Genomic DNA, 55,236 nt, shown 5'->3' on the forward strand with positions numbered 1-55,236 from the left:
GGAGCACCTGGACGACCCGAAGATCGCCCTCGTCGAGGTGGACGAGGACACCACCGCGTACGAGAAGAACCACATCAGGAACGCCATCCGGATCGACTGGACCAAGGACCTCCAGGACCCGGTCCGCCGTGACTTCGTCGACCGGGCGGGCTTCGAGAAGCTCCTGTCGGAGAAGGGCGTCTCCAACGACCACACGGTGGTCCTCTACGGCGGCAACAACAACTGGTTCGCCTCGTACGCGTACTGGTACTTCAAGCTGTACGGCCACGAGAACGTCAGGCTCCTCGACGGCGGCCGCAAGAAGTGGGAGCTGGACGCCCGCGAGCTGGTCCCCGGCGACGAGGTCCCCGAGCGCGCGAAGACGGACTACAAGGCCAAGCCGCAGGACCAGTCCATCCGCGCCTACCGTGACGACGTCGTCGCCGCCATCGGCGCGCAGAACATCGTCGACGTGCGCTCGCCCGACGAGTTCAGCGGCAAGCTGCTCGCGCCGGCCCATCTGCCGCAGGAGCAGTCGCAGCGCCCCGGCCACGTGCCGAGCTCCCGCAACATCCCGTGGTCGAAGAACGCCAACGACGACGGCACCTTCAAGTCCGACGAGGAGCTCAAGGCCCTCTATGAGGACGAGCAGGTCGACCTCTCCAAGGACACCATCGCCCTGTGCCGCATCGGTGAGCGCTCCGCGCTGACCTGGTTCGTGCTGCACGAGCTGCTGGGCGTGGAGAACGTCAAGAACTACGACGGCTCCTGGACCGAGTACGGCTCCCTCGTCGGCGTGCCGATCGAACTCGGCTCCGGCAAGTAGGCCTCACCCGGAGCACGACCTCGACCAGACCACTAGACCAGTTCAGGAGTACGCCATGTGCGGTGCGAAGGCCGGTGGCCCGGACGCCTCGACGATCAAGCCCGGCGAGACCACCATCCAGGGTCATGTGACCCGTGACGGCGAGCCGGTGACGGGCTACGTCCGTCTGCTGGACTCGACCGGAGAGTTCACCGCGGAGGTCCCGACCTCCGCCACCGGGCAGTTCCGCTTCTACGCGGCGGAGGGCACCTGGACCGTCCGCGCCCTGGTGCCAGGCGGTACCGCGGACCGCACGGTCGTCGCCCGGCAGGGCGGGCTGGCCGAGGTCGCCATCGCGGTGTGAGGGCTCGCCGAAGGGCCGCGTTCCACGGAGGCCGGACCCCGGCACCGGGGACGTGGCCCTTCGGCACACCTGCGTGCCTGCACTCCCGCGGACCCGGTTCTACGCTGGGAACATGTACGCGCGCAGGCGGCATGTCTACTTCGTCATGATGGGCACGTGCATCACGCTGTTCCTCCTGGCCTGCGGTGTCGTGCGGCTCTGGTCGGTGCCGGTGGCCGTGGGCATGTGCGTGGTGGCCATGGTCATCCCGCCGTTCGCCGCCGTGGTCGCCAACCGGCGCGGCCCCGATGACCGCTGGTGGGACGACCCCTCGGGCGACCCCGAGTCCGACGCGTGGTGGGACGAGCTGGACGGGAAGAAACGGCCGCGCTAGAACAGTGGCCATGCCCCCGACGAAGCTGTCCACCGTCGTGCTCGACGCGCACGATGCCCACGAACTCGCCGGTTTCTACCTACGGCTGCTGGGTTACGAGGTGCGTGCCGAGGAACCGCACTGGGTCCTCATCGGCCCGCCCCCCGGCACGGAGGGGACGGCACTGGCCTTCGAGACGGAACCCGCGTACGCGCCGCCCGTGTGGCCGACCAGGAATCCGGGCGACCAGCAGATGATGCTGCACCTCGACATCGAGGTCGACGACCTGGCGGCACAGGCCGCGCGGGCCGTGGCCGAGGGCGCCCGGCTCACCGAGCAGCAGCCCCAGGACGACGTACGCGTCCTGCTCGACCCCTCGGGACACCCCTTCTGCCTGTGGACGCGGTCCGGTCAGTAGACGAGGGCCTGCGTGTCGTCCGCCAGTGCCTCCTGGACGAACACCTGCGCGCCCGCGATGCGCACGCCCGCGATGACGTCCCTCTCCGTGATGTCCCGGCGCGCCGCGCACTGGGTGCACAGGGTGAGACGGCCCCCCGCGACGATCGAGTCCAGCAGGTCGGGCAGCGGCGCCGCGTGCGGCAGCTCGAACTCCGCGGCCCTGCCCGGCAGCGCGAACCACGCCGACTCACCGGTGAGCCACAGCGAGACCTCCACCCCGCTGGCCACCGCCACCGCCGCCACCGTGAACGCCTGCGAGCAGCGCTCGGGAGCATCGGCCCCCGCGGTCACCTTGAGCACGAGCTTCTTCGCCATGCGCGCATCGTAGTCACCCTCGTCCCTCCGTACCCGCGAGCCCGCCGCCGGGTGACCGCAGGTCCCGACCGCCACCCCCACCGCCGGGTGGGTGCACGACGGGGCCGGGGTCCGGCCGCGTAAGCTGGGGGCTGCCCTGTGCACACGTCATGCACCGCACCCCGCTCAAGGAGCATCCCGTGGTTCTCTTCTACGAAGCCCTGCTGGTCCTGGTCGCCGTCGGCGTTCTCGCCTTCGCCGGGCTCGCCGTGAAGAAGCTGTACCAGGGTCAGCGCTGACCGCCCACTCCAGGAACTGTCACTGATGATCGAGATCCCGTCCGACCTCCACAAGGACCTCGTACCGCTCGCCTTTCTGCTGGGCGACTGGGCGGGCGCAGGTGTGCACGACTTCCCCGGCGCCGAGAAGTGCAACGTCGGGCAGGAGGTCTCCTTCACCCACGACGGCCGGGACTTCCTGGAGTACTCCTCCCGTACCTGGGTGCTCGACGAGGACGGCGGCAAGGCCCGGCCGCTCGAGTCCGAGCACGGCTTCTGGCGGATCGATGCCCAGCGCAAGGTCGAGGTCACGATGACCCGCGACGACGGCGTCATCGAGATCTGGTACGGCGAGCTGGCCCACCAGAAGCCGCAGATCGACCTGGTGACGGACGCCGTGGCGCGCACCGCGGCCTCCCGGCCCTACAGCGGCGGCAAGCGGCTGTACGGCTACGTCAAGAGCGACCTGATGTGGGTCGGCGAGAAGCAGACCCCCGAGGTCGAGCTGCGCCCCTACATGTCGGCGCAGCTGAAGAAGGTCGTCACTCCCGAGGACGTCGAGCGCTGGGCCAAGGCCCTGCCCGACGACATGCCGGACGACGGGATCGCCTTCTTCAGGTGAGCCCTCCGGCTCCGGAAGCCGGGGCCCGCGAGCCCGGCACGATCCGGATGGCAGGCCGTCGGCAGGCCCTAGACTCGTGGTGTGGTGAGCACCGACTGGAAGAGCGATCTCAGGCAGCGCGGCTACCGGCTGACGCCGCAGCGACAGCTCGTGCTCGAAGCCGTCGACACGCTTGAGCACGCGACCCCCGACGACATTCTCGTGGAAGTGCGGAGAACGGCGTCGGGGGTCAACATCTCGACCGTCTACCGCACCCTGGAGCTCCTGGAGGAGCTGGGTCTGGTCAGTCACGCCCACCTCGGGCACGGCGCTCCGACCTACCACCTCGCGGACCGGCACCACCACCTCCACCTCGTCTGCCGGGACTGCACCGAGGTCATCGAGGCGGACGTGCAGGTGGCCGCCGAGTTCACGGCGAAGCTGCGCGACACCTTCGGTTTCGACACCGACATGAAGCACTTCGCGATCTTCGGCCGTTGCAAGGACTGTTCCCTGAAGGGTTCAACGACCGAGTCGTAGGCTAGGAGTATGAAAAGCCCCCTGCTGACCCTGCCCGGTGCCGTTCCCGCCGAGGGCGTGGATGAAGGCGTCGCCGCCCACTACGGCGACCTGTTCCGCGAGCAGCGTGCCCTCGCGGAAGGCACCGGCTTCGTCGACCTGTCCCATCGCGGGGTCGTCACCGTCTCCGGGCCGCAGCGGCTGAGCTGGCTGCATCTGCTGCTCACCCAGCACGTCAGCGACCTTCCGCCGCACCGGGCCACCGAGGCGCTGGTCCTCTCCGCGAACGGCCACATCGAGCACGCGCTCTACCTCGTCGACGACGGTGAGACGGTCTGGGCCCATGTCGAGCCCGGCACTCAGGAGGCGCTGATCGCCTATCTGGAGTCGATGAAGTTCTTCTACCGGGTCGAGGTCGCCGACCGCACCGCCGACTTCGCGGTGGTGCACCTGCCCGCCGGTTCCATCGCGGAGGTGCCCGAGGGCGTCGCCGTCCGCGAGACGCCGTACGGCCGTGACCTGTTCCTGCCCGGCGCCGACCTGGAGTCGTACGCCCAGAAGGCCGGGCCGCCCGCCGGTCTCCTCGCCCACGAGGCGCTGCGGGTCGAGCAGCACCGTCCCCGGCTCGGTTTCGAGACGGACCACCGCACCATCCCGCACGAGCTGGGCTGGATCGGTGGCGCGGTGCATCTGCAGAAGGGCTGCTACCGGGGCCAGGAGACGGTCGCCCGGGTCCAGAACCTGGGGAAGCCGCCGCGCCGGATGGTCTTCCTGCACCTGGACGGCAGCGAGGTCCACCTGCCGCCGGCCGGCACCGACCTCCGGCTCGCCGACGACGGCCCGGACGGCCGCCGGATCGGCTTCGTCACCACGTCCGCACGCCACCACGAACTGGGCCCGGTCGCCCTCGCGCTGGTCAAGCGGAACGTTCCGGTCGACGCCCGTCTGATGGCCGGGGACACGGCGGCGGCCCAGGAGACCGTGGTCGAGTCCTGACCCACGTCGGACATGACAGGGGTCAGATCTCGAGGAGGACGGTGAACGGGCCGTCGTTGGTCAGCGACACCCGCATCCGCGCGCCGAAGCGGCCCGTCGCCACCGTTGCGCCCAACGAACGCAGCCGGGCGACCACCTCGTCCACCAGCGGTTCGGCCACGTCCCCGGGGGCGGCGGCGTTCCAGGTGGGGCGGCGGCCCTTGCGTGCGTCGCCGTAGAGAGTGAACTGGCTGATCACCAGGAGGGGGGCGTCGAGGTCGCTGCACGACTTCTCGTCCTGGAGCATCCGCACCGACCAGAGCTTGCGGGCGAGCTGTGCCGCCTTCTCCTTGGTGTCCTCATGGGTGACGCCGACCAGGACGCACAGTCCCTCGCCCTCGATCGCCCCCACCGTCTCGCCGTCCACGACGACGCTCGCGCCGTCCACCCTCTGCACCACTGCACGCATACGTCCATCATGCCGGTCGGCGAACAGATGACTGACGATGGTCCGCGCGGGGCCCCGGGCGGGCTATTTTTTTACTCCTTGGCTCCCATCTGGGGCGGATCGTGGGCACTCGGCCACATAGCGGGCACCAAGGGTGGCACGATGCTGACACACACCGGTCGAGGGGACGGTTGAGGCACATGAGCACACCAGGAACCGGGCAGCAGTCCGGACCCGTCCCGTCGGCCCGGGCGGGGGTGGGGGAACGCGAGTTCCACCGCCCGCCCGCACAGCGCACCGACAGCCCGGCGCTGGCCGAGGAACACCCGGGCCCCGAGCCCGCCCTGGCCGTCCGCAGCCTGCCCGACCTGCGTACCCTGCGCCGGGACGCCCAGCGCGACGAGGCCGACCTCAGCTATGTGCGGCGGCTGCTCCAGGGGCGGATCGACATCTTGCGGGCGGAACTGGCCCGTCGTGTACCGGCGGACGCGGCCTCGGTCGCCGCGCCGGGTGAGGCGTCCGTGGTGGAGCGGCTCGCGGAGATCCTGCGGGACACCCCGGCCCGCCAGCGTTCGTCCGCCCGTCATGTGACCCTGGGGACGCCGCAGAGCGAGCGGTACCGGCGGCTGGCGGCGGAGATGCTCGCCGAGGTCGAGCTCTCGGACCTGGGCGCGCGTACGGACGGGGAGCTGATCGCCGCGATGGGGCGGCTGGTGCGCTGCGAGCAGCGGGTGTCCCGGAGCCGGCAGGGCCTGCAGCGCACCGCCGACGACTGCAGCGCGGAGATCACGCGCCGGTACCGCGAGGGGGAGGCCCAGGTCGACGACCTGCTGGTGTGAGGCGGGCGGGGCGTGGTGCCGGGCGGACGGCCCGCACGCGGTGGTCGGGCCGTGGGCGGTCGGAAAAGCGCGCGACACCTCCTTCGGGGCCGATCTACCGTGAAGGCATGACCCCCAGCGCCGGAACGCCTCGCACCGACATCGAGGTACGCCCGATCACAAAGACCGAGTTCGCCGACTGGAACCGGGCCCTGAACACCGGGTTCCTGCGGGAGCCCACTTCCTGCGAGGAGGACCTCGACACGCGGCGCCGCCTGTACTTCACGCCGGGCCGGTTGCTGGGGGCCTTCGACGGTGGCCGCTGTGTCGCGACGTTCCGTTCGTTCGCGCAGGAAATCACCGCGGTCGGCGGGGCCACCGTGCCCGCCGACGCGATCACGAACGTCAGTGTGACTCCCACGCACCGCAGGCGGGGGCTGCTCACCCGCATGATGGCGCAGGACCTCGCCGCCGCGAAGGAGCGCGGGGACGTCGTCGCGACCCTCATCGCCGCCGAGTACCCGATCTACGGCCGCTACGGCTTCGGCCCCGCCACCTGGTCCACCGAGTGGACCGTCGACGTCCCGCGCACCGGTCTCGACCCGCGCCGGTCCCACCCGGAGGACGGCGGACGTGTCGACCTCGTGGACGCGGAGGACGTGCGCAAGCTGGGCCCGGACCTGCACGAGCGGCTGCGCGCGCTGCAACCGGGTGCGGTCAGCCGGACCGATGTGTGGTGGAAGACCGCCACCGGCGCCGTGCGCTTCCCCCCGACGTGGAACGAGCCCTTCTTCGCCGTGTACCGCTCGGCGGGCGGCGAGGTCGAGGGCATGGTCTCCTACGCCGCGGACGACACGTGGGGCGACTCCAAGCAGCCGTTGAACACGGTGCGGGTGAACTGGCTGCTCGCGGTGAGCCCGGCCGCGGAGCGGGCGCTGTGGCGCTACCTGTGCTCGATCGACTGGGTCGTGAAGGTGAAAAGCGGCTGGCGGGCCCCGGACGACCTGCTCCCGCTCCTCCTGCCGGACCCGCGCGCCGCCGCCGTGACGACGCAGGCGGACTGGCTGTGGGTGCGGGTCCTGGACGTCGTACGGGCGCTGGAGGCCCGGACGTACGAGGCGGCCGGATCGCTGGTGCTGGAGGTGGTCGACGGTGTGGGGGCGGCCGGCGGGCGCTACCGGCTTCAGGCGTCGAAGGATGGCACCGGGACCTGCGCGGCGACCACCGATGACGCCGATCTGACCCTGGACGTGGCCGAGCTGGCGCCGCTGTGGCTGGGCGACGAGTCGGCGGTGCGGCTGGCGGCGCTGGGCCGCGTCCGTGAAGAACGAGCGGGCGCCGCCCGTGAGGCCGACGCCCTGCTGTATACGTCCAGGCGACCGTGGTGCCCGGACATCTTCTGAGCGCTGCCGCTGCCGCTGCCGCTGCCGCGCTCCGTCGGCGGTGTGCTCCCTCCTCCCTCTCGTCCGGCGGGTGCCGGGGCACCCGTGGCTGTGGCTGTCTTCGTGTCATCCGTAGTGGCTCTTGCGGTTCTTGCTGTTCAGTTGTGGTTGTGGTGGTGCTGACCGACCGGGTTCCCGGCTCCCCTCCGGAAGGGAAGCCCGGTCGGCGGCTCGAGGAGTGGCCCCCACTGTCACGCTGATGGCCAACCTCCTCGAAAAATCAACCATGTTGCTCAAGTTGGTGACCAACTTCTCTTAAGTTATCTCCGCTTGGATGCGGCTCATAACCACCTTTTGATGAACTGCCGAAAGATGGCGAGAAGTTGTAGGGTTTCGGCGTGGACCCGGAATACGCCACCGCCGCTGGACAGAAGAGGCCACAGAGGACACATCGCGAGGTGGCCGACGAGCTGCGCGCCCGGATCAGGTCCGGAGAGCTGCGACCTGGCCAGCGCATGCCCACTCAGGCGAAGCTCGCGGACGAGTTCGGCGTCGAGCGCGGTGCCGTACGCCAGGCGCTGCGCATCCTGCAGTCCGAGCAGTTGCTCACCAACGTCGCCAAGGGTGCCCCGGCGACCGTCGCCGACCGTCCCGGCGACGCGCCGACCGGCCCGGAAGCGCTGCCCCGGCCCACGACGGCGGCCCTCGCACCCCGTATCGCCGCCGCCTTCGAGGCCGAACACGTCGAGATCGACGCCGTCTGCCTGACCGCGATATCCCTCACCCTCGCCATCGGCGAACCGCTGCGCCGGATCCATGCCGGACGGATGAAACCGGTCAAGGTCGACGTCCGCGTCCTGCTGCCCGGCAGGAACATCGACCTCGCCTTCCCGGTGTCGGTGAAGGACCCGGACGACAACCGGAGCGGAAACCGGGGCGGCGGTCGCCGGGGAGGCCGTGGCGACGACCCCGTGCACGAGCGGTGGCTGTCGATGCGCAATGCCCAGGGGCAGGTGCTCCGGCACGGTCTGCTCGCCCTGCGCGCCACCCACGGCATCGACGTGCGGGTCTCCTTCCGGGCGCTGCCCTTCACCCCGCCGATGAAGCTGTACCTGCTGAACGGCGCGGAGGCACTGTTCGCCTACTACACGCTGGCCCGCAGCGAGGCACAGATCGGCCAGGAGAACGTCCAGACGTACGACACGCAGGGCACCCGCTCCGCGCTGTTCGCGTTCGAGCGGGGCGCCGGGATGCGGGACAGCGCCTTCGTGGCGCAGTCCCGGCTGTGGTTCGACGCGCTGTGGGAGACGATCAGTTCGGAGCTGCTGCTCACGGGCTGACGTCCCCCCGCCCCCGTGGGCGGGGGCTCGGCAGCTGCGGTGGGATCAGAGCGCGGGCCGTGTCACCAGCAGCGCGAGCAGGACGGCCCCGGCGGAGCTGACCCCCGGGCTGTTGGCCTTGATGCCGACGGTGAGCAGCAGCAGGCCGATGATGCCGGCGATGCCGTACTTCCATTCGACGTACTGCTCGAGGGTGACGACGAGGACCGCGGAGATGAGAGTGAGGACTGGCACGATTTCCCCCTTCGTGCTATTTCGTGCTTCCCTGTTGACGGAAGCGGAACTTCCGCCAACTTGGTCGAGTTGGCAACCAACTCTAGCTAGGTTGTCCCCACTTGGCGGGTGCTTGTAAACAACTTTCAAACAACTCCCCATAGGTGGATCATAGTTGTAGCGTTTGGTCGTGACCCAGGAGAACGTCGCAGTGAACGGCAACGGCAGGAACTCGCCCCAGCAGATCGCCGACATCCTGCGCGAACGTATCCGCGCCGGGGAGCTCAGGGCCGGTGAACGTCTGCCCACCCAGGCCGAACTCGCCGAGGAGTTCGGCGTGGAACGCGGCGTCGTCCGCCAGGCACTGCGCGTCCTCGCCGACGACGGCCTGCTGAGCAACGTCAGCAAGGGCAGCCCGCCCCGGATCGCCGAACCGGCCCCGGCGTCCGGCGAGCCCCAGCCGACCATGGTGGGCCTTGCCCCCCGCCTCACCGACGCCTTCCACGCGGCGCACGTCCGCATCGACGTGGTGTCCCACACGTCCGAGACGCTGATGGTCGCCGTCGGTGAACCCGTCCGGCTGATCCACGAGGGCAGACTCCGTCCCGAGTCGATCGAGTTCCGCGTCCTTTTGCCGTCCCGGACCATCAACCTGGCCTTCCCCGTCCTGGTCGCCGATGTCGCCGATGTCGCCGACGGCGACCCGGTGCACGAGCGGTGGCTGCAGATGCGCAACGCCCAGGCCCGGGTGCTCCAGCACAACCTGCAGTCCGTCCGTCACACCCACGGCATCGACGTCCACGTCAGGTTCCGCGCCCTGCCCTTCACCCCGCCGATGAAGCTCTACCTGCTCAACGGGCAGGAGGCGCTGCTCGGTTACTACCTGCTGGCCAGACGCGAGGAGGAGTGGGGCACCCAGACCCTGGACATGTACGACGCCCTCGGCTCCCAGTCCCTGCTCTTCTCGTTCACCAAGCAGGCCGGCCAGCGGGACCAGGCGTTCGTGGAGGAATCCCAGAAGTGGTTCGACGCCCTCTGGGAAACCATCACAACGGACCTGGCACTCTCCTGGTGACTTCTGATGCGGCGTGGACCGAACCGGTGATTGACCATGTGCGGTCGGCCCAGAGCGCGGTGGCGGCATTGCTGCCGTTCCGTTTCTCTGGGCCGCCGACCCGAACCGGACGTGCGTGTTGGCCACGCATCCGGCTCTCCACGTGGCTTGCCCAGCGGTCAGCCGTTGTTGGCTGCCGGTTCGATGGTCCACGGAGTCGGGATCCGAGCTCCGCGGTAGCGGTAGCGTTCGATCATGACGCTGGATGCGCCGAGGAACACGGTGCCGCTGTCGGCGAACCTCCATCCCTGGTCACAGAATCCCTTCAACTGGCTGCTGGGGATGCCGTGTTTGCGGCGGAGCCAGATCGCGACGCGGTGCCACGCGTGGTGGTCGACCGCGTTGAATGTCCGCTTCGCCGTGCCGTGTCGGAAGTAGGTCGCCCACCCGGTCATCGTCCGGTTCAGGCCCTCCAGGAGGGTGGCCAGACTCTGATTCTGGGTGTGTCTGTAGGTCCGTTCCGAGACTCGGTCCTTGACGGCCTTGATGGCCTTCTTCGAGGGCCGGGTATAGACGACGAGCTTGTTCGTGCCGCGTTTCCGCTGGCGGCGGATGTGGTGGCCGAGAAAGTCGAAGCCGTCATCGATGTGGACCACACGGGTCTTCTCCGGTGAAAGCCGCAGTCCGATCGGGGCCAGGACCTCGGCGACCTGCTCGCGCAGGGCCTCGGCCCGGTGGGCCGGGCCGCTAACGAGGACGACGAAGTCGTCCGCGTAGCGGACCAATCTCCAGTTTCCCGTTCCAGTCTTGCGTCGCTTCTCGCGCTGCCAGCTGGTGCCCATCCGGGTGTGCCACTGGACGTGGAAGTGCTTGTCCAGTGCCGTCAGAGCGATGTTGGCCGGCAGCGGGGAGAGGATCCCGCCCTGGGGAGTGCCGGTGGGGGTGTCCTTGGCGATGCCGTGGTGCATGACCCCGGCCTTCAAGAACGCCTTCACCAGCGCCAGGACGCGCTTGTCAGAGATCCTGGCCCGTAGCCGGTCCATCAGGGCGACGTGATCGATGTTGTCGAAACACGCCTCGATGTCGGCTTCCAGGACTACGGAGTAGCCCCGGCGGGCCAGATACACAATCTCCGCGATGGCGTCATGGGCTCGGCGGCCCGGCCGGAACCCGTAGGAGACCGGCAGGAAGTCGGCCTCGAAGATGGGCTCCAGGACCGCCTTCGGTGCGGCTTGCACGACCCGGTCCTTCACGGTCGGAATGCCAAGATCACGCATCTTCCCGTTGGACTTGGGGATCTGGGTGCGCCGCACCGGCGCGGGCCGGTAGGTCCGCGCCTTGAGCTCGTCCCTGATGTCCATCAGGAACGGCTGTACTCCCGGCCCGGATTCGATCGCGGCCACGGTCAGCCCGTCGATCCCAGCCGTCTTCGCCCCGGTGTTGCCCGCGACCCTGTGCCAGGCATCGATCAGGAACCCCGGATCGTAGACCAGGTTGTACAGATCATCGAATCGGCGCGAGACATCTGCCCGCGCCCACTGGTGCAACTTGAGCTGCATCTTCCGTACCGGGACACCCGGCCGCCAAGCGGCGGCCATCCCGGCCCCGGTGTTCACCAGGGCATCTTCGGACATTGCAGTCCTCTCCTTGTCTGTCACGCTGCCGCCCTTCCCCGTGCGGCCGGCTTTCCCGGCCTCGGAGTACTACGGCGGCTCCGCCCCGTCCACGTCCTTCGGCGGGCAACGCGCCTATCCCGTTCCGTGCTGCTGGAGGCGACTCGGGTCGGGAGCGGATCGCGGACGGTTCCCACGTTCACCGCTGATCGATCGATGGGTTAGGTGTCCGGCTATGCCCCTGCGGCATCGCCACGGTTACGCCGTAGACCTTCACCTGAGGTGCCCCGGAGTTTCCGGACAGGGACCCAATAGGGTTGTTCTGTCAAGGAAATGAGGAAGTTCGAAGTGGCGCCACCCAGCAAGTACACCCCGGAGTTTCGTGAGGAAGCCGTCCAGATGGCACTCCGGTCCAGCAAGACCATCTCGGAGACGGCCCGCGAGCTCGAATTGAACTCGGAGACACTCCGGGGCTGGGTGAAGAAACACCAGAAACGGAACGAGCCAGCTGCCGGTGCACCGTTGACGCTCGATGAGCGGGCGCGCTTGAAGGAACAGGACCGGCGCATCCGTGAACTGGAGGCGGAAGTCTCCTTCTTGAAAAAGCCGCAGCGTACTTCGCGAAGGATCCCCGGTAGCGAGCAAGTACGAGTTCATCGAAACGATGCGGCTCGGCACAGCGGAGTGCGCGTATTCCGTCGAGTTCATGTGTGAACGGCTCGGCGTGTCCAAGTCTGGCTATTACGAATGGCGGAACCGTCCCAATTCTGCGACGGTCCAGCGGCGCGAGGAACTGAAACTGCTCATCAAGAAGGCATTCGACATGTCCGACAGCACCTACGGCTACCGGCGCATCCACGCCCAGCTCGCCCGCTGGGGCCACACCGCCGGCCTGGAGCTGATCCGTATGCTGATGCGTGAACTGGGCCTGGTGCCCTGCCAGCCGAAGCCGAAGCGGTGGTCGCTCACCAAGGCCGCCGCGGGCGCCGTGCCGGATCTCGTCGGCCGCAACTTCACCGCCGACGCCCCCGGCGAGAAACTCGTCGGCGACATCACTTACATCAAGACCGGAGAAGGGTGGCTGTATCTCGCGACCGTCATCGACTGCTGCACGAAGGAAGTCATCGGCTACGCGATGGACGACCACTATCAAACTCCCCTCATATCCCAGGCAATTCGCAACGCGGCACGGAACAGGAAACTCGCCGACGGCGCGATATTTCACTCCGATCGCGGGTCGAACTACATGTCAGCAGAGTTCGCGGCGACGCTGAAGCGGTTCAGGCTCCGCAGATCTTCCGGGCGTACCGGGGTCTGCTTCGACAACGCCATGGCAGAATCGTTCTTCGGGGCCTTGAAGAACGAGCGGGTTTCCCGCGTGACTTACCTGACCCGAGAGGCCGCCCGACAGGACATCACTCGATACATCGAACTCTGGTACAATCGCAAGCGCCTCCACTCGGCTGTTGGTTACCGCCCGCCGCGAGAAGTCCACGCCGAATACACGGAGTTGCACATAGCCGCGTGAAATAGACGGTCAGCTCACTGTCCGGAAAACGCGAGGCCCCTCAGTAGACAGGGCACCGCTGTGTCGCGGACGAACGTCGCGGGCAGTGGCCCGGCTGGGGCAGCTTGCTGCGCAGGTCGCCCGGGACTCGTTCACTCCACATCGCAGACTCGGCGGGAAACCGCAGATAGACCGGGAACGGACAGCAGTGGTCAAGTGGCGCGCTCAGCCGCAGCACGGCATGGTGCACTATTGCAAGCGACTGCTTGCAATAGTTAGCGTAGTGGGGCAGGGTGGAGGCATGGCATCACTCAACGTCGGCAATCTCGGTGAGTATCTGCGGGAACAGCGGCGCAACGCGCAGTTGTCGCTGCGGCAGCTCGCCGATGCCGCCGGGGTGTCCAATCCATATCTGAGCCAGATCGAGCGCGGGCTGCGCAAGCCGAGCGCGGAGGTGCTGCAGCAGGTCGCCAAGGCGTTGCGGATCTCCGCCGAAACACTGTACGTGCGCGCCGGCATCCTCGACGCCGAGCGGGACCGTGACGACGTGGAGACACGGGCCGTCATCCTCGCCGACCTCACCCTGACCGAGCGTCAGAAACAGGTGCTCCTCCAGATCTATGAGTCCTTCCGCAAGGAGAACGGGTTTGCGGGTCCCGAGGACGGTGAGACGACGGGCAGCACCAGTGGTGCCGGTACCGCTCAGGCAGCCGAGGTCCGGGAGGTTCCGGACGGTTCCGTGGGTGGTGCCGGGATGAGGCGAGGGCGTCAGGGCGGTGGCGGTGCGTCCGCCAGGCGCCGGGCTCCCTCCGCCCGCAGGGGCGGTACGTCCGCCGAGCGCCGCCCCCGTACGGCCGGCGGCAGTGACACCGATCCGCAGCAGACGGCCGGCTGAGCCGGACCAGGGCACCGGCCGCCGCCGCGGATCACACAGACCCTCAGCCGAAAACGAATCCGGGAGGACCCCCACCATGGCCATCACCGACGACCTGCGCAAGACCTTCAGCCACCCGACCCCCCTCTACTTCGCCGCCGGCACCGCCGACCTCGCCCTGCAGCAGGCCAGGAAGGTGCCGGGGCTGGTGGAGCAGATCCGTGCCGAGGCTCCTTCGCGCATCGAGGCCGTCCGCCAGACCGACCCGAAGGCCGTGCAGGAGAAGGCGACCATCAGGGTCAAGGAGACGCAGGAGACCGTCCAGGCCAAGGTCGGAGAGTTCTTCGGCTCGCTCGACACGGACCTGAAGAAGTTCGGCGAGAGCGCTCAGGACCTCGCCCTGCGCGGCGTCGGCGTCGCCGCCGAGTACGCCGTCAAGGCCCGGGAGACCTACGAGAAGGTCGCCGAGCACGGCGAGCAGACCGTGCGGACCTGGCGCGGCGAGGCCGCCGAGGGCATCGAGGACATCGCCGTCGCCGTCGAGCCGAAGAGCGAGCCCAAGCCGAAGCTCGAGGCCGTCGAGTTCACGGACGCCAAGGACGCCAAGGACGCCAAGGACGCCAAGGACGCCAAGGACGCCAAGGACGCCAAGGACGCCAAGGACGAGAAGACCGTCCCGGCTCCCTCCGTGTCCGCCGAGACGAAGAGGCCCGCCGCCAAGAAGGCGCCGGTGCGCAAGCCCACGGCCAAGAAGACGACGCCGCCCGCCGAGTAGGCGCGGGCGGAACCGCAGAGGTGAGCCGTGGGGGAACCTGGACGGGCCGGGCACTCTTGTGGTGTCCGGCCCGTTCTACGGATAGCCGGCCGGCGGTTGTGGGTACGGTGAACCGCGTAAGGACAAGCCGAATCGGGTGGTGGACGTTGTGCTGATGCAGGGCTTCGCTGGGTTCATGTGGCTGCTGAGCGCGGCCCTGATCGTTTTCAGCGGATTCGCGCTGATCGACGCGGCCACCCGGCGTGAGGACGCCTACCGTGCGGCGGACAAGAAGACCAAGCCGTTCTGGCTGATCATCCTCGGGCTCGCCTTCGTGGTGAACCTGATCTTCAACATCCTGTCGTTCCTGCCGATCATCGGACTGATCGCGACCATCGTCTACATGGTCGACGTCCGTCCCGCCCTGCGCGGCCTCTCCGGCGGCGGGCGCAGCCGCAGGGGATCCAGCAGCGACGGCCCGTACGGTCCGTACAACGGCGGACGGTAGGACGGACCGCACGGGGAGCAGCGGCTGCGGCCACGACTGAGGTTACGGCTGGGGACGCGGCTGCGGCTGGGGTACCCGGTCCAGGAGGAGTACCGCCACGTCGTCGGTCAGCTCGCCGCCGTTGAGGTCGCGGACCTCGTCGACCGCCGCCTGAAGCAGTTCCTCGCCGCGCAGGCCGTCGGTGAGCCGACGGCGGACCATGCCGACCATGCCGTCCTGGCCGAGCCGTTCCCCGGTGTCGCCGACGCGGCCCTCGATGAGGCCGTCGGTGTAGAGCATCAGGCTCCACTCGGCACCCAGTTCCACCTGCGCACGCGGCCAATAGGTGCCGGGCAGCAGTCCGAGCGCGGGGCCGTTGTCGTCGTACGGCAGCAGTCGCGCGGGGTGTCCCGGGCGGGCGAGCAGCGGTGCCGGATGGCCCGCCAGCCACAGGCCCGCCTCCCGGCCGTCGGGGGAGATGTCCACCGCGCAGAGGGTCGCGAAGATCTCGTCGTCCGCGCGCTCGTGTTCCAGCACCTGCTGCAGCGTGCCCAGCAGCTCGTCCCCGCACAGGCCCGCGAGCGTCAGCGCGCGCCAGGCGATCCGCAGCTCCACGCCGAGGGCTGCCTCGTCCGGGCCGTGACCGCAGACGTCGCCGATCATGGCGTGCACGGTGCCGTCCGGGGTGCGGACGACGTCGTAGAAGTCGCCGCCGAGCAGAGCGCGTGAGCGGCCCGGACGGTAGCGGGCGGCGAAGTGGAGCGGGGAGCCGGTCAGGAGCGGCGTCGGCAACAGCCCGCGTTCCAGCCGGCGGTTCTCCCGGGCGTGCAGCCTGCCCTCGGCGAGCCGGCGCTCGGCCGAGTCGGAGCGCTTCCGCTCCACCGCGTACCGGATCGCCCTGCTCAGCAGCCGGCCGTCCAGCTCGTCGCGGAAGAGGTAGTCCTGTGCGCCCACGCGTACCGCTTCGGCGCCCCGCTCGGCGTCGCCGGACGCGGTCAGCGCGAGAACGGCGTGCCGGGGCGCGAGCTCCAGCACGTGCTTGAGCACGGCGAGCTCGTCGTCCCCCGCACCGCCGGCGCTGCCGTCGCTGTTGCCGGCGCCGTTCGCCGCCCGGCCGCCGGGTGCGGGCAGGGCGAGGTCCAGCAGGATGCAGTGGACGTCGTCGGTCAGCAGCCGCTCGGCCTCGGTGAGGTTGCGGGCGGTGCGGACGCGGACCGGCCTGCCGCTCCGGTCGAGCAGCGCGGGCACGATCGGCGAGCCTGCCGGGTCGTCCTCGATCAGCAGCAGGGTGAGGTTGGTGGGGGCGGTCGAGGTCGCCCCGGCGCTGTCCGGTGTAATCCTGGTCCTGGCCTTCTCCGTGTGGTTCTCGGTGTCGGTGGGGGTGGTGGCGCTGTCCGCGGTGTGCTCCGCGGGGCGTGGGACCGTGGTCCCGGCCGCCGGGGTGCCGTCGGTGGGGCCGCTGTTCATGGGTGCGGCGTGCGCCTGACCGCTTTCCGCGGCCGGGAGCGTTCGCTGCCGCGGTATGGGCACGGGCATCGTTTCGGGTTCCTTCCCTCCCCCCGAGGGCGTGGTGGGGGCGCGGGGTCTCGGCCCGTCCCCCGTGCTCACGAACTGCCTGCGAGCAGGGGTGCTCTTTTCCAGCGGGGACGATAGCGGGTGTCGGCGCCGCAGCGGAATGGCGTGGAGCACGCCGTTCGGCCATCCGCCGGTGTCATATGCCGCGTTATGGGCGGCATTTGGACAGGCGTCGAGGATGCATCCCGAATGACGAACGTCACGTGCGCGGGGGTTTGGCGGGGCCCGTCACGTGGGCCGGGTCACGTGGTCCAGGTCACGGGGGTGTTGGGCGGGTGGGCCGGAGCAGTCCGGGGCGGACCGGGCGGAGGGGGCGGGAGGGCCGGCCCCGGGTCACTCGGCCCGCGTCCCCGGCGTCGCTTCGCCTCCGCTGTCGGTCCCGCCCGGGCGTACCACCCCGAGGACCGGCATCGAACCGGCGCCGGCGGTCGTCACCGTCCGTCCCGGGCGCGGGGCGTGCACCATGGAGCCGTCGCCGATGTACATGCCGACATGGCTGGCGTCGTCCCAGTAGATGATGAGGTCGCCCGGCCGCATGTCCCCGACGGCCACGCGCGGCAGCTGCCGCCACTGCTCCTGCGAGGTGCGCGGAATGCCCTGCCCGGCGGGTGTCCACGCCTGTGAGGTCAGCCCCGAGAGGCGTACCCCTTCGGGCCCTCGGCACCCCACACGTACGGCTTGCCGATCCGCGCGGTGGCGTACGCGACGGCCTTCTCGCCCTGCCCGGTCGCCTCGGCCGCGGCGCCGTCGAGGGCGCCGGACTTCAGCCAGGCGGCCTGGGCCCTCCGCGCGGCCCGACGTTCCAGTTCGGCCAGGCGCTCCTTCTCCTTCTCCTTCTCCTTCTCCTTCTCCTTCTCCTTCTCCTTCTCCTTCTCCTCCTGCTCCAGATCGGACTCGACCTTCTCGGCCGCCGCGATCTGCTTCTCGATCCTCTTCTGCGCCTTGGCCTTCGCCTCGCGACCCGTCTCCAGCTTCCGCCACTGGGCCTCGGCGTCCTCCGCGTACTGCTCCAGGTCCTCCTGCGTACGCTTCATCTCACCGAGCAGGTTCTTGGCCGCGCGCTGGCCCTGACGTATCCGGCCCGCGTCGACGAGGAAGTTCTGCGGGGTGTCGCTCAGCATCAGACGGGCCTCGGGCGGGAGTCCGCCGCCGCGGTACTGGGAAGCGGCCGACGCGCCCGCGCGGGCCTTCAGGTCGTCGAGCTTCTCCCGGCCCTTGACGGTCTTCTCGGCCAGCTCGACGATCTCGGCGGACTGCTGCTTCGTCTTCTCCTCGGCGGCGTCGTACTCCTCGGTGGCGACGGCCGTCGCGCGGTAGAGCGTGTCGAGCTCCTTGCGTACGGCTTCGAGATCCTTGGACGGGGCCGCGCCCGGGTCCGCTCCGGCGCTCGTGCTCGGACCGGGGGACGGCGGGGGAGTGGGGGCCGCGAACGCCGCGCCCGGTGCCGCCAGCACGGTGATCGCGCAGACCACGGTCACCGCCGTCGCCGTCAGAGTGCGCCTGTCCGTCCCCATGGCCCCGCCCCCGAGCTGATCAACCGTCAGCGACATCCCGTCGTCGGGGGGATGTCGCCACGCCGGCCTGGGAAGTGACCAGAGGTGACACTTCCCCTCCCCCTCTCCTCGCCATGGCGACCGGCCCGTCGATGGGACGAACGACTCGCGGCGACCGTTCCCGGCGCCGGTCCGGGGGCAGGGGGCAGGGGGCATCGGAGTGCCGCCTCACCCCCGCGGTGCCAAGGCCTCCCACCGCACCGTGACTTCGCCCTGCCGCCACCGTGCCGGGCCGTCCGTCACCGGCCAGTCGGCCGAGAGGTCCCGCACCGTACGGATCCAGCGCTGGCGGGCGCCGTACGAGGCGTAGGGTGCCGCTGCCGCCCAGGCGCGGTCGAAGTCGCGCAGGAAGGCGTGCACCGGCTCGCCGGGGACGTTGCGGTGGATGAGCGCCTTCGGCAGGCGTTCCGCCAGGTCGGAGGGGCGTTCCAGGGAGCCGAGGCGGGTCGCGAACGTGACCGTGCGCGGCCCCTCGGGGCCGAGGGCGACCCATACGTGTCGCCGCCCGACCTCGTCGCAGGTCCCCTCGATCAGCAGTCCTCCGCGTGAGCCCCGCTCCGGGGCGGCCGGGGCGAGCCGCGCGCACAGCCGCTGCCAGACGGCGGCGACCTCGGCCTCGTCGTACTGGCGCAGGACGTTCGCCGCGCGGACCAGCGTCGGCCGGCCGGGGAGCGGGATCTCGAAGCCGCCGTGCCGGAAGGACAGCCCCTCCCGCTCGTGGGGGCGGGCCGCCGCGACCCGGGCCGGTTCGATCTCGACGCCCACCACGCGCGCGCGGGGGGCCGCGGTGCGGAGGCGGTGCAGCAGTTCGACCGCTGTCCAGGGGGCGGCGCCGTAGCCGAGGTCGACGGCGAGGGGGGTCTCCGCACGGCGCAGTTCGGCGCCGTGCGTGGCCGCGATCCAGCGGTCCATGCGGCGCAGGCGGTTCGGGTTGGTCGTTCCACGCGTCACCGCGCCCACGACGGGGGGCGCCCCGTTCATGGGGGTCCCCCCGCTCGAGCGGAGTCGAGAGCGGTGGAGGGAGGCGGCGCGGGCGGTCATGCGTACGAGGGTATGCGGCTACCCGGAACAGGACCGGAACAGGACCGGATCGGCACCGAACGGACTCGAACGGACTCGAACGGGCCCGACGGGGCACCGACGGGAGCCGCTGTCCGCGCGGACAGGCCCTTTCCCTGTAACGCACCTTGCACTCGAACGGTTGAGCGATGCTCGGTAATGGTTCGGTAAAAACGCGATCCGGGGAGGCCGTCCGGAAATGGGGACACCCGCCTTTGGTGTTGGACGGCTGGAGGGCTCCGCACGCCCCCGCACGCCATGCCCGCAGCGAGGAGGACCGGCACGTGAGCCAGTACACGGCCAGGCTCGGGCGGCGTTCCCCCGCCACACCCCCACGGCTGCGACTGCACCGCAGGCCCCGCCGTGTGGCGATGCTCTCCGTGCACACCTCACCGCTCCACCAGCCGGGCACCGGCGACGCCGGCGGCATGAACGTCTACATCGTGGAGCTCGCCCAGCGCCTCGCCGCGATCAACATCGAGGTCGAGATCTTCACGCGCGCGACCGCCGCCGCCCTCCCGCCCACCGTCGACCTGGCGCCCGGTGTCCTCGTCCGGCACGTCGACGCCGGTCCCTACGAGGGCCTCGCCAAGGAGGAGCTGCCGGCCCAGCTGTGCGCCTTCACGCACGGTGTGATGCAGGCGTGGGCCGGCCACCGTCCCGGCCACTACGACCTGGTCCACTCCCACTACTGGCTCTCCGGCCACGTCGGCTGGCTCGCCGCCCAGCGCTGGGGCGTTCCCCTGGTGCACGCCATGCACACCATGGCCAAGGTCAAGAACGCCAACCTCGCCGCCGGCGACACCCCCGAACCGGCCGCCCGCGTCATCGGTGAGACCCAGATCGTCGCCGCCGCGGACCGGCTGATCGCCAACACCGCCGAGGAGGCGGACGAACTCGTCCGGCACTACGCGGCGGGGCGGGACAAGGTCGCCGTCGTCCACCCCGGCGTCAACCTCTCCCGGTTCCGCCCCGCCGACGGAAGGGCCGCGGCCCGCGCCCGCCTCGGGCTGCCCCAGGACGCCCTGATTCCGCTCTTCGCGGGCCGCATCCAGCCCCTCAAGGCTCCGGACGTGCTGCTCCGCGCGGTGGCCGTCCTGCTCGGTGAGCGTCCCGGGCTGCGCTCGAGGATCTGCGTCCCCGTCGTCGGCGGCCCCAGCGGAAGCGGCCTCGCCAAGCCCGAAGGGCTGCAGAAACTCGCCGCCCGCCTGGGCATCGCCGACGTCGTGCGGTTCTGTCCGCCGGTCGGGCAGGAGCAGCTCGCCGACTGGTTCCGGGCCGCTTCCGTCCTCGTCATGCCCTCCTACAGCGAGTCCTTCGGTCTGGTCGCCATAGAGGCGCAGGCGGCCGGCACGCCGGTGCTCGCGGCCTCGGTCGGCGGACTGCCGGTGGCCGTACGGGACGGGGACACCGGTTTCCTCGTCCAGGGCCACGACCCGCGCGCGTACGCGCGTGTGCTGCGCGAGCTCGCCGACGCGCCGCACCTCGTCGACCGGATGGGCGCCGCCGCCGCCCGGCACGCCCTGTCCTTCGGCTGGGACAGGTCGGCCGCCGCCACGGCCGACGTCTACACGGCCGCGACGCAGGCGCACCGCCGTCACGTACGCTCGCACCATGGCTGACAGGGCGGCGGAAGCGGAGCAGGGGGCGGCGCAGGTCGTCGAGGGCGTGCTGAAGGACGCCGAGCTCGACTGGGAGAGCCCCGCGCCCGGCACGTACGTCGTGAAGCTGCCCGGCACCCGCAAGCTGTCCACGACGGTCTCCCTCATCGTCGGCCGCCACTCGCTCTCCCTCAACGCCTTCGTCGTCCGTCACCCCGACGAGAACGAGGCAGGCGTCCACCGCTGGCTCCTCGAGCGCAACCTCAAGCTGTACGGCGTGGGTTACGCCGTGGACCCGCTCGGCGACATCTACGTCACCGGGCGCTTCCCGCTGGCCGCCGTCACCCCCGACGAGGTCGACCGGCTGCTGGGCCAGGTCCTGGAGGCGGCCGACGGCAGCTTCAACACCCTCCTGGAGCTCGGGTTCGCCACCGCGATCCGCAAGGAGCACGCCTGGCGGGTGTCGCGCGGCGAGTCGACCCGGAACCTCGACGCGTTCGCCCGGCTGATCGAGCGGTCCCCGGAGGGGTGACGACCGCGCAGGTCACCGCGGAATTCCGAACGGATGTACGGGAATGTGCTGTTAATCTGCCGCGATCCGGACCCTGTCGGTCAGGGTCCCCGCATGAAGAGGACGTGCATGCGCACCGGCAGATCCGCGCCCGTGGCCGTGCTCACGGGAGCGCTCGCCCTCGGGGCGTTCGCCGCCCCGTCCGCGCACGCGGCCGACACCGGCGTCACGGTGACGGACATGGTCGTGAACAAGGGCAAGCCCGTCATCGTGGGCGTTCCCGGGGAGAAGAACCCAGGCGTCAGCTTCCGCATGACCTGGCCCGTGGGCCACACCTCCGGTGACATCACCGCCTTCCCGTACCTGTACCACGACACCACGACACCACGGCCGTCAAGGCCCGGGACAGGGGCGGCGTCTACACGGGCTTCGTCATCTACCACGACGACACACCCCGCGCGGCGGACGTCGAGGGCGAGCTCTACATCGGCCCCCCTGGACCCTGGACTCCCACAACGACGCCACCACGTGGAAGATCGCTGTCAACGTCCGCCTCCGGACCCCCGACGACAAGCTCAAGGCCGAGGAGGACCTGACCGGTTTCGGTACGGTCCAGGTCAAACGCGCCGCGCGGGCCACGGTCAACGCCTCCCCGGAGCCGGTCGCCAAGAACAAGACGCTCACGGTGACGGGCAAGCTGACGCGTGCCGACCGGGTGCAGCACGCGTACGTCGGCTACGGCTCCAAGCCGGCCAAGCTGCAGTTCCGCCAGGCGGGCACCAGCACCTGCACCACGGTCAAGACCGTGCGGGCGAACTCCACGGGCTCCCTGAGGACCACCGTGAAGGCCGCCACCGACGGTTATTGGCGCTGGACGTTCGGCGAGACGTCCACGACGGGCGGGGTGACGGCGGCGGGCGACTACGTCGACGTGACGTGACTGACGTGACGCGGCTGTACAGCCGCTGTCCGGCCGGCCGGAGGCCGGTGCCTCGCTTCAGGAGGGGCTACCGGCCCCCGCGGTGACGGCCCGGCGGGACGCCGGCCAGTTTCCGGAAATGCCGTGTGAGGTGGGCCTGGTCGTAGAAACCGGTGGCCACCGCGACCTCACTCGGCGTCCGCCCCTCGAGCAGCAGCCGGCGGGCCCGGCCCACCCGGCGGGACATCAGGTACTGGTGCGGGGCGATACCGTAGGCGCCGCTGAACGCCCTTACGAGATGGGCGGGATGCGCGGCCAGCGCAGCCCCGCGGCCTCTCGCACGGGGAAAAGTCCCTGGCCGTCTACTTCCGTGGCCCGTCCGGCAACGAGAGCGTCGGTGAGGGTGCCAACCCCGCGTTGCCCGCCGAGGGTGCGTACGTCGACGACTCGCCCGAGGCCACGTACTGGCAGCAGCCGACGGACGACGCCGTCGTGTGGTGATCGGGGCCGTGCCGGAGAGCCTGAGGACCTTCGGGATCCCGGGGGTCATCGCTGGGTGTCGGGCCGTTCCTCCGGACGGCCCGCGCGCGGTTCTCCGTTTCCGAGGCGGCGGTGGTCCTCCTCGTCCCACTTCCTGGTGTCGCGCGGCTGGACGTAGGGCTCCTCCCGGGCCGGATGGCCACCGGCGACGGCGCGCTGGCGGGCCAGCTCCGCGTCGAACTCCAGGCCGAGCAGGATGGCCAGGTTGGTGATCCACAGCCACACCAGGAAGATGATCACACCGGCGAACGTGCCGTAGGTCTTGTTGTACGAGCCGAAGTTCGCCACGTACACGGCGAACCCGGCCGAGGCGATCATCCAGATCAGCAGGGCCAGGAAGCTGCCCGGTGTGAGCCAGCGGAAGCCGCGGACCTTCGCGTTCGGGGTGGCCCAGTACAGGATCGCGATCATGATGGTGACCAGGAGCAACAGCACCGGCCACTTCGCGATCGACCAGACGGTCAGCGCCGTGTCACCGATCCCGAGCGCGCTGCCGACCTGCTGGGCCAGGCTGCCGGTGAACACCACGATCAGCGAACTGATCACAGCCATCACCATCAGCACCACGGTCACACCGACCCGTACCGGCAGCACCTTCCACACCGGACGGCCCTCTGGGACGTCGTAGACGGCATTGGCACTGCGGATGAACGCGGCGACATAGCCCGAAGCCGACCACACCGCCAGCACCAGACCCACGATCGCCACGATCGAGCCGATCCCGCTCTGGCCCTCCATCTGCTGCACCGCGGTACGCAGGACGTCCTGAACCGCGCCCGGCGCGAGCTGCCCGATGTTGTCCAGAACCGTCTGCGTGGCCGACTGCCCGACGATCCCCAGCAGCGACACCAGCGCCAGCAGCGCGGGGAACAGCGCCAGGATCGAGTAGTAGGTCAGCGCGGCGGCCCGGTCGGCCAGCTCGTCCTTCTTGAACTCCTTCAGCGTGCCTTTCAGGACCGCCATCCAGGAGCGTGCGGGCAGGTCCGTCGGACTGTCCGGGGCCCGCTCCTCCACCCGTTCGTCGGGCCCGGCGTCAGGAGCGCGTCCCGCCCGGCGGTCCTCCACCCGGCGGCTCCCGGCCTCACGGCTCTCCGCAGAGGTCTGCCCGTCGTGTTTCCTGTGCCATCCCACTGTCCGCGCCATCCCTCACGGGTATCCGGCTCACCGCCGCCTATGCATGAGGGCGGACATACCGATCTTTTCGGGCTTCTCTTCTGTGTGGGTGAGTCTCGTCCCTGGGGTGGCACCTGCTGTTCCACGGGGTGGATGCACGGGGCGGACAGGGCTGTCCGACGCTGGGCCGGGACCGCCGTATCGGCGGTACGGCGGGCCTGGGAAGGGCCGGGCCGCGAGCGGGATCTGGCGGTGCAGGCGGGCAAGGGGGGCAAGGGGGCAAGGGGGCAAGGGGGGCTGGCCGCCTGGGTGGTGTGGGCGGTGGTGGGCTGGTGGCTCGAGGCGCCGATGGCGTTCGTGGCGCCGTGGGCCGCAGTGGTGCTGGTGGAGTCGACGGTGTACCGGTCACTCGCGTGTGGTCTGCAGCAGCTCACGGCGATCGCCGCCGCCTGTTCGGGCGGGCCGCCGCGGGGAACCCGTCCACCCCGACGGCCCCAGCCCCGGCCTGACGCCGGCCGGGCGGGACCGCGGGGCCGCGAGCCAGCGACGGCGCGAGACAGGGAGAAGCAGCATGCCGGCCGGATCCAACGCCAAGCGCGAACGTCAGTACGAGCACATCAAGGAGAGCACCGAGGACCGCGGCGAGTCGCCGAAGCGGGCCGAGGAGATCGCGGCCCGGACGGTCAACAAGGAGCGGGCCAGGTCGGGCGAGTCCAGGACCGCGAGCAAAGCCTCCACACAGGACCCGAAGTCGGCCTACGAGCGCGGTGGACGACGCTCGCACAGCGGCGCGGAAGGACCGACCAAGGACCAGCTGTACCAGGAGGCCAGGAAGCGCAACATCCACGGCCGCTCCTCGATGACCAAGAAGCAGCTGAAGAACGCCCTCGGCCACTGACACGAGTGGCTCCGACCGGCGACCGGCGACCGGGCCACGCCCCGCAGACGCCCACGCCGCAGCGGTGAGAAGAGAACCCCGGCCGGGGCGACCAGCAACGGTTGCACGGTCAGTTGCGGGAAACGGAGGTCTTCAGGGCCGGGAAGCCCCAGTACCGCATCACCGAGCCACTGATCAATTTCTACGAGGCCGTGATGCGGCCCTGGGCCCGCCTGGAGGCCGGCCAGGCGTAGGACGTATGGGCACAGTCGGCGGAGCGCTTCGCGGCTCAGGCCGCCGGGCCCCACTTCGAGGCCGTGTGCCGGGAGGACGTCCTTGGACCCGGGCGGCCCCTGCTCGACTCCGTGTTGGGCCAGGTCGGTGGCGGCGTGGTGACCGGCCAGGCCGCACGGAGGCAGATCCGGGGCGGTGTCGCCGTGGCCGAACCCGGGTCCGGCGACAGGAAGCCGGCGGTGCACCTGCTCGGCGGGGCGAAGTGGGACACGGTCATGGGGATGAGCCACCGGGAGCGTCTCGCCCGGGCACGGGAACTCCTCGCCGGCCGAGCCATGGACACCACGCGGTGCGCGCTCGCCTGCTTCAGCGCCGCAGGCTTCGGTGAAGCGTTGCGCGCCGAAGCGGCACGCAACGACGACCGCGTCCTGTTCACCGGCCTCGACGAGTTCTACGGACGGACGGCAGCCCAGCCCTTCGCGTCCGGCCTCCAGCCCTGGACGAGGAGTCCGAGCAGCACCTCGTCCAGAAACTCGCCCATCACCCAGGCCGAGGAGCGCAGCACGCCCTCGCGGACGAAGCCGTTGCGCTCGGCGGAGCGCAGCATTGCGGTGTTGCCCGACAGCGTCGCGGTCTGCAGCCGCTGCAGACCGCGCACGACGAAACCGTAGTGGCACAGCACCGCGACCACGTCGGTGCCGTAGCCCTTGCCGCGCGAGGACGGCAGCAGCCCCAGCCCGATGTGCGCGGACCGGTTGTGGTTGTCGATGCCCCACAGGGTCGCGGTGCCGGCCAGTGTGCCGCCGTCCGGCTCCACCACCGAGAACGGGACGTGCCCCTGCTCCTCGTCGTCCACCACGAGCCGCGGGTCCTTCGCACCCGGCGTGACCGGCCGCCACGGCCGGCCTCCGGCTCGCGAGGAGTTGACCACGGCGTCGTACAACTCGGTCCGCAGGACCGGGATGTCGTCCTCGTACCGGGGCCCTCGGGGCGACCCTGTTGCCCTTCAGCACGCAGGCTTCCCATCCGGCCGGGCCGGCCTGCGGCAAACGAATAAGAAGTCGGCTCGGTCGGCGTAGCGGCGGTAGCGGACGAGGGCGTCGGCCATGCCGGCGAAGGCCGGAAGCGCTCGGCTCTGCGCTCGTAGCGCCTGTGCGGGCAGGGACAGCCATCGGGCCGGCACAGCGGGCCCGATGGACTCGGTGTCAGTGGAGGCAGAGGCAGAACGGATGGCCGGCCGGGTCCGCGTAGACCCGCCAGTTGGCCCCGGGGCGGAGCTGGTCCGTCCGCTCCAGCACGGTCGCGCCGAGGGTGAGCGCCCGCTTCTCCTCCCCGTCGAGGTCGTCCACGTCGAAGTCCAGGTGCATCTGCTGCGGGCGCTCCTGGCCGGGCCATTCGGGCGGTCGGTAGCCGTCCACCCGCTGGCAGGCCAGAGGTGTCCCCTCGAACCCGTGCACCTCGACCCAGCCGGGATCCTCAGGGTCCGCGACCACCCGGCCACCGAGCAGATCCGCGTAGAACCCGGCGAGCCGTACCGGATCGGCGCAGTCCAGCGCGACCGCCTGCAGCTTTCGAATCACTTCCGACACCCCTCGTTCCTCGGCCGCTTCCGCGATGCCCCTCGTCCCGGAGGGGTCGTACCCGCCGGCGCGGCGGGCATGCGCGACGACACACCGGACCACCACCGGACGTCGCCCGGAAGGGAGGAGGCAGCGGGACCCGCCGTCCACCGCACCAGGCACAGCGACGAGTCCCGAGCGTCACGGCCAAGCGGTGATGAGGTCATCGGGCGTGAGGTGACGAGAAGCGAACTCGCGCCCTGAGTTTGGGAACCACCGGTGCTGCCCCATCTGCCCCCATCTGTATACGCTGTGAACTGCACTGATGTCGCTGGAGGTTGCGATCGCCTTGGTTTGCCAGTGTCGTGATCGACCGCTGGTTGCCGCTCTGAAGGGCACGGACGGGGCACGAACGTGGTGACTGCCGGTGAACGGCCCTGGGAGTGTCACGCCCAAGCGGTGATGAGGTCCTCGGGGGTGAGGCTGAGGATGCCGCCGGCGCTGCTTCCGCTGCGGGCGACGGCGAGCAGAGGGGTGGAGCTGTCGGTGCCGGGCAGGTGTGAGCGGTGGCTGACGAGGCGGGCGAGGTCGCGGTTGTCGAAGGGCTTGTTCTCCAGCCACTTGATGGATCCGACGAGGGTGATCTTCTTGGCGATGGGGGAGCGGTCGGCGCCGACGAGGTCGATTTCGGGGTCGTTGGTGCGGGTCCAGTAGCCGCCGATCACGTGGGTGGCCTCGGGCAGCCGGTCGTCGGTCAGGCGCCACAGGGCCTCGCGGATCACAGGTTCGACGGCGCGGCCCCGCCAGGACGTCCAGCTGGTGCGGATCGACTCGAGTACACGGTCTCCACGCCCGCGCTCGATCATGGGGATGCCGGGTCCGACGAAGGAGAGCCAGAAGCGCAGGTATGGGTCGGCGATGCTGTAGCGGCTCTCGCGGCTCGGCCTGGTGGACAGCGGAAGACCGGTCGCCACCATGCGTCGGCTGGTGAGGAACTCCAGGGATCGTTTCACGGAGCCTGGATTGAGGTCGCCGACTGCCCGACCGATGAGGGTGAAGGTGCGTTCCCCGTGTCCGATGGCGCTCAGCACGGTGCGTGCCTGTGCCTCGGTGGGGAACTCGGCGGCCGGAGTGCGCTCGCCGCTGACGAGGAGGGCGGATGTCGGACGGACCCGTGCCTGCTCCAGGTAGTCCCAGAGGGTGGCACCCGGAGGCCGTTCTTCAAGGACGAGCGGGAGACCGCCGGAGACAAGAAAGGCGTCGAACGCCTCAGCCGGCGGGAGGCCGAGCACGGCGGCGACCTCGGCCGGATTGAGCGGAGACACGACCACCTCGGTGCCGCGCTGGTGGAAGGGGTGACCGTAGGTGTTCAGCTGCTCCATCATCGCGATGTCCGAGCCGATGAGGACGAGTAGTACGGGGAGCCTGGACAACGTCCGGTCGAAGACCTTCTGCAGCGCGCCCTCGAAAGCGGGGTCGTCGCGTACGAGGTGGGGCATCTCGTCGAGCACGACCACGCGGGGCGTGTCCTGAGGCAGGACACTGGCGAGCAGGCTCATGGCCGCGTCCCAGGTCTGCGGGGTGGCGAAGTCCGCGATCCGGCCGGCGTCCGGGAGCGGAGAGGCGGCGAGCTCGGCGGCGAAGCCTGCAAGGTCCTCGGCCTTCGAGCCGCCGACTGCGGTGAAGAAGACATGGGGAAGCCCGGTGCGTTCCAGGAACTCTTCCACGAGCCGGGATTTGCCGACGCGCCGCCGCCCCCGGATCAGCACGGCGCGACCGGGCCGCCCGCCACGGCCACCCGGTTCGCACGGGGGCCAGCAGGTCATCCAGAAGACCGAGTTCTGTGCGACGCCCGACGAATCCGTTCAAGGATTTCACCTCACCGATCGTTCTTCCGCTACGGGTGGATTACTTGCATGAACGAAAGTTGCGCAAATGCAATGCACTGCTCCCGTGTTTGTGGTCGTCGCCCCAAGAGGCCGAGGTCGTCTCGTATGCGGTGGACCTGTTGCGGAATGCCATCTCCCGGTGCCCCCCCGGGCTCGCCCCGGAGACGCGTTCTGGAGCCACGCTCAGGGACACGGTGGTCCAGGCCGGACAGGACGCCCCTGGGGCCTTGATCCGCCGGCCCGGACCGGCCGGGGGGGGGGAAAGACCGGCGCTCGGGCAGACGCCCTCCGGACACCCGCTCACGCGACATGCGTGCGCCCGGTTCGCGGGACACGGCCGGAAGCACCGCACGGCGGGCGGCCTTCGGACGCGGGAGAGGGCTTCAAGGCCGTCGACGAGTACCTGGAGCACTCCGGTCCGGGGCTGACGTCGAAGGGGTGGGCGCACTTCATGTCCAGACTCTGCTGCTCTATTCGGGGGAGGGGCACGCACCGCGTCCGAGAGGGGCCGGCCGGGGCGCCGGACCGCCTCCTCGCGAGGCCCGTTCCCTGCGCCCCGTCGACGGGGCGGCGTCACTCTCCGCAATGGAGCAACAGAGTCTGTCCAGTAGCCAAAACCGTGTCCAGGGGGAGCTCGGCCTGGCACTCCGGCCGTAAGAGCCGGGGTATCGAGGGCCCGCAGAGGGCCCCGGCCGTGAAAACGCCCCCGACCCGCGCCGTGAGCGCAGGCCGGAGGCGTGATCACGAAAGCTACTTCTTCTTGCCCTGGTTCTTGACCGCCTCGATGGCCGCTGCTGCCGCGTCCGGGTCGAGGTAGGTGCCGCCCGGGTTGAGCGGCTTGAAGTCGGCGTCGAGTTCGTAGGACAGGGGGATGCCCGTCGGGATGTTCAGGCCCGCGATGTCGGCGTCGGAGACACCGTCGAGGTGCTTGACCAGGGCGCGCAGGCTGTTGCCGTGGGCGGCGACCAGGACCGTGCGGCCGGTCAGGAGGTCGGGGACGATGCTGTCGAACCAGTACGGCAGCATGCGGACGACGACGTCCTTCAGGCACTCCGTGCGCGGGCGCAGTTCCGGCGGGAGGGTGGCGTAGCGCGGGTCGTCGAACTGGGAGTACTCGGCGTCGGTGTCCAGCGGGGGCGGCGGGGTGTCGTAGGAGCGGCGCCACAGCATGAACTGCTCCTCGCCGAACTCCGCGAGGGTCTGTGCCTTGTCCTTGCCCTGGAGGGCGCCGTAGTGACGCTCGTTGAGGCGCCAGCTGCGGTTCACCGGGATCCACAGGCGGTCGGCGGACTCCAGCGCCAGCTGGGCGGTGCGGATGGCACGCTTCTGGAGCGACGTGTGGAGTACGTCGGGCAGCAGGCCGGCGTCCGTCAGCAGCTCACCGCCGCGGACCGCCTCCTTCTCGCCCTTCTCGGTGAGGTTGACGTCCACCCAGCCGGTGAACAGGTTCTTCGCGTTCCACTCGCTCTCGCCGTGGCGGAGGAGGATCAGCTTGTACGGTGCGTCGGCCATGGGCCCGAGCGTAATCGAAGCCCTGGGTGGGCCGCCGCCCCCGTCCGGTGGGTGAGTGGTGGGCCGTCGGGCCGTCGGGCCGTCGGGGCGGGTGGGCGGGGTCCGTTAATCGGGTGGTGAGCGGGTCATCGGCCTTCGTAATATGTGCCTGTCGGTTCAGGTGCTTACATTCGGGGGGTTCCAGGATGTCCGCCATGCGTGCTCGGAAGGTGGTCCGGGAGACCGTGTCCGGGCTGCCGCCCGCCTTCTGGTGGTTGTGGACCAGCACCCTCGTCAACCGCCTCGGCGCCTTCGTCGCCACCTTCATGGCGCTCTACCTCACCCTCGACCGCGGTTACTCCGCCACCTACGCCGGTCTCGTCGCCGCCCTGCACGGCCTCGGCGGGGTGGTGTCGTCCCTGGGCGCCGGAGTGATGACCGACCGGCTCGGGCGGCGGCCCACCCTGCTGGTCGCGCAGGCCTCCACCGCGGTGTGCGTCGCCCTGCTCGGCTTCGTGCGCGACCCCGTCGCCATCGCCGCCGTCGCCTTCCTCGTCGGCATGGCCTCCAACGCCTCCCGGCCCGCCGCCCAGGCGATGATGGCCGACATCGTCCGGCCCGAGGACCGCATCCGCGCTTTCTCCCTCAACTACTGGGCCATCAACCTCGGGTTCGCCGTCTCCACCACGGCCGCCGGCTTCATCGCCGAGCACAGCTACGCCGCCGGTTTCCTCCTCGAGGCCGTGATGACCATGGTCTGCGCGATCGTCGTCTTCGTGAAGCTGCCCGAGTCGAAGCCCGTGCGGAGCGCCGAGGCGGAGCGGGAGGAGGCTGTGGGGCTCGGGACCGTGCTCCGCGACGGGCGGTTCATGGGCGTCGTCGGGCTGTCCTTCCTCGTCGCGCTGATCTTCCAGCAGGGGGCCGTCGGACTGCCCGTCGCGATGGGCGCGGCCGGGTTCACGCCGGCCGACTACGGCATGGCCGTCGCGGTCAACGGTGTCCTCATCGTCGTCCTGCAGATCCCGGTCACCCGGTTCATCGAACACCGCGATCCCGGTCGCCTGCTGGTGGTCTCGTCCCTGCTCGCCGGGTACGGCTTCGGCCTCACCGCCTTCGCCGGGTCGGTCGGCGTCTTCGCGCTCACCGTCTGCGTGTGGACGCTCGCCGAGATCGTTAACGCGCCCACCCAGACCGGGCTCGTCGTCCAGCTGTCACCGGCCCACGGGCGCGGGCGCTACCAGGGCATGTACACCATGTCCTGGGCCGTCGCCGCGCTCGTCGCCCCGCTGATGTCGGGGTTCGTCATCGACCGGTACGGCGCGGAGTGGCTCTGGGGCGTGTGCGCCGTCGTCGGCACGGTGGCGGGGCTCGGGTACGGGCTGCTGATACGACGTGTTCCGGCCGGGGCCGCGATCGCCGCTCCTGTCACTGCCTCCCCCGCACCCGCCCGTTCGAGTGAAGGGCGGTCGGAGGTCGGCGCCGCCTGAGTCCTCCCGGGGCCGGGATGCCGAGGGCCGCGTCGGCCGGACGGCGACGGCAGAAGGACGCCGTCGCCGTCCGGCCGCCGGGGCCCTCGGCGTGGGTGCATGCGGACAAGCGCGAACAGTGCGGCAGCGCGAACAGGGTGCGGCTGGCTCAGCCGCACTGGCAGGGGCTGCCCGACTGGCAGCCGCAACCGCAGCCCGAGCCGCAGCCGCACGCGGCGATCAGGGTCAGGCTCCTGATCTCGGCCGGCTGCTCGGTCTCGCGCTCCCGCGTGGGATCGGGCGTCGTGCCGGTGGAGCCGGGTGAATCGGCCATGGGTCCCTCCTCGAGGACTGGTGCCTGTGCCCATTGGACGCCCGCTCCACCGGGCGTATCAACGGCGCATCAACGGCGCATTGGCACTCGCGCACGCCCCTGGCCGATTCCCCGTGCTGTCCGTGCTGGCCGTGTTCTCCGTGTTCTCTGTGCCGTCCGGTCAGACGTCCTTCGCCGACGTGGCCTGGATGCCGGGCTGGATGTCCGACTGGAGCTCGTCCGCGTGCTCGCCGGTGACCAGGTAGACGACCCGCTTGGCGACCGAGACCGCGTGGTCGGCGTAGCGCTCGTAGTAGCGGCCCAGCAGCGTCACGTCCACGGCCGTCTCGATGCCGTGCTTCCAACGGTCGTCCATCAGGTGCTGGAAGAGCGCGCGGTGCAGCAGGTCCATCTCGTCGTCGTCCTGCTCCAGCTGGAGCGCCAGGTCGACGTCCTTGGTGATGATCACCTCGGCCGCCTTGGCCATCAGGCGCTGGGCGAGCTGGCCCATCTCCAGAATGGTCGCGTGCAGGTCGTGCGGAACGGCACGCTCCGGGTACCGCAGCCGCGCGAGCTTCGCCACGTGCTGTGCCAGGTCGCCGGAGCGCTCCAGATCGGCCGACATCCGCAGCGAGGTGACGACGATCCGCAGGTCGGTCGCCACCGGCTGCTGGCGTGCCAGCAGGGCTATGGCCAGGGCCTCCAGCTCGTGCTGGAGCTCGTCGACCCTCTGGTCGGCCTCGATCACGTTCTCGGCCAGCTTCAGATCGGCGTCGAGGATGGCCGTCGTGGCGCGTCCGATCGCCGACCCGACCAGTCGGGCCATCTCCACCAGACCGTCGCCGATCGAATCCAGTTCCTCGTGGTACGCGTCCCGCATCAGGGTTCCTCTCCTGCGTCCGAAGGGGTTTCGGGAGCCGGGGCTCCCGTGGGAGTTTCGGGGCATTTACCCCGCCACGCAGCCGACAGCGCGAACCCCGCGCGACCGACGGTGCGAACCCCACGCTTTCACGTTCCGTCCCCTACGCGTCCGAATCCGGCCCCTCACATGAATCATCCCTGGCTCCGAGGTGAACTCTGGGCGACGAGTGTTCGAGCTTGCCGTCCTGTGGCTGTGGTCACCGGTCGGCGCATGCCTAACCTGGACACATGGACGTGAACGCGGCGGTCGCCGCAGTGGCAGCGATCGCCGGAGTGCTCACCGGCGTCATCGCCGTGCTGGCGTTCCGCTTCAGCGAGCGCGAACAGAGACGCCCCACTCGTTCCTCGCTGCACACGGACCCGGTGCTGCCGCCGGGCGTGGACACGGTGCTGTCCGTACTGCGTTCCTCCGCCGTCGTCCTGGACGAGGCGGACGGCGTGGTCAAGGCCAGCTCCGCCGCGTACGCCCTCGGGCTGGTCCGCGGGGGGAAGCTCGCCGTGGACCCCATGCTGCAGATGGCCCGCGACACCCGGCGCGACGGCGAGATACGGCAGGTCGAACTGGACCTGCCCCGCCGCGGTACCGGACGCGGCGAGGCCCTCGCCGTCTCCGCGCGGGTGGCCCCCCTCGGCTCCCGCCTCGTCCTGCTGCTTGTGGAGGACCTCACCGAGGCCCGCCGGATAGAGGCGGTACGGCGCGACTTCGTCGCCAACGTCAGCCATGAACTGAAGACTCCGGTCGGCGCGCTCTCCCTGCTCTCCGAAGCCGTCATGGACGCCTCCGACGACCCCCAGGCCGTCGAGCGTTTCGCCGGCCGCATGCAGGGCGAGGCCACCCGCCTCACCAACCTGGTGCAGGAACTCATCGACCTCTCCCGGGTCCAGAACGACGACCCGCTCGAGGACGCCGAACCCGTCCGCGTGGAGGACCTCGTCGCGGAGGCCGTCGACCGCTGCCGGCATGCGGCGGGCACCAAACAGATCACCATGGCCTCGAACGTGTGGATGCCCGAAGGCGCCGATCAGGGCGAGCCCGGGCTCAGGGCGGAATCGACCGCCACCGGCGACCTGCGCATCTGGGGTAACCGGGGCCAGCTCGCCGCCGCCCTCGGTAACCTCGTCGAGAACGCCGTCAACTACTCACCCGCCCGTACACGGGTCGGCATAGCGGCCCGCAGGGCCGGCCACCCGGGCGGGGACATGATCGAGATCGCCGTGACCGACCAGGGCATCGGCATCTCGGAGAAGGAGAAGGAGCGCGTCTTCGAGCGCTTCTACCGGGTCGACCCGGCCCGCTCCCGTGCCACGGGCGGTACGGGTCTCGGCCTCGCGATCGTGAAGCACGTGGCTGCCTCGCACGGCGGGGAAGTCACCGTGTGGAGCGCCGAAGGCCAGGGCTCCACCTTCACCCTGCGGCTTCCCGAGGCCCCCGCCCCCGACCGCACACCCCAGCCGTCCCACCAGGACGAACCCGAAGGCCTCAACGCCGAGACCGGACGGTCCACCTCCTCCCCCCACTCCCCCGACCCATCCGCGTACGAAACGCTTCCCTCCCCGGAGGTCCTTCCGTGACCCGAGTGCTCGTCGTCGAGGACGAGGAGTCCTTCTCCGACGCCCTGTCGTACATGCTCCGCAAGGAGGGCTTTGAGGTCGCCGTGGCGGCCACCGGGCCCGACGGCCTCGACGAGTTCGAGCGCAACGGCGCCGACCTCGTTCTCCTCGACCTGATGCTGCCCGGCCTGCCGGGCACCGAGGTGTGCCGTCAGCTGCGCGGCCGTTCCAACGTCCCCGTCATCATGGTGACCGCCAAGGACAGTGAGATCGACAAGGTGGTGGGCCTGGAGATAGGGGCCGACGACTACGTCACCAAGCCGTTCTCCTCGCGCGAACTGGTCGCCCGTATCCGCGCCGTGCTGCGCCGCAGGGGCGAGCCCGAGGAGGTCGCCCCCGCAGCCCTGGAGGCCGGTCCCGTCCGCATGGACGTCGACCGGCACGTGGTCACCGTGAGCGGCACCAAGGTCGATCTGCCGCTGAAGGAGTTCGACCTGCTGGAGATGCTGCTGCGCAACGCCGGGCGCGTGCTGACCCGGATGCAGCTCATCGACCGGGTCTGGGGCGCCGACTACGTGGGCGACACCAAGACCCTCGACGTCCACGTCAAGCGGCTGCGCGCCAAGATCGAGCCGGACCCGGGCGCGCCGCGCTACCTGGTGACGGTCCGCGGGCTCGGCTACAAGTTCGAGCCGTAGCCGGACCCCGGGGCCGGGCCGCCTTCGTCCGTCGCCCGGCACCCGGTCACTGAGTACGCCGGTGGGCGGGACCCGCGCAGGGTCCCGCCCACCGGCGTACTCAGTGCGTGCGCGTGTATGCGCGCTGCCGCTGCCGCTGCCGCTCAGTCGCCGGCCGGCTGGCTGGCCGAGGCGGCGTCGGTCGGGGTGCCCTCGGGGTCGTCCGTCGCGTCGGTGGAGCCCCCGGTCTCCTCGGTCTCCTCAGCCCCGTCGGTTGCGCTCGGCGAGCCCTCGGCCTCGTCGGTGGCTTCCGGTGACGGCTCGGCCGAGGCCTCCGGCGCGGTCGGGATGTCGCTCGGGCCCCAGTCGTTGAAGAAGCCCTCGGCCGGGTGGACGAGGGCGCGCAGGCTCACGTCACCGGTCTCGCTGAAGGTGAACGTGACCGGCTGCGCGTTGCCGTCCTGGACGGCCTCGCGGCTGCTGGGCAGCACGGCCGAGGCGTTGCCCGCGCCACCGAGGATGAGCCGGCCGCCGGCCGGGACGGTCAGGCTGCCGCCCTCGGCGGGGGAGAGCTCCGCGGTCTTGCCGGTGCCGGGAAGGGCGACCGACTCCAGCGTCTGGTCCGTGGTGCCCTCGTTGAACAGGGTCGCGGAGACGACGGCCGGGCCCGTGGACTCGCGGTCCGGCTGGGTGACGACGATGGCGTTCTGGACCTTGATGACGCCGACGGTCGTCGCGGCGTTGTCCGGCTGGACCTGCAGGGTCTGGGCGTTGTTGCCGGCCGCGCACGCGGAGAGCGGGGCGATCGAGAAAGCGATGGCGGCGGCGATGGCGCCGCGTCGAAGGCTGCTGCTCACGGCGGCGGCAACTCCTTGACTCGAGCGAGCGGGGGCGACCGGTCAGCCGCCCTGAGTGTCTGTCAGTCGCTGCCAGTGCGTGTCTGCCAGCGGCCTCAGGTTATCGAGCCGCTCTCGTACGCCCGCACCCGACCCTCCCCGCGGCGTCCACTGTTCACCCTGAATCACCCCGGACGACGCGCACGGGCACCGCGGACGCCCTCGGCCGCGTGCGGTCCCCGAGCGGGACGCCCGGTCGGGGACGAGCGAGCGCGAGTCCGCATGGACGTCGGCTGTGATGTCCGCGCGTGACGCCTGTCGCCGACTCGCGTCAGTGACCCGCGGGTTGCTTCGGCCGGATGTTCCTCCCGCATTCGCATAAGTACGGCCGGGGGTGTCCGCCCCTCGGTGCGGCACATATTCCGTGAAGGAATGCGGGGCCGGGCCGGAAAATACGGCAGGTGGTCGGGAAATTGATCACCGGCGGCGCGTCCGGGGGGCGCGTGATCAATTTTGGATTCGACCGGAACCCGGCCGCCCGCACCGAACGGAGTAGCGGAACTCGCGCACTTGGAGTCGGACATACGGGGACGTATGGGTGTCGGTGAGAGGCTCTGGATGCGTGTAACGTACGCGTTTCGCTCGCCCCGGAGGGCCCCTCCGACCTGCGAATACCTGCCTCCGCTCGATGGTCGAAGCACGTTCCTGATGCTGTTGTCAAGCCCTGAGAATGGCCCTGACCTGCGAAAACGCCATTCAGAACACGCCGTATCCGTGTTACCCTTGATAGCCACGGAAGGGGTACCTGTCACATGACGTTCAAGGTTGGCGACACCGTGGTCTATCCCCATCACGGGGCCGCGCTGATCGAGGCTATCGAAACTCGCCAGATCAAAGGCGTGGACAAGACCTACTTGGTGCTGAAGGTCGCCCAGGGTGACCTGACGGTACGTGTGCCAGCGGACAATGCGGAGTTCGTCGGCGTGCGTGATGTGGTCGGTCAGGACGGGCTGGACCGGGTCTTCGAGGTGCTGCGCGCACCGTATGCCGAGGAGCCCACGAACTGGTCCCGCCGGTACAAGGCAAACCTGGAGAAGCTCGCCTCGGGCGATGTCATCAAGGTCGCGGAAGTCGTGCGTGACCTGTGGCGTCGTGAGCGTGAGCGCGGACTCTCCGCCGGTGAGAAGCGGATGCTCGCCAAGGCGCGCCAGATTCTGGTCAGCGAGCTCGCTCTCGCGGAGAAGACCAACGAGGACAAGGCCGAAGCTCTCCTCGACGAGGTTCTCGCCTCCTGAGGCGACGAAGGCAGCAGGCGGGGCACGGACGGAGCTTCGTCGCCCGGTGCTCGGTGGCACGCCGAATTCCACGTGCGCTCCGAGGACCAGCACACCGAAATGCCGTGGTGCCCGATGACGTGTGTGAAGTCGCCGGGCGCTGCGGCATGTCCGCATCCGGACACCGTCCGTATACCGCGCAGCCCGTACGCTTCGCACCCGCCGAGCTTCCCCGCACTGTGCCGGGCCCGGGCGGTCGACCCGACCAGAGTCACGGAAGGGGCTGGTCAAGGCGGTATGCCCGGCACTGCCCCCACTCCACGAGCAGGGGCTACGCCCAGGCCATACCCACCCGGCCCGAGCACACAAACCTGACAGGAACCAATGTCTGACGCTCCCCTCCCGCAGCCGCCGGCACAGCCCGCGTCCGGCCGCCCGACCGCCCGCACGGCGGCCGTGATCCCGGCCGCCGGCCGGGGTGTGCGCCTCGGCCCGGGCGCGCCCAAGGCGCTCCGCACCCTGGGCGGCACACCCATGCTCATCCACGCGATTCGCGCGATGGCCGATTCCCGAGCCGTCTCCCTGGTCGTCGTCGTGGCCCCGCCCGAGGGCGCCGCGGAGGTCAAGACGCTGCTCGACGCGCACTCGCTGCCCGACCGCACCGATTTCGTCGTCGTCCCCGGCGGACAGACCCGCCAGGAGTCCGTGAAACTCGGCCTCGACGCGCTGCCGCCCGGCTTCGACATCGTCCTGGTGCACGACGCGGCCCGCCCGCTGGTCCCCGTCGACACCGTGGACGCCGTCGTCGAGGCCGTCCGCGACGGCGCCCCCGCCGTGGTCCCGGCGCTGCCGCTCGCCGACACCGTCAAGCAGGTCGAGCCCGCCGCAGTCCCCGGCGAACCGGAGCCCGTGGTCGCCACCCCCGACCGGTCCCTGCTGCGCGCCGTGCAGACCCCGCAGGGCTTCGACCGGGCCGCGCTGGTGCGCGCGCACGGGACGGTGACCGACAACGTCACCGACGACGCGAGCATGGTCGAGCAACTGGGCCTGAACGTCGTCACCGTGCCCGGCCACGAGGAGGCGTTCAAGGTCACCCGCCCCCTCGACCTCGTCCTCGCCGAGGCGGTCCTCGCCCGCAGGAGGCTCAACGATGGCTTCTGAGCCGCAGGCCGTCCTTCCGCAGGTCGGCATCGGGACCGACATCCACGCCTTCGAGGACGGCCGGGAGCTGTGGTGCGCCGGTCTGAAGTGGGAGGGCCAGGGGCCCGGACTCACCGGGCACTCCGACGCCGACGTCGTGGCGCACGCCGCCTGCAACGCCCTGTTCTCCGCCGCCGGCCTCGGCGACCTGGGACAGCACTTCGGCACCGGGCGCCCCGAGTGGTCCGGAGCCTCCGGCGTGACCCTGCTGACCGAGGCCGCAGGGATCGTCCGGGCGGCCGGGTTCCGGATCGGCAACGTGGCGGTGCAGGTCGTCGGCGACCGTCCCAAGATCGGCAAGCGCCGGGACGAGGCCCAGAAGATCCTCTCCGAGGCCGCCGGGGCACCTGTGTCGGTCTCCGGCGCCACCACCGACGGACTCGGCTTCCCGGGCCGAGGCGAAGGACTGATGGCTGTCGCCACCGCCCTCGTCGTCCGGACCGACCGGGACTGACCGGGACTGACCGTCCTCCGGGCGGGACAGGGCCGCCGACCGCTCGGACCGCGGAACCGTCGCCCGCGCGGACCGGGGTCCCCGTCCGTGCAGACCGGGGCGGTCGTTCGTGCGGCTGTGGCGGCTGTCCGTGTGGGCTGGAGACGGTCATCCGTGTGGGCCGGGGCGGCTGTCCGTGTGGGTCGGGGTCGTCGTTCGTGTGGGTCGGGGCGGTCGTTCGTGCGGCTGTGGCGGCTGTCCGTGTGGGCTGGAGACGGTCATCCGTGTGGGCCGGGGCGGCTGTCCGTGTGGGTCGGGGTCGTCGTTCGTGTGGGTCGGGGCGGTCGTTCGTGCGGCTGTGGCGGCTGTCCGTGTGGGCTGGAGACGGTCATCCGTGTGGGCCGGGGCGGCTGTCCGTGTGGGTCGGGGTCGTCGTTCGTGTGGGTCGGGGCGGTCGTTCGTGCGGCTGTGGCGGCTGTCCGTGTGGGCTGGAGACGGTCATCCGTGTAGGTCGGGGCTGCCGTCCGTGTGGATCGGATGGTTGTCCGTGTGGATCGGATGGTTGTCCGTGTGGATCGGATGGTTGTCCGTGTGGATCGGGGTCGTCGTTCGTGTGGACCGGGGTCGCCGTTCGTGCGGACCCGGGTCGCCGTACGCGTCGACCGGGGCAGTCGCCCGCGCGGATCCGGAGCGACCGAAACGCCGGGCGGGCACAGCGGGAAGGGGCGCGAGGCACCGCCCCGGGCCGACTACCCTGGAGGGGTGACTATTCGCCTGTACGACACCAGCGCCCGGCAGATTCGTGACTTCACCCCGCTCCAGCCGGGTTGTGTCTCGATCTACCTGTGCGGTGCCACCGTGCAGGCGGCACCGCACATCGGGCACATCCGCTCGGGGCTGAACTTCGACATCATGCGCCGCTGGTTCGAGTACCGCGGCCTGCGGACGACGTTCATCCGCAACGTCACGGACATCGACGACAAGATCATCGCGAAGTCCGCGGAGCAGGACCGCCCCTGGTGGTCCATCGGCTACGAGAACGAGCGTGCCTTCACCGACGGCTACCGGGCCCTCGGCTGCCTCCCCCCGACCTACGAGCCGCGCGCCACCGGCCACATCACCGAGATGGTCGAGATGATGCGCGGCCTCATCGAGCGCGGCCACGCCTACGACGCCGACGGCAACGTCTACTTCGCCGTCACCTCGTTCCCCGAGTACCTGGGGCTGTCCAACCAGGAGCTCGACAACCTTCTCCAGCCGTCGGGCGAGGGCGAGACCGGCAAGCGCGACCCGCGCGACTTCGCCATGTGGAAGGCGGCCAAGCCAGGCGAGCCGAGCTGGGAGTCACCGTGGGGCCGCGGGCGCCCCGGCTGGCACCTCGAGTGCTCGGCGATGGCGCACAAGTACCTCGGCACCGCCTTCGACATCCACGGCGGCGGCCTCGACCTGGTCTTCCCACACCACGAGAACGAGATCGCCCAGGCCAAGGCCTACGGCGACGAGTTCGCCCGGTACTGGGTGCACAACGCCTGGGTCACCATGAGCGGCGAGAAGATGTCGAAGTCGCTCGGCAACTCGGTGCTCGTCGGCGAGATGGTCAAGCGCCGGCGGCCCATCGTGCTCCGCTACTACCTCGGCACCCCGCACTACCGCTCGATGATCGAGTACAGCGAGGAGGCTCTGCGCGAGGCGGAGTCCGCGTTCGCGCGGATCGAGGGCTTCATCCAGCGGGTCGGTGAGCTGACCGGCACCGCGGGCGCCGTCGAGCCGGCGGCCGAGGTGCCGTTCGCCTTCGCCGAGGCCATGGACGACGACCTCGGCGTGCCGCAGGCCCTGGCGGTGCTCCACACCACCGTCCGGCAGGGCAACAGCGCACTGGCCGCCGACGACAAGGAAGCGGCCGTCGCCCGCCTCGCCGAGGTGCGCGCCATGCTCGCCGTCCTCGGCCTGGACCCCCTGGACGCGCACTGGGCCGGCGGCGCCGGCCGCGGCGACGATCTGCACGGCGTCGTCGACACCCTCGTCCGCATGGTCCTCGACCAGCGCGAGGCCGCCCGTGCCCGCAAGGACTGGTCTACCGCGGACGCCATCCGCGACCAGCTCGGCCAGTCCGGACTGGTCATCGAGGACGGCCCGCAGGGACCCCGCTGGAGCCTCGGCCCGCGCTGACGCCGACACACGACCGCGGCACAGCCGCAAGATCGAGTGTGCCGCCCGGGCCTCCGGGCGGCACACTGCATAGACGTAACACCGACACACCGACACACCAGCACACCGACGCGATACACGCGACACCGACGTGGGTACGCAGATCCGTACGCACGCACGACTTCATGGAGACGGGTACATCATGGCCGCGAACAACCGCCGCATGTCCGGCAAGAAGGGCGCGCAGGTCGGCAGTGGCGGCCAGCGACGCCGGGGCCTGGAGGGCAAGGGACCCACGCCCCCCGCCGAGATGCGCAAGGGACACGCCAAGCAGCGCATCGCCCAGGCGAAGACCCGCCGGGCCGTCGGACGCACCCCTCAGCGGCGCGGCGGTGGCCGTTCGACCTCCGAACTCGTCGTCGGGCGTAACCCCGTCGTCGAGGCGCTGCGGGAAGGCGTGCCCGCCTCCACGCTGTACGTCCAGCAGTTCATCGACAACGACGAGCGGGTGCGCGAGGCGCTCCAGCTCGTGGCCGAGCGCGGCGGCATCAACCTCATGGAGGCGCCCCGTCCCGAACTCGACCGGATGACCAACGGCCTGAACCACCAGGGCCTGGTCCTCCAGGTCCCGCCCTACGAGTACGCGCACCCCGAGGACCTCGTAGCGGGCGCCCACGACGAGGGCCAGGACCCGCTGATCGTCGCCCTCGACGGCGTCACCGATCCGCGCAACCTCGGCGCTGTCGTCCGCTCCGTCTCCGCCTTCGGCGGCCACGGCGTCGTCGTCCCCGAGCGGCGTGCCGCCGGAATGACCGCCGGTGCCTGGAAGACGTCCGCCGGTGCAGCCGCTCGTACGCCCGTCGCGCGTGCCACCAACCTGACGCGGACCCTGGAGGCGTACAAGAAGGCGGGGATCGCGATCGTCGGGCTGTCCGCCGACGGAGAGGCCGAGATCGGCGAACTGCAGGCGCTGGCCGGTCCCGTCGTGATCGTCGTCGGCAGTGAGGGCAAGGGGCTGTCCCGACTCGTCGGCGAAACCTGCGACTTCCGGGTGCGGATCCCGATGCCGGGGGGCACCGAGTCCCTGAACGCCGGTGTCGCGGCGGGAGTCGTGCTGTACGAGGCGGCACGCCGCCGCGCCTGAACGGATGTCCGACAACTTCACTCGTACGGGGTATTCCGTGTAGTCCGGACAGGTGGGGGACATGCTTGACGCGGTCCGGACACATCCGGTGCGTCAAAGCAGTGTCCTAACGTCACGTCACTCGGTTAGATGAGTGTGGACACCAGAACACCCCGCACGCCCACGGGGGACCGCTCGTCAGGACTCGACGACGCTCCCGCGCTGAGCATGGTGAAGGTGCCGAGCGATCCGGCGCAGGTCATCGTCAATCACGTCAGCTTCCGCGTGCAGCTGGGCGTCTCGAACCGACGCGTCCAGTCCTCGCGGATCGCACGGCACCTGATCGCGGCCGAGGACACGGCCCGCATCCCCGTCGTCACCACCGTGGGCACCCCGGGCCGGACCGCGGCCCGGCGGCCTCCCGTCGTCTGGAGCGGCCGCTCGGCCCCCGACGACACCGGCGCGCACCGACTCCTCCAGGCTGTGCGGCACGAAGGCCTCCACCACGCCGACGAACCGCTCGCCGACGCCGGCACCACCCAGGTCATCCCCCACGTCGGCGACGGTTACGGCTACGCCGAGGACCCGGCGGCCCAGACTCCCGAGACCCCCGTCATCGGCCCCCAGCGCACCCACGGCGGCCGGCAGCCCCTGCTGCCCCCCATGCGCACCGTCGGCAGCGCCTACGACGAACCGGCGTACGGCGGCCAGGGCTACGACGAGAACGGTTACGGCCACCAGGGGTACGGCGAACAGGGCGACGAAGGCGGCGAGTACGGGGACGCCGACGGCCACCGGACCGCCACCGGCCCTGGCACCGGCGGCCTCCGCGCCCGGCGCCACGGCGACGACCCGGCCCGGCACGCCTACTACCCCGGCCGCCGGATGAACCTCGGGGGCGTCCTGCTTCCGCTGCGCCTCTTCCTCGGCTTCATCTCCATCTACGCCGGCATGGGCAAACTCTGCGACCCGCTCTACTTCGACGGCGGCGAGCGCGGCTCCATGGTGAAGTGGCTCACGACCCTGCACCCCTGGGACGTCGCCCAGCCGCTCCAGCAGTTCGCTCTCGAGCACCCCATCGGCGCCGGCCTCGTCGTCGCCTTCCTCCAGGTGATCGTCGGCGTCCTCACCATCCTCGGCTGCTGGCAGCGCGTCGGCGCCGCCATCGGGGCCCTGCTCTCCGCCGCGCTGCTGGTCACCGTCAGCTGGAAGAGCGTCCCCGCCTACGACACGCCCGACATCATCTACCTCGCCGCATGGTCCCCGCTGATCATCGCCGGCGCTCCCGTCTACTCCGTCGACGGCCGCCTCGCCGCCCGTGCCTGGCGCCGCCTCGGACCCGGCTCCGCCATCCGGGACCTGCGCCGCTACGTGCTGCGCCGCGGTGCCCTCGTCACCGTCGTCGTCTGCGGACTCACCCTGCTCATCGGCTCGCTGCTCGGGGGTGCCGTGCGGGACGCCGACCGCGTAATCGTCCCCGGCCCCGGAGAGGCCCCGCGCAACGAACTCCCCGGCTCCCCGCTTCCGAAGGAGCCCGGCGAACCCCGGAAGGAGACTCCGTCCGCCTCCACTCCGCCCACCCGGGGCGCCACGTCCGGAGCCGACGGCGCCGATCCGTCCGCCGGCACCACCACCCCCGGCGCGGCCAGCGACACCGGCGGCGGTGTCACCGGCGCGCCCAGCCAGACCCAGGGCACCATCGGTGAGGCCCCGCCCCAGCAGTCGTCCCCGGTGGAGCAGGCCCCGAGCACCAGCTCCGGCCCCACCTCGAGCGGCGGCACCACGGGAAGCGGCGGCGGAGGCGTCCCGAGCGACGGCGGAGGGGACGAGGGCCCGGCGTCCGAGGAGCCCGGTCGGCTCGTGGGCGGGTTGCTGGGGTAGGCCGTCAGGCCGCCGCGTACATCAGGACAGGCGCAGTCACCACGACGACGGGGTCCCGCACGGCACTGCCGTGCGGGACCCCGTCGTCGTGGAGGGCTGGGACTCAGCGGCTCTGGGAGGCCAGTTCCTTCGCCGCCTCCGTCAGGTCCTTCGCGGTGTCGATCGCCCGCCAGTAGGAGCCCTGCGGAACCGGGAACCCGGCCAGTCGACGCTCACGGGCCAGCCGTGGGAACGTGGTGCGCTCGTGGTCGCCGCGCTCCGGCAGCAGAGCGGCGAACCCGGGGGAGAAGACGTACACGCCCGCGTTGATCTCGAACGTCGACGGCGGCGACTCGATGAAGTCGGTGATGTGACCGAACCCGTCGGTCTGCACCGCCCCCCACGGAATGCGCGGGCGGGCCAGGGCGAGGGTCGCGACGGCGCCCCGCTCGGTGTGGAAGTCCGCCATGTCGCGCAGCGAGAAACGGGTCCAGATGTCGCCGTTCGTCGCGTACCAGGGCTGGTCCGGGTGCGGCAGCCGGGCTGCGGCGTACCTCAGACCGCCGCCCCGGCCGAGCGGCTCCGTCTCGACGACGGTGGTGACGGAGAGCGGCAGATCGGTGGACTCCAGCCACTCCTGCAGCACCTCGGCGAGATGACCGCAGGAGACGACGACATCCGTCACACCCTCCTCGGCGAGCCAGGAGAGCTGATGGCCGATGATCGGGGTCCCCGTACCGGGAATCTCGACCATCGGCTTGGGCCGGTCGTCGGTGTAGGGACGAAGCCGGGAGCCTTGGCCGCCGGCCAGGACGACGGCTTGAACGGGGCGCGACGCGGCACTCGGATGAGTCATGAGCGCACCCTACGCGGCGCCCGGAAGGCAGGACCGAGGGCACCGGGGCAGGGGACGCCCCGGGGCTGACCGAGTCCGGCCCAGGGGGCGGACGGGGCCCGGCCGAGAGCCGAGCGGAGGACCGGCCGGAAGCCGCAAGTCGGAAGCCGCAAGCCGCAAGCCGCAAGCCTGGCTGAGTAGTGGGCGCGGGCTCAGCCGTGGGCGGTGAGCACCCCCGAGGCGAAGGAGGTGTCGCAGACCGGACGGGAGTAGGACTGGGCCTGGGTGGGGCCGTACATCCGGACCGCCGCCTTGCCGAGGGCACGCGCGATCGACGTACAGTGCCGCGCCAGCGACGGGCGGTCGTTCACCGCCTGCTGGAGGTGGGTGAGGGCGACGCCTGGGTTCTCCTCCTGCAACTCGACCAGGAGCGTCTCCCGCAGGACCTCGTGCGGGGCCCGCTCGGCGGCGCGCGAGGACGCGTGGGACGAGGAGGCGTCGGACACGGCGGTGTCGGCGGCGGCGAGGACCGGACTCGAAGGGCTCCCCGACCAGTTGACCTGGGCGACCGCGAGAGTCCCGGAGAACACCAGGACGACGGGCAGGACGAAGGCGAGGGTGCGGCCGACCCGGCGGGCGGGGCCCCGGCCGCGTCGCGTCTGAGGGTTAGTGGAGTGCTTCACGCGTGTGAGGGTAGCGTCTGGTAATGGCATGGAGGCATTCAGTCACCGGTTCGGGTGACATGACGGGGAAGATTCGCGGGTAGCGCGTTGACGCGCGATGGTTGAAATGACGCGTATGGCAGGGTGTTTGCCGCCGTGGGAGACGCAACGAAGAGGGCCCCGCAGTGTGCTGCGGGGCCCTCTTCATCAACTCGGGTGAATTACCCGGGCCGTCGTGTTTCGGAGGCGACGACGCCCGGCTCAGTCGGACAGGCGTGCGCCCGACGACGTCGAGAACACGTGGCTCTCGCCGGGCCGCGGCACGACGTGCAGCGTGCTGCCCTTCTCCGGCACGTTGCGGCCGCCGACGCGGACGACGAGTTCCTTGGACTCGTCGCCGACCTTGGCGGTGCCGTACACGAACGCGTCGGAGCCCAGCTCCTCCACCACGTTGACGGTGACCGCGAGGCCCAGGCCGGACTCGGCACCGGCCACGTCGAAGTGCTCGGGACGGACGCCGACGGTCACGGTCTTGTCGGTGGCGGCGGCCAGCACGTCACGGTCCATCGGGACCACCGAGTTGCCGAACTTCACGCCGCCGTCGGCGATCGGCACCTCGACGAGGTTCATCGCCGGGGAACCGATGAAGCCGGCCACGAAGAGGTTGGCGGGCCTGTCGTACATGTTGCGCGGGGTGTCGACCTGCTGGAGCAGACCGTCCTTGAGGACCGCCACACGGTCGCCCATGGTCAGCGCCTCGACCTGGTCGTGGGTGACGTAGACGGTGGTGATGCCCAGGCGGCGCTGCAGCGAGGCGATCTGCGTACGGGTGGACACACGGAGCTTGGCGTCCAGGTTGGACAGCGGCTCGTCCATGAGGAACACCTGCGGTTCACGCACGATCGCGCGGCCCATGGCGACACGCTGGCGCTGACCGCCGGAGAGCGCCTTCGGCTTGCGGTCCAGGTACTCCGTCAGGTCGAGGATCTTTGCGGCCTCCTCGACCTTCTTCCGGATCTCCGCCTTGTTGACGCCGGCGATCTTGAGCGCGAAGCCCATGTTGTCGGCGACCGTCATGTGCGGGTACAGGGCGTAGTTCTGGAACACCATGGCGATGTCCCGGTCCTTCGGCGGCAGGTGCGTGACGTCGCGCTCACCGATGCGGATGGCGCCGTCGTTCACGTCCTCGAGCCCCGCCAGCATGCGGAGCGAGGTGGACTTGCCGCAGCCGGACGGGCCGACGAGCACGAGGAACTCCCCGTCCTCGATGTCGATCTCCAGCGCGTCCACGGCGGGCTTGGTCGAACCGGGGTAGATCCGGGTCGCCTTGTCGAACGTGACAGTGGCCATGGTGAGGGGCCCCCTTCTACCGGCAGGAACGTGCCGGACGATCCGAGTAGGAAGGTGGTGCCACGACGGGATGTTCCGTTGTGGTTCCGTGTGGTGCAGTCCACAAGGGTGAACTGGCACAGGACGGTACCTGGCGTTCACCTGTCTGTCAGTACCCGCGGCCCTGTGAACTTCGCGGAAACTTTCGAATGCCGTCCGGTCGGGCCCGGGATCACCCGTCGGTCGCATACCGGTCCGCCAGTACCGCCACGGCCGCCGCGACCGCCCGTCGCAGCTCCGCCGGGCCGAGCACCTCCGCCTCGGTGCCGAGCCGGAGCAGGTCGCCGGTCGCGATCGCCTCCGACTCGACGGACAGCCGCACCTCGACCCACCCCTCACCGTCCGGCGGCCCCGGGTCCGCGAGCGCCCGGGCGCCCGCCGCCCCGAACTGCATCGGCAGCAGCTTCTGCCCGCGCGGCGAGAGCCGCAGCCGGGCCGTGCCCTGGTACAGGGCAGCCTCCAGCTGCCGGGAGGACTCCGCCCAGTACGCGGCGAGATCGAACCCGGCGGGACGGGTGAACAGGTCGCCTGTCTCCTCCACCGCCTGGAAACGCGACACCCGGTACGTGCGCACGGCGTCCTCCGCCAGCGCCACCAGGTACCAGATGCCGCCCTTCAGTACGAGACCCAGCGGGCGCACCTCCCGGCGGACCTCGCCGCGCCAGCGCCGGTAGTGGGTGCGCAGCACCCGCCGCTCCCACACCGCCCGCGCGACGGACTCCAGGAGCGGCACGGGGTCGGCGCCCCGGAACCACGCCGGCGCGTCCAGATGGAACCGCTCGCGCACCTGCCGTGCCCGTCCGGCCAGTTCGCCCGGCAGCGCGGCCTCCACCTTCAGCTGGGCGCTCGCCAGGACAGCGCCCAGTCCCAACTCCCTGGCCGGCCCCGGCAGCCCGGCCAGGAACAGCGAACCGGCCTCCGCGTCCGTCAGCCCGGTCAGCCGGGTGCGGTACCCGTCCATCAGGCGGTAGCCGCCCTCGGGTCCGCGCTCCGCCCGCACCGGCACCCCGGACGCGCCGAGCGCCTCGACGTCCCGGTAGACGGTGCGCACCGACACCTCGAGCTCCGCCGCGAGTTCGGGGGCGGTCATCCGGCCGCGGTTCTGCAGCAGCAGGAGCAGGGAGAGAAGCCGGTCGGCACGCACGGGGCGCATTCTCCCGCGTCCCGGCCGTACCTGACAGAGGGTGTCAGGTACGGCTCCCAGGATGGTCGTGCCGCCGGCGCGGGACAGCCCTCGCCGGCGGCACGACCGAAGGAGCACATCCATGCCCACCACCCGGACCACCGGCCACTTCACCTTCGCCGACTGGAAGGAGGTCCCCGTGGGCCCGGAGAACACCCTGCCCCGGCTCGCGCACGCCACCGTCACCAACGCCTTCACGGGGGGCATCGAGGCCGAGTCCACGACCTGCGACTACGCGATCTCCTACCTGACCGGCACGACCGGCTCCTTCGCGGGGATGGAACTCGTCCGCGGCCGTGTCGACGGCCGTGAGGGCACCTTCGTCGTCGAGGAGCGGGGGCGCTTCACCCCCGACGGGAGCGTCCACTGTTCCTTCGAGGTCGTCGAGGGCTCGGGCACCGGGGAACTGGCCGGGCTGCGCGGCACCGGCGAGTTCACCTACCGGCACGGGGAGACGAAGGTGCCGTACACCTTCGCGTACGGACCGGAGTGAGCGCGGCGGCACTCAAAGCGCGTGGCCGGGCGAAACCGGCTCTGTGTACAGTGGACCCGCCTTCGCGCGCTCCGCGTGTGCGCGGCGCCTCCTTAGCTCAGATGGCCAGAGCAACGCACTTGTAATGCGTAGGTCGTCGGTTCGAATCCGACAGGGGGCTCCGGAAAAGGCCAGGTCACATAGCCCGTGACCTGGCCTTTTGTGTTGCTCGGGGGTATGACACGTCACACGGCCCGGGTGCCGCGGGGTGGCTTGCGTGAGCGATGCGTGAGCGGAGGAGGATTCGGCCCTACTTCCTGGGCTTCTTCCGCCGGGCCTTCTTCCTGCCCTCAGCCGGGGTCTTCTCGGCGCGCTTGGCCTTCCTCCGGACCTTCTCCGCTTGGCGGGCGGCTTCCTCTGCCTTCGCCTTGCGCTGGAGCGGGACCAGCTTGGCGGTGGCCTCGGCGGCGCTCCTGCCGACGTGGGGCAGGACGCTCTGGTAGATGTCCCGCGTGATGCGGGTGTCGCTGTGCCCGAGGGTGTCCGACACGATCTTGACATCGATGCCGGCGGCGAGCATGAGGGTGGCCGCGCCGTGCCGGAGGTCGTGCAGCCGGATCGGCGGGAGGCCGGAGGCGGCGACGAGACGATCGAAGAGGTCGGTGACCTTGCCGGGGTGGAGCCAGGAGCCGTCCTCCTGGGTGAAGACGAGCCCGGTGTTCACCCAGGCCGAGCCCCACTCCGCGCGGTCGACCTCCTGCTGCTTGTGGTGCCGCTCCAGGACGCCGACGGTGTCGTCGTCCAGGGCGACGACGCGGAAGCCGCTGTCGGTCTTCGGCTCCGACGCTTCCACGCCCCACCCGTCTTGCACGAGCTGGCCGGTGACCGTGAGGGAGCGCCCGTCGAGGTTGGTCTCCGACCAGGGCTGACCGCACGCTTCACCGCGCCGCAGGCCGCGGAAGGCGATCAGGTGCCACATGGCGTACAGCCGGTCCTCGGCCACGAAGTCAAGGAAGGCACCGGTCTGTTCCGGTGTCCAGACCATGACGGGGGAGGGCTTCTCGCCGGTCTGCTGCCACCGGGCGACCCGCTCGTCCGTCCACACCAGGGCCTTCGGCTTGCGGACCGGGTCGATCTCGACGTGGGCCGCCGGGTTGAACGTGATGATCTGCTGGCCGATCGCGTCGTTCAGGGCGGCGCGGAGGGTGGCCTTGATGTGCTGACGCGTGGACGGCCCGGTGACGCGGCGGAAGGGCGGCATCGCGTCGATCGCCGCCTTCATCGCCTTGCGGCGAGCCCGGTTCTCCACGCCCTTCCAGGGCACGGCCGCCAATTCCTCGACCGCCGCACGCCGCTGGGCGTTCTGCTCCAGGATCTCGGCGTTGGCGTCGGTGATGGCGGTGAACATCTCGCTGAGGTGGCTCACGCGCAGCCGGTCGAGCCTTCGGTCGCCGATGTGGGGCTTGAGGTGCACGCGAACGTCGGTCTCGTAGCGGCTGATGCCCGACTTCCGGATGCGCTTGCCCGCGAGCCACCGGTCCAGCCACTCGCCCACGGTGAGGCTGCCCACGAGGTCCTGGCCGGCGTTGAGTCGCCGCCTCGTCTCCTCCACATCGGGGAAGGGCAGCTTGGCACGGCTGACCTCGGACAGCATCTCGGCGATCAGCTGCACGCCCTCGGGGTCGTCCGACTCGGCGAGGCCCAGAAGCGCGCGTACGTGGTCGAGGTCGGCCTGGGCCGCCTTGAGACTGCCGTACCCACCACGGGCGAAGGAGCGCCTGCTGCCGTCCTCGCGTGGCGGCAGCTCCTGGCGTATGGAGTAGGTGCAGTGGTTCCTGCTGTTCCGCTTCGGGCAGGAGAAGCCGAGCTCCTTGCCGGTCTTCGGGTCGCGGCAGGAGCAGCGGCGGTAGGTGGAGCCCTTCAAAGGCGTTCCTCCAGGGTGGTGTTGAGTTTGGTTTCGGGCGGATCGAGGTCGCCCAGTGCGGGTGGCAGGTCGGGCGGGCTGGCTCCCTCCTCGCGGAGTTCGCGGCGGAGATGGCGGAGGGTGTACTTGGCGGAGATGGCCTGGTCGGCGTACTCGATCCGCTTGCGCTCGGCTTCTTCCTGCTGGGCGCGGCTGGTGGCTGCCTTGGCGGCGAACCGCACCCGTTCTTCCTCTTCGAGCGCGGCGAGGGCGGTGCGTACGAGGCTGGCGTGATGCTCGAAGTCGGGGACCAGGCCCGCGTCGTGACCGGGCACCTCCTGCTCACCGGTAAAGCGTCGTAGGGCGTCCCAGGTGGGCACGAGGTCCCGGAACGGAAGTTCCTGGGTCTCTTCGACGTAGCCGACCGGGAAGATGAGGCAGACCGGGTACGTCTCCAGGGCGGTGGCCAGGACCATCACGTCCACCAGCGGAAGGTTGGCCCGGCGTCCGGACTCCATGTTGGCGATCACGTTGCGCGGGATGGGATGCCCCAGCCGCTCGCACTGGTCCGCCAGGTCTTGCGCGCTCCACCCTTTCTCCCTCCTTCTCCGGCGGACTTCGCCGGCCACGTTGGCCTTGATCCGGTCCGCCCACTCCGGGACGTCGTCGTCCTCATCAGCATCCATACCGCGTTGTGTCATAGAGACACATTAGCTTGGTCATCCTGGTTGGTGGACGCCTGGAGCCGGACGTGATGGGCACGTTCGCCGAGGGCTGTACCGAAAGGGGCGCACTGCATGCGCGACGACGCGACGGCCGGACGATCGAAGGGGATGAGCCGGGAGGAGTTGCTCGCCCTCCCCGTGGCCGTTGACCTGGATACAGGCAATCGAGCCCTGGGGCTGGGGCGGAGCAAGGGGTACGAGCTGGCGAAGCGGGGCGAGTACCCGTGCAAGGTGCTGCGGCTGGGCAACGCCTATCGGGTGGTGACCGCGGATCTGCTGGAGCTGCTCGGGCTGGCGGCGTGAAGGAGCGGCAGCGTAGCAGTCGGTTCTGCGCTGAGCTGACACAGAAGCGCTGGACTGTCGCCAGGCGTGGACGTACTGTCCCTGTTCCCCGCCCGTGGCCGACAGCCCACGAGAAACGGGTGAGCCCCCGGCGCGCCAACGCCGGAGGCCCAACCAGCACACTCCATCGCCCGCATCCCCGCGAACGACCCGCGCCCGCCGGGCCTGCACGCCCGGCGACGCAAGAAGAGGAGCCGCCCAGTGGAACCCGAGACACCCGCGCCCTATTCCGCACCCGGTGCCGTCGCCTGGCCGCCGGTCGCGGTGCCGGGCAACCCCGGTCGGCGCGAATCCGAGGAAACGTCGTCGGCCGAGACGGCCGAGACCTCGATACTGGACCTCGAGCCGACCCACGGGTCGGCACTGCTGGACGAACTGCGGCAGCAGATAGCCAAGTTCGTGATCCTGCCCTCGCCGGAGGCTCTGGACGCGGTCACGCTGTGGGTGGCGGCGACGCACCTGCAGCCCGCGTGGCAGCACGCTCCCCGCCTGGCGGTGGTGGGGCCGGCGAAGCGGTGCGGCAAGTCCCGGCTGCTGGACGTGCTGACCGAGACGGTCCACGAGCCGATGCTTACCATCAACACCACACCCGCGGCGATCTTCCGCTCGATCACCGAGGAGCAGCCGCCCACGCTCCTGGTCGACGAGGCGGACACCATCTTCGGCACCCCGAAGCAGGCGGAGAAGAACGAGGAGATGCGCGGCCTGCTCAACGCCGGTCACCAGCGCAACCGGTACGTGACCCGGGTCGTCGGCAACGACCACACCCCGCACCGCTTCGCCACCTTCGCCATGGCGGCCATCGCGGGGATCGGCGACCTGCCCGACACGATCATGGACCGGGCAGCCGTGATCCGCATGCGGCGCCGGGCCGAGGGGGAGAAGGTCAAGCCCTTCCGCTCCCGCCGTGACATCCCGGCCCTGCACGATCTGCGTGACCGCATCGCCGCGTGGGCCAGGCCGCTCCTCGATGAGGCCGCGGGGTTGGAGCCGGACATGCCGGTCGAGGACCGCGCCGCCGACACCTGGGAACCCCTGGTCATCGTCGCCGACCTGGCAGGCGGGCGCTGGCCCCGCCTGGCGCGAGCCGCGTGCACGAGAATGGTCGCCGCCGAAGTGGCAGCCGAGGAGGATCACCCCAGCGGGGCACGGATCCTCGCCGACATCCGCCGCGTCTTCGTCGCCCAGCGCGAGGTGGACAGCCTGTCCACCGAGGAACTCCTCCACCACCTGCGCCAGGACCCCGAGGCTCCGTGGTCGGAGTGGGGACGTGGCGGGCTGACGGCCCGCGAACTGGGCAGGATGCTGCGCGAGTTCGGCATCACGTCCGGCAACGTGCGCATGGCCGACCGGACGCAGCGCAAGGGTTACATGCGCAACAGGTTCCTCGACGCCTGGCGCCGGTACTGCCCCACCGTCCACCCCGTCGACGCCGCCCCCGTCCCCTGCGAGGGCTGAGCCCCGCACTCCCCGGTTGCCGTCCTTGCCGTCCCTGCCGTGACCTCGCAGGTCACACGGCCTCCAGGCAAGACGGCAACCAGGGCCGAGACGGCAACACGCTCACGACCAGCGCGTCGCCCGCCCAAGACGCCGTCCCGGTCCGTCTTGCGACGTCCCAGGCGTCCTTGCCGTATCAACGCAGGTCACAGCTCTGCCCACCGAGACGGAAGACGCAACGCCACCGTCTCGACCCGGGGCACGGCCACTCCGCGACGGGCTCAGACGCGACGAACCACCTGAGCCCCCTCGCGTCCGGGCCGAAGACTCCGACACCACCCGCCGAGACGGAAGACCGAGGTCGCTGCCGTACCCGCCCTGACCTGCGCTTGCAACGGCCAAGACGGCAAAGACGCACCACGCCGAAACCACAGGAGTACCCCGTTTGAGGCCTCTTCCCCTCTCTCATCCACCGCACCACCAGTCGCCGGAGGACCGGTCGGACAAAGGACAGCCGACGATGACCAAGCACGATGCCGAGCGATACGCGCTCGTCATGGCCGGCATCGTCATCGTCGCCCTGACCGCCGGAGCGTTCTGGCTCTCCTACGCGCACCTGGCCGACGTCGCCGGCCGGCACGGGCTGGGAACGTCACCGATCCGCCGTTGGGCGTGGCCGGCGACCCTGGACGCGTTCATCGTCGCGGGGGAGCTGCTCATGCTCCGCGCGGCCCTGCGCCGCGTCACCGACCGATGGGCCATCGCCGTGACCGCCATCGGATCGGTCGGCTCCATCGTGCTGAACGTCGCCGGGGTCAACGGTACGGGCAACGCCCGCACCGTCCCGTTCCTCGACTATGTGGTCGCCGCGGTTCCCCCGGCCGCCGCGATGGTGGCCTTCGGCGTGCTGATGCGGCAGATCCACCAGCTCGTCGAGCAGCCTGTCGACCCCTCGGGCCCTGGTTCCGCGCAGGTGTCGGAACCACCGGCCACCCCATCCGGCCGGCCCACCGAGCAGTCGGCCACCGCAGTCGGCCGGTCTGCCGAGGCTCCGGTCGAGCGCGTCCGGCCTGCCGAGCCACTGGTTGAGTCCGGCCAGGCCACTGAGCCACCGGCCGCCGTATCCGTCCAGCCTCCGGAACCGCCCGCCGAGGCCGCAGAGGGCAAGCCGCGCGGTGGCCGTCCACCCGGCGCCCCACTCGAGGTACTCGTGGAGATCGGCCGGACTGCTGCCGCTGAGCAGGGCAAGCTCACCCGGGCCTTCGTCCGAACGGCAGTTGAGGACAAGGGGCTGACGATCGGCAGCAAGCGGCTGACCGAGGTGATGGCCATTCTCAGAGCCGAGCGCGAAGCCTCCGCCGAGTCCGATCCGGCCAACAGCTGACCGGAACTCCTGCCGGGTGGCCGGAACCCTTTCCGGCCACCCGGCCTGTCGGCCCCCGCCCCGCGCATCGCGTGATTGTCCACACCTGTGGATGGGGTGGTGGGTGCTCGAACTCCATCAGATCTTCCCGTCGACCCGCATGCCCTCCCTGTCCCTTTCTGGAGAGAACATCCATGACGCACGACCCGCTCCACTCCGATCACAACCCCGGCGTACTGCCGTTGCTGGCGAAGTCCTCTGCGCTGCTGGGGCGTTTGCGGCAGGCGTTCGGACGGGCTGCCCCTGGCGGAGCCAGTAGTATCCCGAGTCCGACTCAAGGCCGGTCTTCGGGGATCTCCGCCCCGGGGGTGGCGGAGGAGGCCCGGCGCCAGGGGCGCCGGACGAGGGGGTCGGGGCCGAGGGCAGCCCCGACCCGGACGAGCTGCACGCCGTCCAGCAGCAGATCCTCCAACCTGCACCCGACGCCGGCGAGCGAGCGGTGCAGAGCGTCCAGCCGACGATCCGCCGCTTCACCGGCACCAAGCGGACCGTCCGCGTCGGCCCGCTGCGGTTCACCGGCGACGAGCACGCCTGCCTCCAGGAGGACGCCGCCGAGCACGGCTACAAGGGGGAATCCGGCTTCGCCGCCGACATCGTCCTCGCCTTCATCACCGGCCGGTTCACCGCGAACCTGCCACTGTCCGAGGACCGCCGCCGCACCCACATGTTCCGCGCCCAGGTGCTGCGCGAACTCAACCGCATCGGCGTCAACGTCAACCAGATCGCCCGCGCCCTGAACAGCGACCTCACCCCGCCCGACATCCGCCTGCGCCTCGACGAGCTCCACCGCCTGCTGGAGTTGATGGCCAAGGCCCTGCGAGAGCCCACCGAATCCAGGAAGGACCAAGCCGCGTGATCGCCGCCATCAAGCCGGCCGGGTCCAACACCCGCGGCCTGCTCGCCTACCTCTACGGCCCCGGCCGCCACGACGAGCACACCGACCCGCACATCGTCGCCGGCTTCGCCATGCTCGGCATGCCCGACCCCGGCCGCGACCAGGACGCCACCCTCACCCAGCTCGCCCGC

The 55,236-nt window shown here is 70.6% G+C and carries 55 protein-coding genes, 1 tRNA gene and 5 pseudogenes (2 of these 61 cut by a window edge); 37 read left to right on the forward strand and 24 right to left on the reverse strand.

Translation table 11 applies throughout. The features are described from left to right. From HUV60_RS18160 to HUV60_RS18175, 4 genes are all read left to right on the forward strand, one after another. Positions 1-805, forward strand: the 3' portion of a protein-coding gene (locus tag HUV60_RS18160; protein ID WP_257848314.1) for a sulfurtransferase. The gene continues 41 nt to the left of window position 1, outside the view; the window shows 805 of its 846 coding nt (coding positions 42-846); its start codon lies beyond the left edge, outside the window; the stop codon is at positions 803-805. A gap of 55 nt (positions 806-860) precedes the next feature. Beyond that, positions 861-1,148 (forward strand): DUF1416 domain-containing protein, encoded by a 288-nt coding sequence (locus HUV60_RS18165; protein WP_257848315.1) that lies wholly within the window; start codon positions 861-863, stop codon positions 1,146-1,148. A 112-nt stretch (positions 1,149-1,260) separates the two neighbouring features. Continuing rightward, the gene (locus HUV60_RS18170; RefSeq protein WP_257848316.1) at positions 1,261-1,521 is read left to right on the forward strand and encodes a DUF3099 domain-containing protein; all 261 of its coding nucleotides are present in this window, start codon (positions 1,261-1,263) and stop codon (positions 1,519-1,521) included. 10 nt (positions 1,522-1,531) lie between these two features. Continuing rightward, on the forward strand, positions 1,532-1,918 hold the full coding sequence (locus tag HUV60_RS18175; RefSeq protein WP_257848317.1) for a VOC family protein: 387 nt from the start codon (positions 1,532-1,534) through the stop codon (positions 1,916-1,918). On the opposite strand, the gene HUV60_RS18180 is transcribed toward HUV60_RS18175, so the two are convergent. Beyond that, positions 1,912-2,274 carry a DsrE family protein gene (locus tag HUV60_RS18180; RefSeq protein ID WP_257848318.1) on the reverse strand — a complete coding sequence of 121 codons (363 nt, stop codon included), beginning with the start codon at positions 2,272-2,274 and terminating at the stop codon, positions 1,912-1,914. The two genes, HUV60_RS18175 and HUV60_RS18180, sit on opposite strands and share 7 nt — an antisense overlap. Before the next feature lie 303 nt (positions 2,275-2,577). Here HUV60_RS18180 and HUV60_RS18185 point away from each other — a divergent pair, with 303 nt between their 5' ends. From HUV60_RS18185 to ygfZ, 3 genes are all read left to right on the forward strand, one after another. After that, positions 2,578-3,153 carry an FABP family protein gene (locus HUV60_RS18185; protein ID WP_257848319.1) on the forward strand — a complete coding sequence of 192 codons (576 nt, stop codon included), beginning with the start codon at positions 2,578-2,580 and terminating at the stop codon, positions 3,151-3,153. Positions 3,154-3,234: 81 nt separating this feature from the next. Further along, positions 3,235-3,672, forward strand: coding sequence for a Fur family transcriptional regulator (locus tag HUV60_RS18190; protein WP_257848320.1), 438 nt, complete (start codon positions 3,235-3,237; stop codon positions 3,670-3,672). A gap of 9 nt (positions 3,673-3,681) precedes the next feature. After that, on the forward strand, positions 3,682-4,647 hold the full coding sequence (ygfZ, locus tag HUV60_RS18195) for a CAF17-like 4Fe-4S cluster assembly/insertion protein YgfZ (protein ID WP_257848321.1): 966 nt from the start codon (positions 3,682-3,684) through the stop codon (positions 4,645-4,647). Between the two features lie 22 nt (positions 4,648-4,669). On the opposite strand, the gene dtd is transcribed toward ygfZ, so the two are convergent. Then, positions 4,670-5,095, reverse strand: a complete 426-nt coding sequence (gene dtd / locus HUV60_RS18200) for a D-aminoacyl-tRNA deacylase (RefSeq protein ID WP_257848322.1) — start codon at positions 5,093-5,095, stop codon at positions 4,670-4,672. 179 nt (positions 5,096-5,274) lie between these two features. Here dtd and HUV60_RS18205 point away from each other — a divergent pair, with 179 nt between their 5' ends. From HUV60_RS18205 to HUV60_RS18215, 3 genes are all read left to right on the forward strand, one after another. Then, a complete protein-coding gene (locus tag HUV60_RS18205) occupies positions 5,275-5,913 on the forward strand; it encodes an RsiG family protein (RefSeq protein ID WP_257848323.1) in 639 nt (212 codons plus the stop codon). A 107-nt stretch (positions 5,914-6,020) separates the two neighbouring features. Further along, entirely contained in the window at positions 6,021-7,295 is a 1,275-nt protein-coding gene (locus HUV60_RS18210; RefSeq protein ID WP_257848324.1) for a GNAT family N-acetyltransferase, read from the forward strand. Positions 7,296-7,732: 437 nt separating this feature from the next. Then, positions 7,733-8,614, forward strand: a complete 882-nt coding sequence (locus HUV60_RS18215; RefSeq protein WP_257848325.1) for a winged helix-turn-helix domain-containing protein — start codon at positions 7,733-7,735, stop codon at positions 8,612-8,614. Positions 8,615-8,659: 45 nt separating this feature from the next. On the opposite strand, the gene HUV60_RS18220 is transcribed toward HUV60_RS18215, so the two are convergent. Then, positions 8,660-8,848 carry a hypothetical protein gene (locus HUV60_RS18220; protein WP_257848326.1) on the reverse strand — a complete coding sequence of 63 codons (189 nt, stop codon included), beginning with the start codon at positions 8,846-8,848 and terminating at the stop codon, positions 8,660-8,662. Between the two features lie 163 nt (positions 8,849-9,011). Between HUV60_RS18220 and HUV60_RS18225 the strand changes: the two genes are divergently transcribed. After that, a complete protein-coding gene (locus HUV60_RS18225) occupies positions 9,012-9,902 on the forward strand; it encodes a GntR family transcriptional regulator (RefSeq protein WP_257848327.1) in 891 nt (296 codons plus the stop codon). A 158-nt stretch (positions 9,903-10,060) separates the two neighbouring features. Here HUV60_RS18225 and ltrA read toward each other — a convergent pair whose 3' ends face one another. After that, positions 10,061-11,515, reverse strand: a complete 1,455-nt coding sequence (gene ltrA, locus HUV60_RS18230; protein ID WP_257848328.1) for a group II intron reverse transcriptase/maturase — start codon at positions 11,513-11,515, stop codon at positions 10,061-10,063. A gap of 312 nt (positions 11,516-11,827) precedes the next feature. Between ltrA and HUV60_RS33955 the strand changes: the two genes are divergently transcribed. The 5 genes from HUV60_RS33955 to HUV60_RS18250 all read left to right on the forward strand — a co-directional run bounded on the left by HUV60_RS33955 (position 11,828) and on the right by HUV60_RS18250 (position 15,137). Continuing rightward, positions 11,828-12,208 carry a transposase gene (locus HUV60_RS33955; protein WP_257853085.1) on the forward strand — a complete coding sequence of 127 codons (381 nt, stop codon included), beginning with the start codon at positions 11,828-11,830 and terminating at the stop codon, positions 12,206-12,208. Next, positions 12,159-13,022 (forward strand): IS3 family transposase, encoded by an 864-nt coding sequence (locus HUV60_RS18235; protein ID WP_443047338.1) that lies wholly within the window; start codon positions 12,159-12,161, stop codon positions 13,020-13,022. Before HUV60_RS33955 ends, HUV60_RS18235 begins: the two co-directional genes overlap by 50 nt. 280 nt (positions 13,023-13,302) lie before the next feature. Then, the gene (locus HUV60_RS18240) at positions 13,303-13,896 is read left to right on the forward strand and encodes a helix-turn-helix domain-containing protein (RefSeq protein WP_257848329.1); all 594 of its coding nucleotides are present in this window, start codon (positions 13,303-13,305) and stop codon (positions 13,894-13,896) included. Positions 13,897-13,972: 76 nt separating this feature from the next. Beyond that, positions 13,973-14,650 carry a hypothetical protein gene (locus HUV60_RS18245; RefSeq protein ID WP_257848330.1) on the forward strand — a complete coding sequence of 226 codons (678 nt, stop codon included), beginning with the start codon at positions 13,973-13,975 and terminating at the stop codon, positions 14,648-14,650. A gap of 154 nt (positions 14,651-14,804) precedes the next feature. After that, positions 14,805-15,137, forward strand: coding sequence for a DUF2516 family protein (locus HUV60_RS18250; protein WP_257848331.1), 333 nt, complete (start codon positions 14,805-14,807; stop codon positions 15,135-15,137). A gap of 42 nt (positions 15,138-15,179) precedes the next feature. On the opposite strand, the gene HUV60_RS18255 is transcribed toward HUV60_RS18250, so the two are convergent. From HUV60_RS18255 to HUV60_RS18265, 3 genes and pseudogenes are all read right to left on the reverse strand, one after another. Further along, positions 15,180-16,652, reverse strand: a complete 1,473-nt coding sequence (locus tag HUV60_RS18255) for a PP2C family protein-serine/threonine phosphatase (protein WP_257848332.1) — start codon at positions 16,650-16,652, stop codon at positions 15,180-15,182. Between the two features lie 372 nt (positions 16,653-17,024). Next, positions 17,025-18,205, reverse strand: a pseudogene (locus HUV60_RS18260) (NlpC/P60 family protein). Between the two features lie 207 nt (positions 18,206-18,412). Further along, positions 18,413-19,204: a class I SAM-dependent methyltransferase gene (locus HUV60_RS18265; protein WP_257850144.1), complete on the reverse strand. Its 792-nt coding sequence runs from the start codon at positions 19,202-19,204 to the stop codon at positions 18,413-18,415. Positions 19,205-19,587: 383 nt separating this feature from the next. Here HUV60_RS18265 and mshA point away from each other — a divergent pair, with 383 nt between their 5' ends. Both mshA and HUV60_RS18275 read left to right on the forward strand, forming a co-directional pair. Then, complete coding sequence (gene mshA / locus HUV60_RS18270; protein ID WP_257848333.1) at positions 19,588-20,925, forward strand: D-inositol-3-phosphate glycosyltransferase; 1,338 nt, start codon at positions 19,588-19,590, stop codon at positions 20,923-20,925. Then, positions 20,918-21,436 (forward strand): YbjN domain-containing protein, encoded by a 519-nt coding sequence (locus HUV60_RS18275; RefSeq protein WP_257848334.1) that lies wholly within the window; start codon positions 20,918-20,920, stop codon positions 21,434-21,436. Before mshA ends, HUV60_RS18275 begins: the two co-directional genes overlap by 8 nt. Positions 21,437-21,516: 80 nt before the next feature. Here HUV60_RS18275 and HUV60_RS18280 read toward each other — a convergent pair whose 3' ends face one another. Beyond that, positions 21,517-21,675, reverse strand: a complete 159-nt coding sequence (locus HUV60_RS18280; protein ID WP_257848335.1) for a hypothetical protein — start codon at positions 21,673-21,675, stop codon at positions 21,517-21,519. 80 nt (positions 21,676-21,755) lie between these two features. Here HUV60_RS18280 and HUV60_RS18285 point away from each other — a divergent pair, with 80 nt between their 5' ends. Further along, positions 21,756-22,355, forward strand: coding sequence for a hypothetical protein (locus HUV60_RS18285; protein WP_257848336.1), 600 nt, complete (start codon positions 21,756-21,758; stop codon positions 22,353-22,355). Between the two features lie 67 nt (positions 22,356-22,422). Here HUV60_RS18285 and HUV60_RS18290 read toward each other — a convergent pair. After that, a pseudogene (locus tag HUV60_RS18290) lies at positions 22,423-22,659 on the reverse strand (helix-turn-helix domain-containing protein); the annotation flags it as partial. Positions 22,660-22,880: 221 nt separating this feature from the next. Then, positions 22,881-24,017, reverse strand: coding sequence for a YihY/virulence factor BrkB family protein (locus tag HUV60_RS18295; protein WP_257848337.1), 1,137 nt, complete (start codon positions 24,015-24,017; stop codon positions 22,881-22,883). A 123-nt stretch (positions 24,018-24,140) separates the two neighbouring features. Here HUV60_RS18295 and HUV60_RS18300 point away from each other — a divergent pair. Both HUV60_RS18300 and HUV60_RS18305 read left to right on the forward strand, forming a co-directional pair. Then, positions 24,141-24,434: pseudogene (locus HUV60_RS18300) on the forward strand (hypothetical protein); the annotation flags it as partial. Positions 24,435-24,558: 124 nt separating this feature from the next. Continuing rightward, the gene (locus HUV60_RS18305; RefSeq protein ID WP_257848338.1) at positions 24,559-24,885 is read left to right on the forward strand and encodes a plasmid stabilization protein; all 327 of its coding nucleotides are present in this window, start codon (positions 24,559-24,561) and stop codon (positions 24,883-24,885) included. A 664-nt stretch (positions 24,886-25,549) separates the two neighbouring features. Here the strand turns inward: HUV60_RS18305 and HUV60_RS18310 are convergent. From HUV60_RS18310 to HUV60_RS18325, 4 genes and pseudogenes are all read right to left on the reverse strand, one after another. After that, positions 25,550-26,111 (reverse strand): annotated as a pseudogene (locus HUV60_RS18310) (GNAT family N-acetyltransferase). A 192-nt stretch (positions 26,112-26,303) separates the two neighbouring features. Then, positions 26,304-26,678, reverse strand: coding sequence for a VOC family protein (locus HUV60_RS18315; protein WP_257848339.1), 375 nt, complete (start codon positions 26,676-26,678; stop codon positions 26,304-26,306). 425 nt (positions 26,679-27,103) lie between these two features. Beyond that, positions 27,104-28,526, reverse strand: a pseudogene (locus tag HUV60_RS18320) (ATP-binding protein). A gap of 770 nt (positions 28,527-29,296) precedes the next feature. Next, positions 29,297-30,058 carry a phosphoglyceromutase gene (locus HUV60_RS18325; RefSeq protein WP_257848340.1) on the reverse strand — a complete coding sequence of 254 codons (762 nt, stop codon included), beginning with the start codon at positions 30,056-30,058 and terminating at the stop codon, positions 29,297-29,299. Positions 30,059-30,243: 185 nt separating this feature from the next. On the opposite strand from HUV60_RS18325, the gene HUV60_RS18330 reads away from it, so the two are divergent. Beyond that, positions 30,244-31,524 carry an MDR family MFS transporter gene (locus HUV60_RS18330; protein WP_257848341.1) on the forward strand — a complete coding sequence of 427 codons (1,281 nt, stop codon included), beginning with the start codon at positions 30,244-30,246 and terminating at the stop codon, positions 31,522-31,524. A gap of 148 nt (positions 31,525-31,672) precedes the next feature. On the opposite strand, the gene HUV60_RS18335 is transcribed toward HUV60_RS18330, so the two are convergent. Continuing rightward, on the reverse strand, positions 31,673-31,837 hold the full coding sequence (locus HUV60_RS18335; protein WP_257848342.1) for a hypothetical protein: 165 nt from the start codon (positions 31,835-31,837) through the stop codon (positions 31,673-31,675). Between the two features lie 160 nt (positions 31,838-31,997). Continuing rightward, positions 31,998-32,696, reverse strand: a complete 699-nt coding sequence (phoU, locus tag HUV60_RS18340) for a phosphate signaling complex protein PhoU (protein WP_257848343.1) — start codon at positions 32,694-32,696, stop codon at positions 31,998-32,000. Between the two features lie 269 nt (positions 32,697-32,965). Between phoU and HUV60_RS18345 the strand changes: the two genes are divergently transcribed. Then, positions 32,966-34,309, forward strand: a complete 1,344-nt coding sequence (locus tag HUV60_RS18345; RefSeq protein WP_257848344.1) for a sensor histidine kinase — start codon at positions 32,966-32,968, stop codon at positions 34,307-34,309. Next, on the forward strand, positions 34,306-34,986 hold the full coding sequence (locus HUV60_RS18350; RefSeq protein WP_042168908.1) for a response regulator transcription factor: 681 nt from the start codon (positions 34,306-34,308) through the stop codon (positions 34,984-34,986). Before HUV60_RS18345 ends, HUV60_RS18350 begins: the two co-directional genes overlap by 4 nt. Positions 34,987-35,129: 143 nt before the next feature. Here HUV60_RS18350 and HUV60_RS18355 read toward each other — a convergent pair whose 3' ends face one another. Further along, on the reverse strand, positions 35,130-35,822 hold the full coding sequence (locus tag HUV60_RS18355) for a DUF461 domain-containing protein (RefSeq protein WP_257848345.1): 693 nt from the start codon (positions 35,820-35,822) through the stop codon (positions 35,130-35,132). Between the two features lie 791 nt (positions 35,823-36,613). On the opposite strand from HUV60_RS18355, the gene HUV60_RS18360 reads away from it, so the two are divergent. The 6 genes from HUV60_RS18360 (at position 36,614) to HUV60_RS18385 (ending at position 43,860) form a co-directional block, all read left to right on the forward strand. Further along, positions 36,614-37,096: a CarD family transcriptional regulator gene (locus tag HUV60_RS18360; RefSeq protein WP_042168913.1), complete on the forward strand. Its 483-nt coding sequence runs from the start codon at positions 36,614-36,616 to the stop codon at positions 37,094-37,096. A 363-nt stretch (positions 37,097-37,459) separates the two neighbouring features. Further along, positions 37,460-38,236, forward strand: coding sequence for a 2-C-methyl-D-erythritol 4-phosphate cytidylyltransferase (gene ispD / locus HUV60_RS18365; protein ID WP_257848346.1), 777 nt, complete (start codon positions 37,460-37,462; stop codon positions 38,234-38,236). Next, positions 38,226-38,729 carry a 2-C-methyl-D-erythritol 2,4-cyclodiphosphate synthase gene (gene ispF / locus HUV60_RS18370; protein ID WP_257848347.1) on the forward strand — a complete coding sequence of 168 codons (504 nt, stop codon included), beginning with the start codon at positions 38,226-38,228 and terminating at the stop codon, positions 38,727-38,729. Before ispD ends, ispF begins: the two co-directional genes overlap by 11 nt. A 741-nt stretch (positions 38,730-39,470) precedes the next feature. Next, complete coding sequence (gene cysS, locus HUV60_RS18375) at positions 39,471-40,877, forward strand: cysteine--tRNA ligase (RefSeq protein ID WP_257848348.1); 1,407 nt, start codon at positions 39,471-39,473, stop codon at positions 40,875-40,877. Positions 40,878-41,058: 181 nt separating this feature from the next. Beyond that, positions 41,059-42,000: a 23S rRNA (guanosine(2251)-2'-O)-methyltransferase RlmB gene (gene rlmB / locus HUV60_RS18380; protein ID WP_257848349.1), complete on the forward strand. Its 942-nt coding sequence runs from the start codon at positions 41,059-41,061 to the stop codon at positions 41,998-42,000. Between the two features lie 129 nt (positions 42,001-42,129). Then, positions 42,130-43,860, forward strand: coding sequence for a DoxX family protein (locus HUV60_RS18385; RefSeq protein ID WP_257848350.1), 1,731 nt, complete (start codon positions 42,130-42,132; stop codon positions 43,858-43,860). A 103-nt stretch (positions 43,861-43,963) separates the two neighbouring features. Here HUV60_RS18385 and HUV60_RS18390 read toward each other — a convergent pair whose 3' ends face one another. The 4 genes from HUV60_RS18390 to HUV60_RS18405 form a co-directional block, all read right to left on the reverse strand. Beyond that, positions 43,964-44,695 carry a nucleotidyltransferase family protein gene (locus tag HUV60_RS18390; protein WP_257848351.1) on the reverse strand — a complete coding sequence of 244 codons (732 nt, stop codon included), beginning with the start codon at positions 44,693-44,695 and terminating at the stop codon, positions 43,964-43,966. 191 nt (positions 44,696-44,886) lie between these two features. Continuing rightward, positions 44,887-45,357, reverse strand: coding sequence for a hypothetical protein (locus tag HUV60_RS18395; protein WP_257848352.1), 471 nt, complete (start codon positions 45,355-45,357; stop codon positions 44,887-44,889). Positions 45,358-45,597: 240 nt separating this feature from the next. Then, positions 45,598-46,686, reverse strand: coding sequence for an ABC transporter ATP-binding protein (locus HUV60_RS18400; RefSeq protein ID WP_257848353.1), 1,089 nt, complete (start codon positions 46,684-46,686; stop codon positions 45,598-45,600). Between the two features lie 211 nt (positions 46,687-46,897). Beyond that, the gene (locus HUV60_RS18405) at positions 46,898-47,878 is read right to left on the reverse strand and encodes a helix-turn-helix transcriptional regulator (RefSeq protein ID WP_257848354.1); all 981 of its coding nucleotides are present in this window, start codon (positions 47,876-47,878) and stop codon (positions 46,898-46,900) included. 112 nt (positions 47,879-47,990) lie between these two features. On the opposite strand from HUV60_RS18405, the gene HUV60_RS18410 reads away from it, so the two are divergent. Both HUV60_RS18410 and HUV60_RS18415 read left to right on the forward strand, forming a co-directional pair. Then, positions 47,991-48,401, forward strand: coding sequence for a DUF3224 domain-containing protein (locus HUV60_RS18410; RefSeq protein WP_257848355.1), 411 nt, complete (start codon positions 47,991-47,993; stop codon positions 48,399-48,401). An 86-nt stretch (positions 48,402-48,487) separates the two neighbouring features. Beyond that, positions 48,488-48,561 (forward strand) — tRNA-Thr (locus HUV60_RS18415). A 129-nt stretch (positions 48,562-48,690) separates the two neighbouring features. Here the strand turns inward: HUV60_RS18415 and HUV60_RS18420 are convergent. Next, positions 48,691-50,304 carry a tyrosine-type recombinase/integrase gene (locus HUV60_RS18420; RefSeq protein WP_257848356.1) on the reverse strand — a complete coding sequence of 538 codons (1,614 nt, stop codon included), beginning with the start codon at positions 50,302-50,304 and terminating at the stop codon, positions 48,691-48,693. Then, positions 50,301-50,969 (reverse strand): helix-turn-helix domain-containing protein, encoded by a 669-nt coding sequence (locus tag HUV60_RS18425; RefSeq protein ID WP_257848357.1) that lies wholly within the window; start codon positions 50,967-50,969, stop codon positions 50,301-50,303. The genes HUV60_RS18420 and HUV60_RS18425 overlap by 4 nt, the downstream gene beginning before the upstream one ends. 111 nt (positions 50,970-51,080) lie before the next feature. Here HUV60_RS18425 and HUV60_RS18430 point away from each other — a divergent pair, with 111 nt between their 5' ends. The 3 genes from HUV60_RS18430 (at position 51,081) to HUV60_RS18440 (ending at position 54,171) form a co-directional block, all read left to right on the forward strand. Beyond that, positions 51,081-51,311: a hypothetical protein gene (locus tag HUV60_RS18430; RefSeq protein WP_257848359.1), complete on the forward strand. Its 231-nt coding sequence runs from the start codon at positions 51,081-51,083 to the stop codon at positions 51,309-51,311. A 240-nt stretch (positions 51,312-51,551) separates the two neighbouring features. Further along, entirely contained in the window at positions 51,552-52,808 is a 1,257-nt protein-coding gene (locus HUV60_RS18435; RefSeq protein ID WP_257848360.1) for a DUF3631 domain-containing protein, read from the forward strand. Between the two features lie 499 nt (positions 52,809-53,307). Next, entirely contained in the window at positions 53,308-54,171 is an 864-nt protein-coding gene (locus tag HUV60_RS18440; RefSeq protein ID WP_257848361.1) for a DUF2637 domain-containing protein, read from the forward strand. A 313-nt stretch (positions 54,172-54,484) separates the two neighbouring features. Here the strand turns inward: HUV60_RS18440 and HUV60_RS18445 are convergent, their stop codons facing one another. Next, positions 54,485-54,622 carry a hypothetical protein gene (locus HUV60_RS18445; protein WP_269441204.1) on the reverse strand — a complete coding sequence of 46 codons (138 nt, stop codon included), beginning with the start codon at positions 54,620-54,622 and terminating at the stop codon, positions 54,485-54,487. 27 nt (positions 54,623-54,649) lie between these two features. Here HUV60_RS18445 and HUV60_RS18450 point away from each other — a divergent pair, with 27 nt between their 5' ends. Together HUV60_RS18450 and HUV60_RS18455 are read left to right on the forward strand one after the other, a co-directional pair. Next, the gene (locus HUV60_RS18450) at positions 54,650-55,066 is read left to right on the forward strand and encodes a MobC family plasmid mobilization relaxosome protein (protein WP_269441205.1); all 417 of its coding nucleotides are present in this window, start codon (positions 54,650-54,652) and stop codon (positions 55,064-55,066) included. Continuing rightward, positions 55,063-55,236: the beginning of a relaxase/mobilization nuclease domain-containing protein gene (locus tag HUV60_RS18455; protein ID WP_257848363.1), read on the forward strand. It continues 1,542 nt past the right edge of the window; only the first 174 of its 1,716 coding nucleotides appear in the window; the start codon lies at positions 55,063-55,065; its stop codon lies beyond the right edge, outside the window. Before HUV60_RS18450 ends, HUV60_RS18455 begins: the two co-directional genes overlap by 4 nt.

This window comes from Streptomyces sp. KMM 9044, from assembly GCF_024701375.2.
GTDB lineage: Bacteria > Actinomycetota > Actinomycetes > Streptomycetales > Streptomycetaceae > Streptomyces.

Excerpts from the sequence above, each read along its gene's own strand:
- HUV60_RS18165 (WP_257848315.1), top strand. The coding sequence starts at position 861 with ATGTGCGGTGCGAAGGCCGGTGGCCCGGACGCCTCGACGATCAAGCCC.
- HUV60_RS18170 (WP_257848316.1), top strand. The coding sequence starts at position 1,261 with ATGTACGCGCGCAGGCGGCATGTCTACTTCGTCATGATGGGCACGTGC.
- HUV60_RS18175 (WP_257848317.1), top strand. The coding sequence starts at position 1,532 with ATGCCCCCGACGAAGCTGTCCACCGTCGTGCTCGACGCGCACGATGCC.
- HUV60_RS18180 (WP_257848318.1), bottom strand. The coding sequence starts at position 2,274 with ATGGCGAAGAAGCTCGTGCTCAAGGTGACCGCGGGGGCCGATGCTCCC.
- HUV60_RS18185 (WP_257848319.1), top strand. The coding sequence starts at position 2,578 with ATGATCGAGATCCCGTCCGACCTCCACAAGGACCTCGTACCGCTCGCC.
- ygfZ (WP_257848321.1), top strand. The coding sequence starts at position 3,682 with ATGAAAAGCCCCCTGCTGACCCTGCCCGGTGCCGTTCCCGCCGAGGGC.
- dtd (WP_257848322.1), bottom strand. The coding sequence starts at position 5,095 with ATGCGTGCAGTGGTGCAGAGGGTGGACGGCGCGAGCGTCGTCGTGGAC.
- HUV60_RS18205 (WP_257848323.1), top strand. The coding sequence starts at position 5,275 with ATGAGCACACCAGGAACCGGGCAGCAGTCCGGACCCGTCCCGTCGGCC.
- HUV60_RS18210 (WP_257848324.1), top strand. The coding sequence starts at position 6,021 with ATGACCCCCAGCGCCGGAACGCCTCGCACCGACATCGAGGTACGCCCG.
- ltrA (WP_257848328.1), bottom strand. The coding sequence starts at position 11,515 with ATGTCCGAAGATGCCCTGGTGAACACCGGGGCCGGGATGGCCGCCGCT.
- HUV60_RS33955 (WP_257853085.1), top strand. The coding sequence starts at position 11,828 with ATGAGGAAGTTCGAAGTGGCGCCACCCAGCAAGTACACCCCGGAGTTT.
- HUV60_RS18235 (WP_443047338.1), top strand. The coding sequence starts at position 12,159 with ATGCGGCTCGGCACAGCGGAGTGCGCGTATTCCGTCGAGTTCATGTGT.
- HUV60_RS18240 (WP_257848329.1), top strand. The coding sequence starts at position 13,303 with ATGGCATCACTCAACGTCGGCAATCTCGGTGAGTATCTGCGGGAACAG.
- HUV60_RS18245 (WP_257848330.1), top strand. The coding sequence starts at position 13,973 with ATGGCCATCACCGACGACCTGCGCAAGACCTTCAGCCACCCGACCCCC.
- HUV60_RS18250 (WP_257848331.1), top strand. The coding sequence starts at position 14,805 with ATGCAGGGCTTCGCTGGGTTCATGTGGCTGCTGAGCGCGGCCCTGATC.
- HUV60_RS18255 (WP_257848332.1), bottom strand. The coding sequence starts at position 16,652 with ATGCCCGTGCCCATACCGCGGCAGCGAACGCTCCCGGCCGCGGAAAGC.
- HUV60_RS18275 (WP_257848334.1), top strand. The coding sequence starts at position 20,918 with ATGGCTGACAGGGCGGCGGAAGCGGAGCAGGGGGCGGCGCAGGTCGTC.
- HUV60_RS18295 (WP_257848337.1), bottom strand. The coding sequence starts at position 24,017 with ATGGCGCGGACAGTGGGATGGCACAGGAAACACGACGGGCAGACCTCT.
- HUV60_RS18305 (WP_257848338.1), top strand. The coding sequence starts at position 24,559 with ATGCCGGCCGGATCCAACGCCAAGCGCGAACGTCAGTACGAGCACATC.
- HUV60_RS18325 (WP_257848340.1), bottom strand. The coding sequence starts at position 30,058 with ATGGCCGACGCACCGTACAAGCTGATCCTCCTCCGCCACGGCGAGAGC.
- HUV60_RS18330 (WP_257848341.1), top strand. The coding sequence starts at position 30,244 with ATGTCCGCCATGCGTGCTCGGAAGGTGGTCCGGGAGACCGTGTCCGGG.
- HUV60_RS18335 (WP_257848342.1), bottom strand. The coding sequence starts at position 31,837 with ATGGCCGATTCACCCGGCTCCACCGGCACGACGCCCGATCCCACGCGG.
- phoU (WP_257848343.1), bottom strand. The coding sequence starts at position 32,696 with ATGCGGGACGCGTACCACGAGGAACTGGATTCGATCGGCGACGGTCTG.
- HUV60_RS18345 (WP_257848344.1), top strand. The coding sequence starts at position 32,966 with ATGGACGTGAACGCGGCGGTCGCCGCAGTGGCAGCGATCGCCGGAGTG.
- HUV60_RS18360 (WP_042168913.1), top strand. The coding sequence starts at position 36,614 with ATGACGTTCAAGGTTGGCGACACCGTGGTCTATCCCCATCACGGGGCC.
- ispD (WP_257848346.1), top strand. The coding sequence starts at position 37,460 with ATGTCTGACGCTCCCCTCCCGCAGCCGCCGGCACAGCCCGCGTCCGGC.
- ispF (WP_257848347.1), top strand. The coding sequence starts at position 38,226 with ATGGCTTCTGAGCCGCAGGCCGTCCTTCCGCAGGTCGGCATCGGGACC.
- rlmB (WP_257848349.1), top strand. The coding sequence starts at position 41,059 with ATGGCCGCGAACAACCGCCGCATGTCCGGCAAGAAGGGCGCGCAGGTC.
- HUV60_RS18385 (WP_257848350.1), top strand. The coding sequence starts at position 42,130 with ATGAGTGTGGACACCAGAACACCCCGCACGCCCACGGGGGACCGCTCG.
- HUV60_RS18390 (WP_257848351.1), bottom strand. The coding sequence starts at position 44,695 with ATGACTCATCCGAGTGCCGCGTCGCGCCCCGTTCAAGCCGTCGTCCTG.
- HUV60_RS18400 (WP_257848353.1), bottom strand. The coding sequence starts at position 46,686 with ATGGCCACTGTCACGTTCGACAAGGCGACCCGGATCTACCCCGGTTCG.
- HUV60_RS18405 (WP_257848354.1), bottom strand. The coding sequence starts at position 47,878 with ATGCGCCCCGTGCGTGCCGACCGGCTTCTCTCCCTGCTCCTGCTGCTG.
- HUV60_RS18410 (WP_257848355.1), top strand. The coding sequence starts at position 47,991 with ATGCCCACCACCCGGACCACCGGCCACTTCACCTTCGCCGACTGGAAG.
- HUV60_RS18425 (WP_257848357.1), bottom strand. The coding sequence starts at position 50,969 with ATGGATGCTGATGAGGACGACGACGTCCCGGAGTGGGCGGACCGGATC.
- HUV60_RS18430 (WP_257848359.1), top strand. The coding sequence starts at position 51,081 with ATGCGCGACGACGCGACGGCCGGACGATCGAAGGGGATGAGCCGGGAG.
- HUV60_RS18440 (WP_257848361.1), top strand. The coding sequence starts at position 53,308 with ATGACCAAGCACGATGCCGAGCGATACGCGCTCGTCATGGCCGGCATC.